The 57,671-nt window shown below is 28.9% G+C and carries 53 protein-coding genes (1 of these 53 running past the window's edge); 7 read left to right on the forward strand and 46 right to left on the reverse strand.

Annotated elements, in window-relative coordinates:
- Positions 1-90: 90 nt before the first annotated feature.
- The 4 genes from XJ44_RS00005 to XJ44_RS00020 all read right to left on the reverse strand — a co-directional run bounded on the left by XJ44_RS00005 (position 91) and on the right by XJ44_RS00020 (position 7,575).
- Positions 91-1,956, reverse strand: a complete 1,866-nt coding sequence (locus XJ44_RS00005) for an NAD(P)/FAD-dependent oxidoreductase (protein WP_077197663.1) — start codon at positions 1,954-1,956, stop codon at positions 91-93.
- Between the two features lie 127 nt (positions 1,957-2,083).
- Positions 2,084-2,962, reverse strand: coding sequence for a DMT family transporter (locus XJ44_RS00010; protein WP_075665045.1), 879 nt, complete (start codon positions 2,960-2,962; stop codon positions 2,084-2,086).
- A gap of 49 nt (positions 2,963-3,011) precedes the next feature.
- A complete protein-coding gene (locus XJ44_RS00015) occupies positions 3,012-3,623 on the reverse strand; it encodes a coiled-coil domain-containing protein (protein WP_077197664.1) in 612 nt (203 codons plus the stop codon).
- Positions 3,616-7,575, reverse strand: a complete 3,960-nt coding sequence (locus XJ44_RS00020; RefSeq protein WP_077197665.1) for a RecQ family ATP-dependent DNA helicase — start codon at positions 7,573-7,575, stop codon at positions 3,616-3,618. The genes XJ44_RS00015 and XJ44_RS00020 overlap by 8 nt, the downstream gene beginning before the upstream one ends.
- A 100-nt stretch (positions 7,576-7,675) precedes the next feature.
- Here XJ44_RS00020 and XJ44_RS00025 point away from each other — a divergent pair, with 100 nt between their 5' ends.
- From XJ44_RS00025 to XJ44_RS00035, 3 genes are all read left to right on the forward strand, one after another.
- On the forward strand, positions 7,676-8,725 hold the full coding sequence (locus tag XJ44_RS00025; RefSeq protein WP_077197666.1) for a DNA-processing protein DprA: 1,050 nt from the start codon (positions 7,676-7,678) through the stop codon (positions 8,723-8,725).
- Between the two features lie 147 nt (positions 8,726-8,872).
- The gene (locus tag XJ44_RS00030; RefSeq protein WP_075665049.1) at positions 8,873-9,694 is read left to right on the forward strand and encodes a patatin-like phospholipase family protein; all 822 of its coding nucleotides are present in this window, start codon (positions 8,873-8,875) and stop codon (positions 9,692-9,694) included.
- Positions 9,691-10,392 (forward strand): hypothetical protein, encoded by a 702-nt coding sequence (locus tag XJ44_RS00035; protein WP_077197667.1) that lies wholly within the window; start codon positions 9,691-9,693, stop codon positions 10,390-10,392. Before XJ44_RS00030 ends, XJ44_RS00035 begins: the two co-directional genes overlap by 4 nt.
- Positions 10,393-10,489: 97 nt before the next feature.
- On the opposite strand, the gene XJ44_RS00040 is transcribed toward XJ44_RS00035, so the two are convergent.
- Positions 10,490-11,560, reverse strand: coding sequence for a SpoIIE family protein phosphatase (locus tag XJ44_RS00040; RefSeq protein ID WP_077197668.1), 1,071 nt, complete (start codon positions 11,558-11,560; stop codon positions 10,490-10,492).
- 193 nt (positions 11,561-11,753) lie between these two features.
- Between XJ44_RS00040 and XJ44_RS00045 the strand changes: the two genes are divergently transcribed.
- On the forward strand, positions 11,754-12,371 hold the full coding sequence (locus tag XJ44_RS00045) for a hypothetical protein (protein WP_077197669.1): 618 nt from the start codon (positions 11,754-11,756) through the stop codon (positions 12,369-12,371).
- Positions 12,372-12,461: 90 nt separating this feature from the next.
- On the opposite strand, the gene rmuC is transcribed toward XJ44_RS00045, so the two are convergent.
- Positions 12,462-13,589 carry a DNA recombination protein RmuC gene (rmuC, locus tag XJ44_RS00050; protein WP_077197670.1) on the reverse strand — a complete coding sequence of 376 codons (1,128 nt, stop codon included), beginning with the start codon at positions 13,587-13,589 and terminating at the stop codon, positions 12,462-12,464.
- Positions 13,590-13,716: 127 nt separating this feature from the next.
- On the opposite strand from rmuC, the gene XJ44_RS00055 reads away from it, so the two are divergent.
- A complete protein-coding gene (locus XJ44_RS00055) occupies positions 13,717-14,550 on the forward strand; it encodes a DMT family transporter (protein WP_077197671.1) in 834 nt (277 codons plus the stop codon).
- Positions 14,551-14,571: 21 nt separating this feature from the next.
- Here the strand turns inward: XJ44_RS00055 and XJ44_RS00060 are convergent, their stop codons facing one another.
- The 16 genes from XJ44_RS00060 to XJ44_RS00135 form a co-directional block, all read right to left on the reverse strand.
- Positions 14,572-16,242: a penicillin-binding transpeptidase domain-containing protein gene (locus XJ44_RS00060; protein WP_233119481.1), complete on the reverse strand. Its 1,671-nt coding sequence runs from the start codon at positions 16,240-16,242 to the stop codon at positions 14,572-14,574.
- Positions 16,243-16,298: 56 nt separating this feature from the next.
- Positions 16,299-16,562, reverse strand: a complete 264-nt coding sequence (locus XJ44_RS00065; RefSeq protein ID WP_075665055.1) for a hypothetical protein — start codon at positions 16,560-16,562, stop codon at positions 16,299-16,301.
- A 12-nt stretch (positions 16,563-16,574) separates the two neighbouring features.
- On the reverse strand, positions 16,575-17,450 hold the full coding sequence (gene rsmH, locus XJ44_RS00070; RefSeq protein WP_077197672.1) for a 16S rRNA (cytosine(1402)-N(4))-methyltransferase RsmH: 876 nt from the start codon (positions 17,448-17,450) through the stop codon (positions 16,575-16,577).
- A 173-nt stretch (positions 17,451-17,623) separates the two neighbouring features.
- Complete coding sequence (locus XJ44_RS00075) at positions 17,624-18,982, reverse strand: 8-oxoguanine deaminase (protein WP_077197673.1); 1,359 nt, start codon at positions 18,980-18,982, stop codon at positions 17,624-17,626.
- 10 nt (positions 18,983-18,992) lie between these two features.
- Complete coding sequence (locus tag XJ44_RS00080) at positions 18,993-20,408, reverse strand: PLP-dependent cysteine synthase family protein (RefSeq protein WP_077197674.1); 1,416 nt, start codon at positions 20,406-20,408, stop codon at positions 18,993-18,995.
- 5 nt (positions 20,409-20,413) lie between these two features.
- Complete coding sequence (locus tag XJ44_RS00085; protein WP_077197675.1) at positions 20,414-22,672, reverse strand: xanthine dehydrogenase family protein molybdopterin-binding subunit; 2,259 nt, start codon at positions 22,670-22,672, stop codon at positions 20,414-20,416.
- Between the two features lie 3 nt (positions 22,673-22,675).
- Positions 22,676-24,400, reverse strand: coding sequence for an adenine deaminase (gene ade, locus XJ44_RS00090; RefSeq protein ID WP_077197676.1), 1,725 nt, complete (start codon positions 24,398-24,400; stop codon positions 22,676-22,678).
- A gap of 231 nt (positions 24,401-24,631) precedes the next feature.
- Entirely contained in the window at positions 24,632-25,771 is a 1,140-nt protein-coding gene (locus tag XJ44_RS00095) for an ABC transporter ATP-binding protein (RefSeq protein ID WP_075665061.1), read from the reverse strand.
- A complete protein-coding gene (locus XJ44_RS00100; protein ID WP_075665062.1) occupies positions 25,768-26,784 on the reverse strand; it encodes an ABC transporter ATP-binding protein in 1,017 nt (338 codons plus the stop codon). Before XJ44_RS00100 ends, XJ44_RS00095 begins: the two co-directional genes overlap by 4 nt.
- 13 nt (positions 26,785-26,797) lie before the next feature.
- The gene (locus XJ44_RS00105) at positions 26,798-27,712 is read right to left on the reverse strand and encodes an ABC transporter permease (protein WP_075665063.1); all 915 of its coding nucleotides are present in this window, start codon (positions 27,710-27,712) and stop codon (positions 26,798-26,800) included.
- 14 nt (positions 27,713-27,726) lie between these two features.
- Positions 27,727-28,764, reverse strand: a complete 1,038-nt coding sequence (locus tag XJ44_RS00110) for an ABC transporter permease (protein WP_075665064.1) — start codon at positions 28,762-28,764, stop codon at positions 27,727-27,729.
- Positions 28,765-28,885: 121 nt separating this feature from the next.
- The gene (gene uvrC, locus XJ44_RS00115; RefSeq protein ID WP_077197677.1) at positions 28,886-30,538 is read right to left on the reverse strand and encodes an excinuclease ABC subunit UvrC; all 1,653 of its coding nucleotides are present in this window, start codon (positions 30,536-30,538) and stop codon (positions 28,886-28,888) included.
- 62 nt (positions 30,539-30,600) lie between these two features.
- Positions 30,601-31,041, reverse strand: a complete 441-nt coding sequence (locus XJ44_RS00120) for a hypothetical protein (protein WP_077197678.1) — start codon at positions 31,039-31,041, stop codon at positions 30,601-30,603.
- Entirely contained in the window at positions 31,041-31,409 is a 369-nt protein-coding gene (gene gcvH / locus XJ44_RS00125; RefSeq protein WP_075665067.1) for a glycine cleavage system protein GcvH, read from the reverse strand. The genes XJ44_RS00120 and gcvH overlap by 1 nt, the downstream gene beginning before the upstream one ends.
- Before the next feature lie 113 nt (positions 31,410-31,522).
- Complete coding sequence (gene feoB / locus XJ44_RS00130) at positions 31,523-33,466, reverse strand: ferrous iron transport protein B (RefSeq protein ID WP_075665068.1); 1,944 nt, start codon at positions 33,464-33,466, stop codon at positions 31,523-31,525.
- Position 33,467: 1 nt separating this feature from the next.
- Complete coding sequence (locus tag XJ44_RS00135) at positions 33,468-33,896, reverse strand: FeoA family protein (protein ID WP_075665069.1); 429 nt, start codon at positions 33,894-33,896, stop codon at positions 33,468-33,470.
- Between the two features lie 682 nt (positions 33,897-34,578).
- Here XJ44_RS00135 and XJ44_RS09225 point away from each other — a divergent pair.
- Positions 34,579-34,947, forward strand: a complete 369-nt coding sequence (locus XJ44_RS09225; protein WP_075665071.1) for a hypothetical protein — start codon at positions 34,579-34,581, stop codon at positions 34,945-34,947.
- On the opposite strand, the gene XJ44_RS00145 is transcribed toward XJ44_RS09225, so the two are convergent.
- The 12 genes from XJ44_RS00145 to XJ44_RS00200 are packed head-to-tail and all read right to left on the reverse strand — an operon-like array spanning position 34,944 to position 45,799.
- A complete protein-coding gene (locus XJ44_RS00145) occupies positions 34,944-35,483 on the reverse strand; it encodes a ComEA family DNA-binding protein (protein WP_077286917.1) in 540 nt (179 codons plus the stop codon). The two genes, XJ44_RS09225 and XJ44_RS00145, sit on opposite strands and share 4 nt — an antisense overlap.
- A complete protein-coding gene (amrB, locus tag XJ44_RS00150) occupies positions 35,477-36,268 on the reverse strand; it encodes an AmmeMemoRadiSam system protein B (RefSeq protein ID WP_233119482.1) in 792 nt (263 codons plus the stop codon). The genes XJ44_RS00145 and amrB overlap by 7 nt, the downstream gene beginning before the upstream one ends.
- The gene (locus XJ44_RS00155) at positions 36,265-40,182 is read right to left on the reverse strand and encodes a type II secretion system protein GspD (RefSeq protein ID WP_077197680.1); all 3,918 of its coding nucleotides are present in this window, start codon (positions 40,180-40,182) and stop codon (positions 36,265-36,267) included. Before XJ44_RS00155 ends, amrB begins: the two co-directional genes overlap by 4 nt.
- Positions 40,182-40,625, reverse strand: coding sequence for a hypothetical protein (locus tag XJ44_RS00160; protein ID WP_084758728.1), 444 nt, complete (start codon positions 40,623-40,625; stop codon positions 40,182-40,184). The genes XJ44_RS00155 and XJ44_RS00160 overlap by 1 nt, the downstream gene beginning before the upstream one ends.
- Positions 40,618-41,040 carry a hypothetical protein gene (locus XJ44_RS00165; protein ID WP_077197681.1) on the reverse strand — a complete coding sequence of 141 codons (423 nt, stop codon included), beginning with the start codon at positions 41,038-41,040 and terminating at the stop codon, positions 40,618-40,620. The genes XJ44_RS00160 and XJ44_RS00165 overlap by 8 nt, the downstream gene beginning before the upstream one ends.
- The gene (locus XJ44_RS00170) at positions 41,037-41,594 is read right to left on the reverse strand and encodes a hypothetical protein (RefSeq protein WP_077197682.1); all 558 of its coding nucleotides are present in this window, start codon (positions 41,592-41,594) and stop codon (positions 41,037-41,039) included. Before XJ44_RS00170 ends, XJ44_RS00165 begins: the two co-directional genes overlap by 4 nt.
- A complete protein-coding gene (locus tag XJ44_RS00175; protein ID WP_143608939.1) occupies positions 41,572-42,516 on the reverse strand; it encodes a hypothetical protein in 945 nt (314 codons plus the stop codon). Before XJ44_RS00175 ends, XJ44_RS00170 begins: the two co-directional genes overlap by 23 nt.
- A 10-nt stretch (positions 42,517-42,526) precedes the next feature.
- Positions 42,527-42,883: a hypothetical protein gene (locus tag XJ44_RS00180; protein ID WP_077197684.1), complete on the reverse strand. Its 357-nt coding sequence runs from the start codon at positions 42,881-42,883 to the stop codon at positions 42,527-42,529.
- A 1-nt stretch (position 42,884) separates the two neighbouring features.
- Positions 42,885-44,078: a type II secretion system F family protein gene (locus XJ44_RS00185; RefSeq protein ID WP_143608941.1), complete on the reverse strand. Its 1,194-nt coding sequence runs from the start codon at positions 44,076-44,078 to the stop codon at positions 42,885-42,887.
- On the reverse strand, positions 44,075-44,743 hold the full coding sequence (locus tag XJ44_RS00190; protein WP_233119483.1) for an ATP-binding cassette domain-containing protein: 669 nt from the start codon (positions 44,741-44,743) through the stop codon (positions 44,075-44,077). Before XJ44_RS00190 ends, XJ44_RS00185 begins: the two co-directional genes overlap by 4 nt.
- Positions 44,733-45,341 carry a class I SAM-dependent methyltransferase gene (locus XJ44_RS00195; protein ID WP_075665079.1) on the reverse strand — a complete coding sequence of 203 codons (609 nt, stop codon included), beginning with the start codon at positions 45,339-45,341 and terminating at the stop codon, positions 44,733-44,735. The genes XJ44_RS00190 and XJ44_RS00195 overlap by 11 nt, the downstream gene beginning before the upstream one ends.
- Complete coding sequence (locus XJ44_RS00200; RefSeq protein WP_077197686.1) at positions 45,341-45,799, reverse strand: flavin reductase family protein; 459 nt, start codon at positions 45,797-45,799, stop codon at positions 45,341-45,343. Before XJ44_RS00200 ends, XJ44_RS00195 begins: the two co-directional genes overlap by 1 nt.
- A gap of 137 nt (positions 45,800-45,936) precedes the next feature.
- Here XJ44_RS00200 and XJ44_RS00205 point away from each other — a divergent pair, with 137 nt between their 5' ends.
- Positions 45,937-47,793, forward strand: coding sequence for a transketolase (locus XJ44_RS00205; RefSeq protein WP_075665081.1), 1,857 nt, complete (start codon positions 45,937-45,939; stop codon positions 47,791-47,793).
- A 33-nt stretch (positions 47,794-47,826) separates the two neighbouring features.
- On the opposite strand, the gene XJ44_RS00210 is transcribed toward XJ44_RS00205, so the two are convergent.
- The 12 genes in view from XJ44_RS00210 to XJ44_RS00265 are tightly spaced (at most 15 nt apart) and all read right to left on the reverse strand, a layout consistent with a single transcriptional unit that may run on beyond the window.
- Positions 47,827-48,225: a hypothetical protein gene (locus XJ44_RS00210; protein WP_077197687.1), complete on the reverse strand. Its 399-nt coding sequence runs from the start codon at positions 48,223-48,225 to the stop codon at positions 47,827-47,829.
- Positions 48,226-48,237: 12 nt separating this feature from the next.
- A complete protein-coding gene (gene rpsT, locus XJ44_RS00215) occupies positions 48,238-48,516 on the reverse strand; it encodes a 30S ribosomal protein S20 (RefSeq protein ID WP_075665083.1) in 279 nt (92 codons plus the stop codon).
- Between the two features lie 15 nt (positions 48,517-48,531).
- Positions 48,532-49,719 carry a methionine adenosyltransferase gene (metK, locus tag XJ44_RS00220; protein ID WP_075665084.1) on the reverse strand — a complete coding sequence of 396 codons (1,188 nt, stop codon included), beginning with the start codon at positions 49,717-49,719 and terminating at the stop codon, positions 48,532-48,534.
- Positions 49,716-50,030: a hypothetical protein gene (locus tag XJ44_RS00225; RefSeq protein ID WP_077197688.1), complete on the reverse strand. Its 315-nt coding sequence runs from the start codon at positions 50,028-50,030 to the stop codon at positions 49,716-49,718. The genes metK and XJ44_RS00225 overlap by 4 nt, the downstream gene beginning before the upstream one ends.
- A gap of 2 nt (positions 50,031-50,032) precedes the next feature.
- Entirely contained in the window at positions 50,033-50,998 is a 966-nt protein-coding gene (locus XJ44_RS00230) for a M23 family metallopeptidase (RefSeq protein WP_077197697.1), read from the reverse strand.
- Positions 50,999-51,006: 8 nt separating this feature from the next.
- On the reverse strand, positions 51,007-52,092 hold the full coding sequence (gene hflX / locus XJ44_RS00235; RefSeq protein WP_233119484.1) for a GTPase HflX: 1,086 nt from the start codon (positions 52,090-52,092) through the stop codon (positions 51,007-51,009).
- Positions 52,064-52,339: an RNA chaperone Hfq gene (hfq, locus tag XJ44_RS00240; protein WP_075665086.1), complete on the reverse strand. Its 276-nt coding sequence runs from the start codon at positions 52,337-52,339 to the stop codon at positions 52,064-52,066. Before hfq ends, hflX begins: the two co-directional genes overlap by 29 nt.
- Before the next feature lie 2 nt (positions 52,340-52,341).
- A complete protein-coding gene (locus tag XJ44_RS00245) occupies positions 52,342-52,776 on the reverse strand; it encodes a GerMN domain-containing protein (protein ID WP_075665087.1) in 435 nt (144 codons plus the stop codon).
- Positions 52,773-53,669 (reverse strand): DUF4941 domain-containing protein, encoded by an 897-nt coding sequence (locus XJ44_RS00250; protein ID WP_077197689.1) that lies wholly within the window; start codon positions 53,667-53,669, stop codon positions 52,773-52,775. The genes XJ44_RS00245 and XJ44_RS00250 overlap by 4 nt, the downstream gene beginning before the upstream one ends.
- Positions 53,666-55,342 (reverse strand): nucleoside kinase, encoded by a 1,677-nt coding sequence (locus XJ44_RS00255; RefSeq protein ID WP_077197690.1) that lies wholly within the window; start codon positions 55,340-55,342, stop codon positions 53,666-53,668. The genes XJ44_RS00250 and XJ44_RS00255 overlap by 4 nt, the downstream gene beginning before the upstream one ends.
- A 12-nt stretch (positions 55,343-55,354) precedes the next feature.
- Entirely contained in the window at positions 55,355-56,752 is a 1,398-nt protein-coding gene (locus XJ44_RS00260; RefSeq protein WP_084758729.1) for an Rne/Rng family ribonuclease, read from the reverse strand.
- A 4-nt stretch (positions 56,753-56,756) separates the two neighbouring features.
- Positions 56,757-57,671 carry the 3' portion of an adenosylhomocysteinase gene (locus tag XJ44_RS00265; protein ID WP_077197691.1) on the reverse strand. It continues 285 nt past the right edge of the window, so 915 of the gene's 1,200 nt are visible here — the last part of the coding sequence; its start codon lies off the right edge, out of view; it ends in the stop codon at positions 56,757-56,759.

Here is a 57,671-nt window from a genome sequence, read left to right on the forward strand (position 1 = left end):
GAATACAAAAATACCAAAAAAATTAAATAATATAACTCCAGCATAATACTAAAGTCATGCTATTTGAGAGATTGATTTTTGATCCAACTTCTATATTTTTTCTGCTAATTCCAACGCACCGTTAACTGCATCGAAAATTTGTCCAACTTTTAAAGCATCACCTACTAGATATACGTTTTTAATCTTTTTTGAAAGAGTGTTGTATAAAGAATTTTCGCTTTTTGTTCCTGCTGTCACAATTATTTCATCGAAATTTCCAATAGATTCAATTTTTCCATTGCGATTAATAAATACTTCATTATTTTCTTTTATTTCTTCTACAGATGAGTTGGTATAGACTTTTATCTTTGATAAGTATTTTAGAGAGAAAAGTTTTTTTGAAATAAGCTCCATTCCTCTGCCAATTTCATCAAATAATTCAACTATTGTTACATTTTTACCATTATTAACTAATGCTTCAGTAACTTCAACACCAATTAATCCTCCACCTATAACTAAAATTTTATTTCCATTAACTTTTTTACCCGAAAAGAAATCAAAACCAGTAATATATTTTTTAAGTCCTTTAATTGATGGAACAAAAGGATTTGCACCTGTGGCAATTACAATAGCGTCAAAGTCTTTATCATCAAAGAATTTATCGTCAACTGTCGTATTTTTTATGATTTTTAATTCTTTTTCTGCTTTTCTTATCAAGTCGTCTAAAATATCTTTCATCGATAATTTTCCAGGTGCGTTATAAGCCATTACCCATTGTCCCCCTAAATAATTATTTTTTTCAAACAATGTTATATCATATCCTTTTTTCTTTAAGTATAAACCAGCAAAAATACCTGCTGGACCACCACCAACAATTGCGATTTTCTTCTTATCATTTGTTTTAGGAATAAACGTTTTATGAACTTCAGGATTCGCTATACAATTAATAGGTTTTCCACTTTTTACACTTGATAAACATCCTTGCAAACAACTCCCACATCTGATGTAATCATTTGAATGGTTTAAGATTTTATTTGGAAAATCAGGATCTATTATTAACTGTCTTCCAAAAACTACTCCATCAATTACGTGTTTTTCTAATAAATATTTGTATCTTTCATTTTTTTGCATTCTACCTGCAGATATTATTGGTATATTTGTCATGTTTTTAATAAGTTTAAGAATCTCATCCATAGGTTCAATTGGTAATGACATATGATTATAATACCATGGAACTGAATCACAAGCATTTCCCCAACCTACATGTATTATTGAAACATCATATTTTTTAGCCAAATCTATAATTGAACTTATATCTTTAAGACTAATCCCATCATCAATAAACTCACTTCCAGAAATTCTCAGAAAAATTGGGATGGTAACTGAATTTTTGATACTAGAGAGTAGTTGTTCGGCAAAAAGAAATTTATTTTCACCGTATTCATCTGTCCTTTTGTTTAATCTATTGCTATAAAATTGTTGAACCAGATATCCATGACCAAATTGTATTTCAATAGCGTCTGCTCCAGCGCTCTGAGCTCTCAAAGCAGCATTTTTAAAATCATTGATTATATCTCTTATTTCAGATTTTGACAATTCTCTCGGAAGTTGGTTTGTTGTTGGACATTTAATTGGCGATGGAGCGACTACATCCTCGACTATTTTCGGATTAGCAGCTCTTCCTGCATGATTTAGATGGACAACTATTTTTGTGCCGTATTTGTGAAGTTTTGTTATCAATTCTTTTAATTTTATTTCGTGTTTTTCAGAATTTAACATTAGTTGTTTAGGGTGTTCTTTTCCAGATAAAGAAACAGAAATTGGTTCAAGAATAACAGTTCCTACTCCACCTAAGGCTTTTCTTTCATAATAGTTAATCAATTGCTCAGTTATTAATCCATTTTTCGGTGTTGCTAAAGCAGTTTTAATTGGTGCCATAAAAATATTATTTTTTGCTTCAAATTCTTTGAATAACATATAATAATCTCCCCTTTAAAGAAATTAAGATCAATATATGTATTTAGCATATACGTGAATATTATATAATTTCCCGAATATATTGTCAAGGAGTGCACGTTTTAGTAAGTATAGGATAAAAATGTTGTTAAGTATTTTTGTATTTCTTCTTGTAAATGGTAATATTTTCAACTATTGGAGCAAGACCAACAAGAATAAATCCAAAAATTTTTACATAGTTAAATTTTTCATGAAATATTAATATGGATAATAAACTTGCAAAAACGAGTTCAAGTGGCATTATAATTGCTAACGAATGTGATGATAATTTTTTTAGTGAAAAATAATTTAAAGTTAATGGTATAAAAGTTGAAAAAATTGCAAGTAGTAATCCGTAATTTAAATATTCAACCTTTAAAGAAATATATTGCCCACTAAATACCAGTATAATTGTATAAAATAAAATTGTACCCAAAAAAGTATAAAAAATATTTTCGATAATATCAGAATTAATTTTTTTAATTCTTTGACTAGAAACGGTAACAAATAAAGCATTTAATAATGCTGAGGTTAAAACAATAGTTGTACCTAAAAATAAGTTGTTATTTTCAATACCTTTTTCACCAAAATTTGCTAGGGTCACCCCTGTAAAAGATAGAAAAATTGAAATAACACTTATAAAATCAATTTTATGTTTATAAATTAATTTTTGAAAAATTAGAACAAATATGGGATTAGTGAAAAAAACTACAGTAGCATAAGCTGGATTTAGAAATCTTAGTCCATAAAAAAACAACAAGGCTGCTATACCATAATTTAGAATACCTAAACTTCCGAAAACTGAGAAATGTTTAAGATTAAAATTTTTTTTATATAAAGAAAATAAAATTAATGACAAAAGAAATGAAAACAAAAATCTAATAAACAATATTTGTAAAGGTGTAGCACCAATTTCAAATGATAATTTTCCAAAAATCGAGGTTATTGAAGAAGAAAATGCTGAGATTATGGCTGAAAGTAAATGCATTGAATATCACCTCCAATAAGAACTATATACAACTTATGTTGTTATAATGTTACTTAATGATAAGTATCAAAAAAAACATTATAACATTTAATGCAAAAATAAAGGTATAAGTTTTTTTGTTTCCTAAGAATATTTTTGAAAAGTTATTAATCGAATTTTCAAGCTGTTCGATTTTATTTTTTTGTTCGTTTGTTTCATAAACAAGTTTTTCAATAATTCTTTCTTGTCTTCCTACCTCTTTACTTAAATCAATTATTTTATTATTTTGATTTTCACTAATTATCTTCATCATACCTTCTAATTTTGAAAAATTTGAAATTATTAAATTTTCTAATTTTTCTTGAGAACTTAATATATCTTTTTTTGTGTTTTCTAGCAGTTCGTTATTTTTATCTATAAGATTGTTTATTTGCTTTATCAACTCTTTAGTTTTAGAATAGAAATGTTCATATTCATCTTTTAATTTTTCTGTATTTTCGTTTAGTTTATTAAATTCCTCCCTAACTTTTTTTGCATTCTCATTTAATGTTTCTTTCAACATTTCTAAAATTTTTTTTGAAGATCTTTCAATTAACTCTATTGAAGCATTTAAATTTTTTAAATTTTCAATTTCATTTGAAATTTCTTCTAATATTTCATCTAAATCCACTAATTCATCCATTTTTTCTTCCTCCTTTGATATACATATTTATCTTTTTCACCTTGCTTAAAATTCTTTTTAAAACAACTTTCTTAGATAGTGTTGGAGCTAGATAATTGAATTTTAATATAATGTCTTTTAAGTAGAAATTATCAAGTAAGGTTTTATAAAACAATTTTTTTAAGTTCTCGTTAATATCAAAGTTAACGATTTTATTAAATATTGTATATACAAAGTTATCCAATTCATCTTCTTCAATATTATCACTTAAATACTTTAAAAAATTTTCCCAATCCCTTATTACTTCATCGTTGGTATAATTTAACTTAATTTTTGATAAAGTTGAAATGATATACAATGGAGGATTATCAGGATAACTTTCTAAAAGTCTTTGAACATTACCATACAGATTTTCAATTTTTTCAATATCTTCATAATAAATCTCATCCATAAAGTTAATAAGTTCTTTAATATTAAGTTCTTTAATAAAATGTATTAAATCTTTAGTATAAACGGATTCATTAAAGTAATTCAAAATATATTTTTTAATTTCCTCATTTGTTTTTGCATTTCGTGCAACTTCAACCATTGTATATAGTGCTCTTCGCCTTTGTTTTTCTATTTCGTCATAAACAAATTCTATCAATGCTTCGATTATTTTTATCATAAAATCTTCAAATGACATTTTATTTTTAAAATATTTTTTTACAAAATTATCAATATATGTCTTTGTTTTATACCTTTTTAGATAATTAATAAGGTTTTGTTTTATTTCTTCGACATTCAATTTCCTTAATTTTAATTCATAAGACCTTGATGAATTTTCATATTGAATTGTGTAATCTTCTACAACACCTAATATCGTTAACCTATAAATAGCTTTTTCAAAATTTTTATCCAAGCTTTTAATAGTTAAGTATCCAACTTTACCATTATCTAGCTTTTTAATATATGGTTTTAATTTTTGAAAAAGTTTAATTAAATTTTTCCTTTCAATCTCTTCTCCTTCAAATGAACTAAAATGAAAAAATGCTTGTGTACTTATATCATCATATACTTTATACTTTGAATAGATTTTGTTTGCTTGTTCATTAGAAATAGATACATTTAGGATAGCATCGGTAAATTTATTATAATCTTCAGAATAGATCAAAAAGCAATATGCTGGTTTTCTATCTCTCCCAGCTCTACCCGCTTCTTGGTAAAAAGATTCAAGTGATGAAGGTAATGTATAATGAATTGTATATCTAATATTAGGCTTGTCAACTCCCATTCCAAAAGCTTTTGTCGCAACAAGTAATGGAAATTCATTATTTTTGAATTCTTTTTGGACATTAATTTTGTATTTATCATATTCTTCATCATTCATATTTGAATCTTTTGGTTTTTTACCGGAAAAGATTTTTGAATTTATCCCCAAATTTTTCAAAAATTTTGAAATTTCAAATACCCCTTTTAGACCATTGACTGTTGAAGTGAATATTATTCCAGATTTTGTTTTACGATCATTTAATTTGAATACATCATTTGTTTCTAATAACGAAGGCAATTTATTAAACAAGATATCTTTTAGAACTTCATTCTTATTATTAGATGGAGTTGAGATAATAAAAAATGTTAATTCATCTCTTTCAAAACTTTTTGGATAAATTTTTGCACTATTTTCAATTTGTAATTCTTTTTGAACGTCATTTAATACTGCATACGAAGCCGTACCCGTTAACGCAACAATAGGAGGTTCATAATCATCATGTTTTGCAATATTTTTAATAATTCTTGCTACATTTAAATATGCTGTTCTAAAATCATGCCCCCATTCTGAAACACAATGTGCTTCGTCGATAACAACGAAAGGCACAGGGAGAAATTCAGTTAATTTTTTCAAGTTTTTTCTAAAACTTTTTATTTGTAATCTTTCTGGAGCAATAAAAATAAATTTATACATTCCATTTTTTAAATTTTCAAGCACAAAATCTTTTTCTTCGATTGAAAGATCACTATTAATATATGCAGATGAATTTATTCCCAGCGCTTTTAAGTTATACACTTGATCAAACATTAGAGATTTTATAGGGTCAATAACTATTACAGGCCCAGGTTGCAACAATCCACTTAGTTGGTAGCACAAGGATTTACCTGCACCTGTTGGTAAAAGACCTATTGTTGATTTTAAAGAAAGAATCCTTTTTATAATGGGGATTTGTCCATCTCTAAAATCAACTTTTCTAAATATGTTTTGCAACAAAAATCTTAAAACATCTTCTTTTGCTTTATTTATTTTAAATTTATATGGTTTAAATGAGAAAAACTTTGGAAGAAATAGATGGGGATTATTAGTTTCAAAGAAATGCATATTTTCATTTTCTGTTAATAAATTATATGTGCTATTATGAAGAGCAACAGTCTTATAATTTACAACTGAGATTACATCGTTTTGGGTTTCGTAATATTCATCATATTTTTTATGACTGAAGGAATTTGTCTTTGAAGATTCTGGTAATAATTCTGGAGTTTTTAGGGCACTTCTAACAATAACGTATGGAGAATTAGTTTCAAGCTCTTCAACATTTAACTTATATCCAATATCTATTGTTAAATCATATTCATCTTTATACAAATCAAATGTATAGTAATTTACTTCAACGTTTTTTTCCAGGATTTCCAAGGTTGTGTCTTCATTTCTATAAATATCAAGTTTTATCTTTGGTAAGTTATAATCAAATAACTTCGAAATTTTATTCATATAATTGTATGCATCAACAATAGAAATTTCAGAAAATTTCACATCCCTTTCAATAATAGCTATATTCCAAACTTCTTTATCATCTAATATGCCATCTGTTATAGCATTTGTCAAAACTTTGTGTAACCATGAAGATAAAATGTATTTAGCAAAAAAATTATTTTTTGTTACATTATACATTTTCAATTCACTAAAATATTTCTTTATAACTTTTAAAAAATACTTTTCATCTTTTAATTCAATAATATAATCAATGGTTCCAGTGTCAGATAATTTTCTGTATGATAACAAATCACTCATTGAATCCATAATAGATTTATCGTAAAAAATAGAAGCAAATGTTGGGATTCCTCTTGAAATAATATTGTTGAATATTTTTGCTGTTAATATTAGTGGATTATCTTCATTGAATTTTCTTTCATAGTTTTTTAAAATCTTGAAATTAAAATTGTTCATTTTATCATAATATTCCTTTAGAGTATTTCTCAGGGCATGTGAAATATATGAAGCTTCACCATGGTAAAATTTTTTGTTTATTTCTAGATCTTCTTCATATTCAATAATATAATCTTCTAATCTAAATTTTTCATTAAAAGTTTTTCCAAGAAAAATTCCAATTACATTTTTTGCACCCAAATTTTTAAGTTCATTTGCTATATTTAAAAATGAATTTCCAGAGGTTATTATGTCGTCAAAGAGTATTATCTCCTTACCTTTAATCTTTTCCGAATCAAACTTTAAATATTCAAGTATATTACCTTTAAAATGTTCTCTATGTTTTGAAGGTCTGTCGATTAAATTCTTGATAAAATCGTATCCATTAATAACATCTAATTTTACCGAAAGATTTTTAACAAAATTATTATAGCGAATTTCTGTTTTTTCTTTATTTGATGCCGGAATAATAGATATTGCCGTATTATTTTTATCATTAATTATATTATTTTTTATGATAAGCCTCGATATTATGTCACAGAAAAGTTCCGATATTTTCTCGTTACCATCTTTGAATTCATAAATGTATCTTCTATATATTCTTTCTTGGTCATCTAAAATATCATCAGAAAAGCTATTTTTAGGATAATAAGTTGAAAGAGAGAAAATAGAATAGTCGTCAATTTTAAATTTATATTCAAAATCTGTAAAATATATATAATGATACTGATCTGTTTTGAAAAAATTTTCAATTTCGATATCTAGTATATTTTGTTTGTTTTTTCTATTTTTCAACTATATTCCCCCTATTAAAAAACTTCTTCTAAATAAATACGAATAAAATTATAACACATAATTTGGTATAATTTAATAAAGAAAAAAAGGAGATGATCTTGTGAAAATATATAGCAAGATTCAATATATAGCATTTAGCATTCTATATTCAAAAATAAACGGGAATTTTCCAAAATATAATTACAAAAACTTAGCAAAAATATTTTTACATTCCAAAGAAAATGATATTAACTTATTTGAGGCACCAGAAAAAGAGGTAAAATCATTTTTCGAAAAATTTAGTATTAATATATTTAATTCTAGGCAAAAAAATATTGTAGGTAAGATAAAGGAATTCATAGATATTTTCGCAAATAACGAAAAATTACTGATGCAAGCTGAAGAGGAATATATTCTTTGCAAAAAAAACAACATTAATATTTTAACATATGAGGATGATCTATTTCCTAAAAAACTAAAAATTCTAGATGACATTTTCCAACCAGTTTATACAGTGTATTTTAAAGGACCACTTCTTGATTTTGATAAGCTAAGATCTCTGGCTATCGTTGGTTCTAGAAAAGCAGAAGAGATTGGAAAAAAATTGGCAAAAAATATTGCAAAAAAACTTGATAAAACTTTCATAATAATTAGTGGACTTGCAATTGGTATAGACACATTTGCACATATTGGTGCACTCAAATCAAAAATCCCAACTGTTGCTGTGTTGGGACAAGGTCTAAACAAAATTGAACAAAATTTATATCCTAAGGAAAATATAAAATTAGGATTAGAAATATTGAAAAATTCCGGAATGATTTTGTCAGAAGTTCCTCCATCAAAAAGAGTTAATAAATACTATCTTTTGTACAGAAATAGAATTCAAGCCGCTTTATCGGATTACATTATAATAATTGAAACTGCCGAAAAAGGTGGAACGATTAAAACTATTTTCTATGGAGAGAAATTAAAGAAGAAGATATTGATCTTTAATCCCAAACAAGAACAACTGAAAATTATACAGAAAAACAATCCGGAAGTTATCAAAGGAAACATTAAATTATTGAAAAATCGAAAATTCCTGTCGTTTTCTAATGAAGATGAATTATTTCTTTTGATTAATTCAAAAACTTTATTAGAGAACACACTTTTTAATGAAAAAGAGATTTAAATTTAGAATAACCTAAAATAAGATGTAGAATTTTTAGTATGTTAAATACTTATTAAAAGAAATTGTACTCAAATGAATTTATGTTGGAAAAATTTTTTAAGGAAAATTCAAGAACACTGAAAAAAGATGAAGATGGAGGAAATTAATATGAAAAAATTTCTTGTATTAAGTGGTGGCGCTGCAAGGGGGGCTGCTCATGTTGGGGTTATACGTGCGCTTGAAGAAAAAGGATTTGTTCCAGATGCAATAATTGGAGTAAGTATCGGAGCAGTTGTTGGTGCAGGATATGCTGTCTTAAAAGATTCAAAAAAACTTTGGGATTATTCTGAAAAAATTTACAAGAAATCATTTAAATTTTTCCCTATTATCTTTTCATCAAATAGAAAATTTAATCGCCATTTTGCAAAGATAAGTTGTTATCATATGACAAATAAGGTTTCTGTTTTACCTTCAAAATTATATTTTAAAATTTTTGAAAAGGCTTTTGGGAAACTTTCTTTTGAAGATTTAAAGATAAAATTTTATGCTGTATCAAATGATTTGAAAAGTGGAAAAGTAATTATTCATTCTTCTGGAAAGATTATTGAGCCACTTAAAGCTTCCATGGCAATTCCAGGTATTTTTCCTCCAGTAGAATTTGAAGATAAAATTTTGGTAGATGGCGGGACAATTAACAATTTACCAACAGATATTGCAAGAAAACTTGGAGCTGATTATATAATTGCAGTTGATTTGTCTGAAAATAATAAGAAAATAAAAATACCTAAAACTTCAAATGATATACTTAATGTGATTAATCATATGTGTGGAAATAAGATTCTTTCATTTTTAATAAAAGAAGCCGATTTTATTGTTAGACCACCTGTTAATAATATTGGAACATTTGAGTTTAAACGTAGTTTGGAAGTAATGGAAAAAGCATATAAATATACTAAAAAGATTGATCTTCCAAAGGAGATGTTGATGTGAGAATTCATGTGGGAGGATATGGTTTACAAGGTTTAGCTGCAATTCCAGCTATTGAAAGATTTTTATCTCCCAAAGATAAAAATTTAGAGATAATAGCAAATGGTCTTGCTGGTTTTTATGCAATTTTGTTTGAAAATTTTGGAAGTGAAAAAGCAATAGAGAAAATAAATAGTTTTGTAAAAAAATTTGAAAGTACTTTTTGGATCATAGATAGAGTACAAAAAAAAGAAAAGATTGACAAAAGAAAATCAAGAAAAAATAAAATAAAATACTGTATTCTTTGGAGTACTTCTATAGCGATTCATAAATGGAAAGAAGTTGAGGAGTTTTTAGGTGGTTTAAATGAAGACACGTGTGTTAAAGCTGAGGTAATAAACCTTGAAAAGCAAACAGTAGAACTTTATGAGGGCTCTTCTTATAATGTCGCAAAAGCCTGTCTTGCTTTTCCAGGAGTTTTTCCGCCTTTTAAAAGAAAATATATTAATACAACATATCTTTCACAAATACCTGTTTCATTTATAGAAGATGGCGATATAGTAGTATTGAACTTTCGTGATTTATCTCAAATTAAATTTGAAAGTGCCAGCGAAATTCTTCTTCAGGCAATGGAATGTAGGATGATTGAATTTGCAAAAAGAGTGCTAGAATCAAAAAATGTGGAGAAAATTGATATTAACCAACAAATTACAAAATTATAACTATATTTCTTTTTTTCTTTACTTTTTCCCTCCTTTACTTTAGGCTATATCATTTATCTATCGTTTAAATAAAAAAACAATAGGGTATTACTCTAATTTATTTGTGGCCTTTTATTAATACCATACTTATATCATCTTTTTGGTAAATATCTATATTTTTTTTCATAGCTTCTTCGTATATTTTCTTCAAATCTTGGGTATTGCTAAATAATTTTTCTAATCCTTTTGATGTTAGCATATCTTTTTTAGAAATTTTCAATTCTGTTATTCCATCTGAGTAAAATAGAATCTTTTTATTTTTGAGATCTATAATTGTTGGGTCGATTTTGGAGTTAATAAGCCCCATCCCCACGGGAAATGTTCGAGAAACTTCTATAATCTTTGTTTTATTGTTATCAAATATAATTGGATCAGGATGTCCACAACTTATTATTTTTATTTTGGTTCCTTCAAGCTTCCCTATTATAGCTGAAAAATAATTTTGTTCACAAATTTGTTCAGCGTGTTTTTCTAGTATAATAGGAAGTTCACTGATTGATAATTTGTCATCTTCAAGTATTGAATCTATTAAAAGTTTTATGGAAGTAGAAAGTAGTGCTGCTGCAAGCCCATGACCACTTATATCTATTAACATAATCCACGGTTTTTTGTAATATATTAAATCCCCACCAAGAACATTAGAAGGATAATATACAAATTCTACTGTATCATCTTCTTTTGGTAATAGAGCTTGTTGAATTTCAAAGGCTTTTGAAAGTTCCCTATCAGCTATTGAAGCATCTTCAAACATCTCTATTGCTCCGATAACATTTCCATTATCATCTTTTAAAGGCATAGCATATACACTTACAGGTATTCTATTCCCTTGTTTGGTCAGGGAATATACAGCAAATGGTACTCTAAAATATTTTTTATTTTTTATTGACATAACAAGTGGGCATAAATCTGTACGACATACAACTATACCGTTTCTGTCTATATGTTTGAGTATATTGTTTGAGCAAGATCTTCCAACAACTTCTTCCATGCCATATCCAATAAGTTTTTCAGCTGCTTTATTCCAAAATTGTATATTTCTGTTTGTATCAACTACATATGCTGGAATGTCTAAGCTTTTAAGCCAATCCATTATCTTGTATTCTTCTAAGAGTTTTTTAAAATTTATCATACTATCCGCTCCTTTTTCATAAGAATAATTTTAAAAAAATATTTATCCTCAAATTAAGAATATCATATTTTTTCCTATTTAAAAACAACTTCTAAAAACTTCTAAAACATGGAATTTAATTTAAGATTTGGTAATATAAAGTGTTATAATAAAAACAAGTACTGTTAATATAAATACATAAAGGAGTGATATAATGATAAAAAAGTTTGTATGGTTATTGACAATTTATTCCATAATTGTATTTCCAATTGATGTTTACTATGAATTAATTGTACCAAATAAAACTGAAGACACTGTTCAAGAATTATATAACTTTATTTTGGAAAATGACCCTAAAATTTCGCTTACTGATTACGGAATCACTAGAAAAAGTTATGAGTATTTATATTCTCCATATCATGAAAAATTTCAAAAACATGTGTTAACTATTCTAGATTATTTTTTGTTCAAAGAAGTTAATTCTGAATATGTTTTACCACTAAATTTTATTGAAGAATTTAAGATTCAAGGTGATATTTACTTGTACTGTATATTGCTGTTCAACAAAGATTTAAAAGTTATTACAAAATCATTTAATACATATGCATTCGATGAAAATGGTACCATATCTTCTGATGCATTGAGTATTTACAATTCTTTGATTGAAATTGTTAAAAAAATGTTTGAAAATGATCCACCTATAAATTATAACATTGATAATATTTTACTAACTTTATATTTAGATATTTCTGAAAAAGGTAAGGCAATTTTGGAGGTTATTTTTATTTCAAAAACAAAGAAAAATATGGGGTTGCTTTATTTTATAATGTAGTTATACATTGAACTTTAATTTGTTTGTTAATCTCAAACAATTTTGAAGTTTGATTTGTTCATGATTATGATACATATTTTTGTAAATCACTTATTTTGCTTCACTTACGGTGTTTTTTCCTTTTGCCACACCTTTTCGAATATCCTCATTTGCATTCCTGATAGTAGTTAAAGCCCTCTCTATTGTATCAGTTTTTTTGCTTATCTGTTCAAGCAATTGAATTAAAGTTTCTATAATTTGTTTGTATTTACCTATATCTCCTTCTTCATTTAATTTTACATATCTATCTTGTAAAGTATGGGCTACAACAAATACATCTTTATAGCTACAAATATATACTTTATTCTCCTTTCCCATTTCAATAAGTTCTGGAGCGAGATCAAGGATTGATTCTGGAACTACTAAGATACAACTATCAATTGTATTTACAAGATTTTGATATTTTTGTATTCTTTGTATTTCTTTCTTTACTTTATTTATTATCTCTTTTTTTAGTTTTTCTCTTAAATTTATATCTTCTTCTTCATTATACTTTTCTAAAATCTCAAATATGTCGGGTAATTTTGAATCAATTGGAATATATTTACCATCTCCCAAATCCCAAGCAAATTCAACTTCTCCGTTTTCTGTTTTTAGATTTGCTTTTATTAATCCCACTTTTATTGATTCCTTAATTGCATCTTTTAATAATATTTCTCCTGTTATACCACGAGTCTTTGTTCCTGAAACTGCTTTTGTGAAAATAGAAATCATTCTTTTCATATCCTCTATCTGAGCATCTCTTCTTTTTTCAATTTCCTCTCTTGACTTTCCTTGTTCAATTAAAAATTGTTCAGTATTTTTTCTTTGTTCTTCAAAAAAATTTTTCATTTGTTCAACAAGTTCAGAAATTCTTTTATCTTTTTGCTCATCAATCATTATCGTTTTCTGGGTTAATTCTGAAAATAACTTATGAGTATTTTGAATAAATTCATTTAACCTTTTTTCTCTTTCTTCATCTAATTTTTCTTTTTGTTTTACAGCCTCAAATCTTGATTTTTCAATTTCTTCATATTTTGCTTTTAATTCAGCAATTTGAATTGAAAGATTATTTATAATGGAAAGCTGATTAGAAAAATCTTCAGATTTTTTATCTCTTTTTCCCAAAATATAACCAAATTTATATCCAATAAAAATACCGATTAGCAAACTTATCATAGCAACAAAAACGTAATTCATAAAACACTCTCCTTTTTTAATATGTTTTGACTTAATTTTACCATAAATGTTTGATATAATTTAGAAAGGAATAAATTGAAAACAAGGAGGGGCTTTCATTTTCAAAGTAACTATTTCTGGCTTATTTATGGCTTTTATATTCGGATTGTCGTTTCTTTTTACAAAAAATGCCCTTGATTATACTTCCCCGATGAACTTCATAGCAATTCGATTTACGATTGCTAGTTTGTTTTTGTTCTTTCTTTCTATTTTTAAAATAATTTCCTTGCAAAGAAAAAATTATTTTAAATTATTAATTGTATCTTTATTTCAACCGATTTTATATTTTATATTCGAAACCTCCGGGTTATTATACATTCCATCCTCTGAAGCGGGGATTTTAATCGCTTCAATACCTATTTTTATAACATTTTTAACTCCTATTGTTTTAAAAGAAAAAGTACATAATATGAACTTTTTATTTGTTTTCTTAAGTTTTTTTGGAGTTCTACTAATAATTGGTTTTAACAATTTTAAAGGAAACATTAAAGGGGATTTGTTGATACTTTGTGCTGTTTTTTCGGCAACTTTTTATAACTTCACTTCAAGAAAATTTTCAAAAGAATTTCAACCGGTTGAAATAACTTTTTTTATGATGATTATCGGTGCCATCTTTTTTAATGCATTGGCAATTATAAGAGGAGAACTTGATTATACAGTACTAACAAATATTCATGTATTGATCGCGGCTTTATATCTAGGTATTCTATCTTCTTCTGTAGCATTTTTCCTTGTCAATTATATGCTTTCTAAGGTATCACCTACGCAGTCATCAATTTTTGCTAATTTAACTACTGTTACATCTGTTTTGGCAGGTGCTTTATTTAGAAACGAACAAATAACTTTGAAACACATAATAGGAATGACGCTTATTATATTAGGTGTTTGGGGAGTAAATTATTATAAGTATAATAATTCTTAATAATTCTTAGGACCAATTAATTTATTTTAGATAAACTGTTATCTCGTTGGATAAGCTTCCAGCTTCAGGAATTTGTTTATAAACATAGATTCCTTTTCCAACAAATTTTATTTTGAAGAATTTTTCTAATACCAATATTTGCCTTAAATTCCATCCTTTTACATTTGGTACAATGCCAGGAGTTACAAAGATATAATTCTCATTTTTGGTGTAATAATCTTTTACAACTTTTATAAGTTCGGAAAAAAGTGGAGCAGCAACTTGACTTGATAGCCCATAACCTTTGGGATTTCTAACCCAAACCATTCCCGTATATAAATTATCTTTAATCGAAAATCCTCCTAAAAAAGTCATCATATATTCCTTATTTCCCGGCTTTATTTGACTGGTACCAGTTTTTCCTAGTATATCAATTCCAGGTACTTTTGCTAATTTTCCCGTACCATTTTCTATAACATCTCTTAGAAATTCTTTAACTAATTTTGCAGTTTTTGAAGTTATTACTCTATATCTTTTCTGATATGAATCAAGTACGATAGTTGGCGATATGTATATACCATCATTCAAAATACTGTTAAAAGCCGTAATTAATTGAATTGGAGTTACACCTATAGAATAACCAATAGGTAAATAAGCCCAATCTACTTTCGACCAGTTTTTAGGATTTTTTAGGATTCCTTTAATTTCTCCTGGAAGTTCTATATTAGTTAATTCTCCAAAATTAAATGTTTTAAAAATTTTATATAAAGTTTCTTTTCCAAATTTACTTACTAATTTATCAGAAGTTTTTACCGCAGCAATATTACACGATTCAGATATTGCTTTTTTCAAATTTATTAGTCCATGTGGGTGTATGTCTGTAATTTTTATACTTAAATTTTTTTCAGGATAAATATAACCATTGCATAGGAATGTTGAATCTTTTGATATAACTCCTAAATCTAAAGCTGCTGCATAAAATATTGGCTTAATTGCTGATCCTGGTTCAATATATCCCATTGTGTAATCTGGCCAGGAATTTGTAGTTACTAGTGATTTTATTCTACCAGTTTTTGTTTCCATTAAAATTATTCCTACGCTTTCAGCATTATATTTTTTTTTAGCTTTAGTTGCTAGCTTGTAAATATTTTTTTGTAAGAGAGAATCTATTGTCAATTTTAAATTATTTCCATTTTTAGGAGGTATATATTGGGTTATAGTTCCATTTTTATTAAACTGACCAGAAAATTTGAATATAATTTTTCCATTTTTCTTTCCTTTTAGATAAGAATTATATACTTTTTCAATTCCGCTAATTCCATTAGAAGAATTTACCTTTCCAATTATCATGTCCATACCATAGTTTAAAAGCGAAATTCTCTTAGAACTGATTGATATATTAACAAACTTTCTCAAGTTGCTTGGAATTTTTCTTTTAATATCATCGATGTCATATGCTTCACCAATTTTATTAAATTCTTTGTTAAAATCTATTTTTACACCAAATCGACTTTCTAAAAGTTTTAAATCAAAATCCAATGAAGGATTATAAAATCTTTTAAAAAAACGGGTGTCAAAGTATGCTACATAATATGGAATGCTCGTTGAAAGGAGGTTTTCATTGCAATCAAAAATCTTCCCTCTTAATGAAGGAATACTTAATTCTAAAACTTCTTCACTATTAGTATTGTTAATTTTAAATAAGCTGAGCATCTCTATGAAAATTATTACAGTTAGAACTATGTATATAAAAATTACTCTAGAGTTTTTCATTTCAAGGTTTCAGATCCAACCATTAATGCTTCTATGTTTTTGTTTATGTTGATTATTTTCCTATTTAATTCTAAAGTTTCCCTTTTAAACGCCTCTTTCTGAATTTGAATTTCCAAATTCAATCTTGAATAATGGAGAGAAATGGCAAAAGATAGAATTACCAAAATAACAGGAATTGTAACAAAAAAAACAAATTTAAAAAATTTAGATAATCTAATACTAACTTCTTTACTTCGCTTCGCTTGTACACTAACAGCCATAATGTTCCCCCCTTAAATACGCTCCGCTACTCTCAATTTTGCACTCCTTGCTCTAGGATTACTTTTTATTTCATCTTCACTAGGCTTGATTGGTCCTGCTATTTGCTTAAGAAATTTCGAGTTTTTAATAAAGTGCTTAACTATTCTATCCTCCAGTGAATGAAATGATATTATAGCCAATCTCCCTCCTATCTCTAAAAGCTCTTCAGCATTCTTTAACAATTGTTCTATATTTTTTAATTCTTTATTTACTTCTATTCTTATTGCTTGAAAAGTTTTTGTTGCAAAATGTCTCCTTCTTTTTCTAAGTTCAGCTGGTGGTAAAGCCTTTTGGATTACTTCAACTAATTCTCTAGTTGTGTTTATCGGTCTGTTATTTACAATTGATTTTGCAATACGCCTCGAGAATCTTTCTTCGCCATATCTAAAAATAATATCTGCAAGTTTTTTCTCTGAGTATGAATTAACAATATCGTGGGCACTTGTGGTTTGTTCCAAATCCATTCGCATATCTAAAGGTTCATCTCTATTAAAAGTGAATCCCCTATCTTCAGCCTTTAACTGATATGTTGAGATACCTAAATCTGCAAGAATACCTGAAACTCTTTCAATTTCCATAGTTTTCAATATCAATGGAAGGTCAACATAGGAGGCTTTTATGAGGGTGACATTACCAAACCCTTCAAGTCTTTGCCTTGCAAGTTCCAAAACTTCGAAATCAACATCAAAACCAATAATACGAGAGTTTGGACACTTATTGGCAATTAAAGCAGTATGTCCACCTTCTCCAACTGTACAATCCACGTATATTCCATTATCGTTCCATATAAGGTAACTTATAACTTCTTGTGGCAAAACCGGAATATGCTTATCATTGTATTTTCTCATACTATCTCTCCGCTCCGCTATACTTACACATTGTAAAGAATAACATATGTATTTTTAAATTCAAAATTAAAAGAAAAAAAGACTAAGTGCATTTAAGCACTTAGTCATGGTAATTTGGATAATTTTAAAATATAAAAACAATAGTATACATAATTATTACGATAATATTTCATTTAACCTTTTAATGATTTTTCAAGGATCTTTTTAGAAATAATGTTATGTTTTTCAATATATTTACTTATTTCAAAATTTACAAACTCGCTATTAAATATCTTAATCTCCCCATTAATAACGGATAAATCGACTTGTTTTGCATCGCAGAGTAATATTGCATTAATAGGATTGTGAAGTGCTCCCGCAAATTCAACTTTATCAAGTTTAAAACCAATAAAATCTGCTGCTTTGTCTTTTGCTAATGTACCAAGATAATCATCTACGTGTAAAACTTTTGCACCACCCAAAGTACCCATCTTCAAAATTTCTTCGATCGTTACAGCTTTAGCACCATACTTTACTCTTTGTAATAAAAGTGCATTTCTCAATTCTAGCAACATGTTATTTGTGTCATTGCTAGCACTTCCGTCAACTGCTATACCTATTTTTAATTTTTTCTTCATTTCTGTAACTGGGGATATTCCAGACCCCAACCGCATATTTGATGATGGACAATGGGCCATTCCCACATTATTACTGGACAATTTTTCTATATCTTTTTCGTTTAAATAAACTAAATGTGCAAACCACACTTTATCGTTTAACCATCCTAATTCTTCCATATAATCTACTGGTCGCTTACCAAATTTTTCAATACAATACATTTCTTCATCGTAAGTTTCGGCAAGATGTGTGTGGAGAAGCACGTTATATTTTTCTGATAACTTTAAAGTTTCAATCATAAGAGTTTTAGTAACTGAAAATGGTGAACATGGAGCCAAGGCTATTCTTAACATTGAGTACTTTGATGCGTCGTGGTATTGTTTGATAACTCTTTCAGATTCGATTAATATTTCGTCATCTTTTTGTACCACAGTATCAGGTGGTAACCCTCCATCTTTTTTGCTCAAAGACATACTACCTCTAGTTGGATAAAATCTAATTCCAATATTTTTGGCAGCTTCAATTTCAGCATCAAACAATTTATTGTTCCCGAATGGATACAAATAAAGATGATCGGTAGTCGTTGTAACACCCGTTTTAATCATTTCATAAGTTGCGATTATTGTACTTATATATATTGCTTCTTCGTCTATAAACTTCCAAATCTCATATAAATAAACAAGCCAATCAAACAGTTTACTATTTTCAGCAAGTCCCCTTGTTAAGGTTTGAAACATGTGATGATGTGTATTTATAAATCCTGGAATAACCATATATCCATTTAAATCATAGACTTCGTCAGCTTCAATTCCCTCGTGATTTTTACCAATATCTATGATCCTGTTATTTTCTACCAAAATGTATCCATTCTTTAAGTTTCCTATTTTTTCATCAAATGTGTATATATAGGAAATGTTCTTAAACAATTTTTTCATGTAATTCACCTCAATCTTCAAAATAAATCTTTTCTAACTCATTTTTGTGTTTTTCTCTATACTCAACAATTAATTCATCGATTTCTTCAACTTTTTCTTGTTCCTTTTTCCAATAGTTATAATCTCTTTGTGCGTTTAATTCTTCAACAGTTTTCCCCTGTTGTTCTACCCAAGTATAATATTTTAAATTATGCCATCTTTCTTTGTTATACATAGTGCCCTCAAAAATCCAAGAAGGTTCCTGATATGAAATTATTCTTTCGTATCTATTTTTTGCTTCATTTAAAGTTAACTTTCCAAATTTTTCTTCTAAATCTTTCATAACGGACCTATATCTTTCAATTGAATCGGTAGCAACTATAAAGATATTATCATCAGCACCGAATTTATAGTGTTTTGCAACTTTTATTGCTCCAATCAGATTTGCAACACCAGAAATTCCAAATTTATCCGAAATAAATTCAATTAAATCTTTATTTACAAAACTTTTCAAAAATTCTTTTCCAACTGGATCACTAAAAACATGTAGCATTTTTTTCGAGTCTATGTCATCAACTAGTACTACGGCATCATTATTTAAAACGTTATGTATCCAAGTTACGTGCTTATCGCCAATACCTTGAATGTCATGTCCTCCGTATCCATTAAGTGAGATCGTAGGACATTGTAAAGGTTCTACTGTTACAACTTTTGCATTTGGAAATTCTTGTTTTACTCTATCTCCAGAAGCAATTGTTCCTGCAGAACCGACGCCAAGAACAACAGCAGAAATTTTTCCATTACCTATATTTCTCTTTTTTACAAGATCAATCATTGAATTTCCTGTTACATAGTAGTGAAATCTATAGTTTCCAAATTCCTCAAATTGATTTAAAATCCTTATTTTTTCAGGATTTTTGTTATATAACTCCTTTGCTTTATCATAAATTTCTTTGACATTTGATTCACATCCAGGAGTTGCAATAACCTCAGCACCATATGCTCTGATAATTTCAAATCTTTCCTTACTCATAAGTTCTGGCAATAATACAATTGATTTATAATTCATTCGTGATGATACCCAAGCACCGCCTATACCGTAATTTCCAGTAGAAGGCCATACTAAAGTATGTTTAAATGGATCTACTTCTCCACTTACAGTTTTCTCTGCTAAAATTGAATATGTTGCACCAACTTTATGACTTCCAGATGGAAATTCCTTTGCATAAAGCACTATAATATTTGGTTTTACACCTGTTAATTCACTTGGAAGAATAAAATAGTAGTACTCGTTATTTTCGTTCTTCCATGTGATATTAAATAAATTAATAGGATGCAATGGATCTTTCTTTTTCGTTTCAAGTGCTCTTTTTCTAATCTTTGAATCAACTTTTTCTGGGTTAAGCATTTCAGAAAATGTAGGCCCAATCACAGGAACTTTTTTCATAACTATCACTCCTTTTTTATAATTTCTTCAATAGATACAGGAATTTTATTTAACTGCTTCCCTATAGCAGCTGATATAGCGTTTAAAATAGAAGGTGGGGCACTCATTAGTGATGGTTCACCCAATCCTTTGGCACCAAATGGACCTTCTGAAAAACTATCCTCTACAAAGTCAACATAAAATTCAATAGGAATATCTTTAATTGTGGGAATTAAATAGTTGTTGAAATTTTTAGTTGTGATTTTTCCATCTTTGTACTTTAAATCTTCAAAAAGAACATACCCCATTCCTTGAATAACTCCACCATGTACCTGTCCAATTGCTCCATCCAAATTTATAACTTTTCCTATATCATGGCATACCCAAACCTTTTTTAATTCTATTTTGCCAGTTAAAATATCGACTTCTACTAATGATAATTGCGTAGCATACGAATAAGTAACATATGCTTCACCAACACCATCTTCGTGATTAAAATCAAGTTTTGGAGTTTTGTACCATCCCGTTTCAGATAACTTTACGTTATTATTATTACAGAGCATAGCAATCTCATTAAAAGAAAATTTTTTATCATTCACGTAAACAAAGCCATCTTTGAATTTTATTTCATCTTTTTTTACGTTGAAGTATTCTCCCAAGAAGTTTAACATGTTGTTCTTAATTTTTTCGGTAGCAATTTTTACAGCATTACCACTGAAAAAAGTAGTTCTTGATGCAACTGTTGGCCCACTATCCTGGATAAATAATGTTTGAGGCTGTAATACCCTAATTTTTGATAAATCTTGACCTAAAATTTCTGAAACAATTATTGAAATTGTTGTTTTGGCACCTTGTCCCATTTCAGTATTGCCTATCATAATGGCAACTGTTCCATCAGATTGAACATTAACCATTGCTGTAGCTCCATCTAAAAATTGTCCACCAGCTCCTAAGCTCACCCCATAGAATATGTGAGCCCAGCCTAGACCTTGTTTTTTTAACAAATTGCTTTCGTTAAATTTTTTAACACTTTCCTTTAATTGTTCGTAGTTTGAAGCTTCATATACCTTTTTTAAAGTTTCCTTGGCCCCCACAGATTCAGTAAGTAAATGTCCTGTGGCAGTTTGTTTATTCTTTTCAAGTGCATTTTTCATTCTGATATCGAATGGATCAATATTAAGTTTTTTAGCAGCTATGTCCATCATTGATTCCATTGCCATCAAAACTTGTGGAGAACCAAATCCTCGGAAAGCACCGCATGGAACTTTATTTGTGTAAACTCCATAGACATCGACTTTTACGTTATCAACACTGTATGCCCCACATGCATGAACCATTGTTCTGTACATAACTATTGGAGATAATGTGGAATATGCCCCCATATCAAGATAAATTTTTGCTTTAACACCAAGAATTTTTCCTTCTTTATTAAATGACACCTCATAAAATGATTTGCTAGGATGCCTTTTACTAGTTTCTTTAATATCCATCTCACGTGTGTAAATTAACTTAACAGGCCTTTTAGTTAAAAAAGATAACAAAGCAGCCTTTGAGGCAATATAAGATGGCACATCTTCTTTTCCGCCAAATCCTCCACCCGTTTCAGTTTGGATAACATTAATATCTTTTAAATCTATTCCTAATATTTTTGATACATCTTTTTGTACATAAAATGGGCATTGTGCAGATACATAGAGTTCTAATTTATCAGAATAATTTGCAACAACACCTTGTGTTTCAAGATAAGCATGTTCTTGATATCCAGTTTCAAAGGTTTCTTTGATTATTAAATCTGCATTTTTAAACGCATTTTCAACATTCCCTCTTCTAATTTTTCTTGTAAATGCCACATTATTCTCATGCACCAAAACTTCATTTTTTATTGCATCGTCTATAGTAAAAACGCCTGGTAGCTCTTTTATTTTAAACTTTACCAATTCTTTTGCTTTTTTTGCAATTTCTGGAGTTTCTGCCGCAATTATAGCAAGAACATCTCCTTCAAATCTTACTTTTTCACCTTCAGGAACTAAAAAAAACATATCATCAATTACATGACCAAATTTATTTGTGCCAGGTACATCTTTATAAGTGGCAATCTTAACAACACCAGGTAATTTTTCTGCTTCACTTATATCTATATGTTCAAGTATTCCATGTGGAACATCTGCATAAACAACCTCTGTATAGAGCATGTTCGGAAAGTAATAATCAGAAGCATATTTAGAAATACCGTAAGCTTTTTCTTTTGCATCAATTCTTATTACTTTTTTTCCAATTATATTCATATATTACACCTCCACAAATAAATCCACAATTTTTTGCTTTTCAACATCAATTAATCCTTTGTCAGTTATCTTTAATTTTGGAATTACAGCTAATTGTAAGAAATGAATATTCATTAAAACATCTTTTCTTGGCCCCAGAGATTCGATTGCAGTTTTTATTTGTTTTAAATTGTTAATTACATATGTATAATCTCTATCCGACATAAGACCGGCGATAGGTAATGATAATTCGGAAATTACTTTACCGCCTTTTACAACAACTATTCCCCCATTAATTTCTTGAATTCGTCTTATTGCTTTATTCATATCATTATCATTTTCGCCAACAACTGCTAAATTATGTGAATCATGACCAATTGTAGTTGCAATAGCTCCTTTCTTTATTCCCGTACCTTTAACAAAACCTATTGTATATCCCGAGGCTTTGTGCCTATCAAAGACAACCATTTTTACAATATCATTTTCAACATCTGAAATTATCTCATTTTTAGATACCTTAGGCGAAATAATTATTTCCTCAGTAAAAAGAGAATAGTCTTTAATAGAAATTACCCTAATCTTTTTATTTTGATTTTTGATTTTTAAGTTATAGTCTTTTCTTATGTTTATAACTCCTAAAGTTTCTGGTACATCCTTAAAAATACTTTCAATTGTTAAATTTAGTTTATTGTTCTCCACCACAAATCTTGAATCTTTTATTACAAATTTAATGTTAAAACTTTCTAAATCATCAATCAAAACAATATCAGCTTTGTACCCAGGTGAAATAGCACCCATACTTCTTAGATTAAAATATTTTGCGGTATTAATTGTCGCCATTCTTATTGCTATAACTGGTGGAATACCGTTATCAATCGATTCTTTGACAATCTGATTAATATGTCCTCTTTTATTAATATCCTCTGGATCCCTATCATCTGTACAAAATGAAAAAAAGAAGTGGTTCATCAAATCAACGGCGGGTAAAAGAGATTTTAAATTTCTTGCTGCGGTACCTTCTCTAATAAAAATATGCATTCCTTTTGAGAGTTTTTCTAACGCTTCATTGACAGTTTCGCATTCGTGATCGGATCTAACAAATGCATCAATATAAGCGTTAAGATTTTTTCCAGATAATCCAGGAGCATGACCATCAATTCTTTTGTATTTATGACGCAAAATTTCAATTTTAGTAATTAATTCTCTATTACAATTAATTACCCCTGGATAGTTCATAACTTCACCTAATGCAATAATTCGAAATGGATACTTTTCAATTAAACTAACCATATCTTCTGGCCCAAGTATTGCTCCTGAAGTTTCCAAAGAAGTTGCAGGGACAGCTGAAGGAATTGCAAAATATACATTTAATGGAATTCCTTCAGTAGCCTTAATCATATAATTAATCCCCTCAACTCCTAAAACATTTGCAATTTCATGTGGATCAGCAATTACAGTTGTTGTCCCATTTAGTAAAACCATTTTTGCAAATTCAATTGGTGAAAGCATAGAACTTTCAATATGTACATGAGCATCAATCAAGCCTGGAATTGCATATAATCCATTTGCATCAAATATTTTTTTTGCATCTGTATATTCAAATCCAATACCTGCTATTCTCTTTTTGTATAATGCAATATTTGTATTTTCAATTTTTCCAGTATACACATTAACTAAATTTACGTTTTTTATTAATAAGTCAGGAACTTTTTTTCCAAGTGCTACTGGAACCATTTCACAAATTTTCATTTTATCCCCCCTTTTTTTGCATTATATACGAAAAGTTAAATAAAAAGAAAATTATGATATTTAAAGTTTTTTTTATCATAATCGTTTTAAACTTTATTTAATTGTTTTTTTTTCTTTTTTTTGGATGATATGAAATATTGTTGAACAAACATATCATATCTAACAAATGTATACTCACATAACAAAAAAAGCTGGCCAAAATGGCCAGCTTTCGTTATAGATAAATCTTTATTATAATGAACCCGGGAAATGACATGCCACAAAATGACCAGGACTAATCTCTCTTAATTCAGGTTCTTCTTTGGAACATATATCTTTTGCAACGGGACATCTTGGATGAAATCTGCACCCCTTTGGTGGGTTTACTGGACTTGGAACATCTCCTTTCAGTATAATTCTATTCTTTTTATATTCAGGATCAGGCACAGGTATTGCACTCATAAGGGCTTTTGTGTAAGGGTGCATTGGACTGTCAAATAATTCTTTTTTAGAAGCGTTCTCAACTATTTTACCAAGATACATAACAACTACTCTATCAGAAATATACTTCACAACAGAAAGGTCATGTGAAATAAAAATATATGTAAGGTTATGTTTTTTCTGCAAATCTATCATTAAATTAATTACCTGTGACCTAATTGAAACATCTAAAGCGGCTACTGCTTCGTCGGCTACTATTAACTTTGGATTCATTAATAAGGCCCTTGCTATTCCAATCCTTTGCCTTTGCCCACCCGAAAATTGGTGTGGAAACCTGTACATATGCTCACCATGAATTCCCACTTCTTCTAGTGCATTTCTAACTTTTTCTATGACTTCTGACTTTTTAATTACTCCATGTAATACAGGGCCTTCTGATACAATTGTCTTCACTCTAATTCTTGGATTTAAAGAACTATACGGATCTTGAAATACTATTTGCATAGTTCTTCTAAATTCTGACCTTTTCTCGGAAAGATTTGAAAGAAGTTTATTATAAAATCCATTCTCTCCTAATTCTTTATAAAGTTCATAATACTTTTTATCTATACCGTTCAATTCTCGTGAGTCAATATTTTTAAATTTATCCACATAAGTTGTTTTTAGATACTTTTTTGCGCGAAATCTTGGCATAAAATAATACGTTGTATCTTCACCATCAACAATTATTCTTCCAGAAGTTGGCTCGTATAATCGCAATAACGTCATACCTGCAGTAGTCTTTCCACATCCAGACTCACCAACTAATCCTACTGTCTCACCTTCATAGACATCAAAAGTTATATCATCGACTGCTTTAACCCATGCAACAACTCTTTTGAAAACTCCTGCTCTAATTGGAAAGTATTTTACAAGATTTTCTATTCTAAGTAATACCTTTTTTTCGCTCATGCACTTTCACCAGCCTTTTTTAGTTTCTGTGCTTCTTCAATTTTATGATAATAAAAACATCTTGAATAATGATCTTCCCCAACCTTTTGTAATGGAGGAATTTCTTTTCTACATCTTTCATCTGAAAATTCACATCTTGTATTAAACCTACATCCCGGTGGAAAATGTAACGGATCAGGTACAATACCTGGAATATTGTACAATCTATCCTGATCAATATCCAATCTTGGTATAGAATTTAACAATCCCCACGTGTACGGATGTCTCATTTTCTTAAAAACTTCCTTTACATCAGCTGTTTCCATAACCATACCACCATACATAACCACAACTCTATCCGCATTTTCTGCTATTACCCCTACATCATGTGTAATAAATATAATTGCCATACCATATTCTTTTTGTAGTTGTTTCATTAAATCTAGAATTTGAGCCTGTATAGTTACATCCAAAGCAGTAGTAGGCTCATCTGCGATTAACAATTTCGGTCTACACGACAGAGCCATTGCAATCATTGCACGTTGCCTCATACCACCCGAAAGTTCATGTGGATATTCATCAATCCTTTTTTCTGGTTCAGGAATTCCAACTTTCCTAAGCATGTCAATTGCCATTTCTCTTGCTTCTTTTTTATTAACATCTTGATGAAGTAAAATTGCTTCCATAATTTGTTCGCCAATTGTGAAAACCGGATTTAAAGCCACCATTGGTTCCTGAAAAATCATTGCAATATCATTTCCTCTTATTTTTCTCATTTCATCATCAGAAAGTTCCAAAAGATTTTTACCTTCAAAAATAATTTCACTACCTTCTAAAATCTCTCCGTTTGGATCAAGTAATCTTAATATTGAAAGAGATGTAACACTTTTTCCACTACCCGATTCACCAACAATTCCAAGCGTTTCACCAGGATACACTTCAAAATCCACACCATCAACAGCCTTTACAATCCCATCTTCTGTATGAAAATATGTTTTAAGATTTTTTACTTGCAATAATGGTTTCTTTTCCAACTTTACCACTCCTTTATTTCAATTTCGGATCAAATACATCTCTAAGGGCATCACCCACCAAATTCCACGCAAGCACAAACAATACCATTGCCATACCTGGATAAAAAATAGTATACCAATACGCAAAAGCCTGTCCACTAGAACCTAAAATATAATTTCTTGTATAATTTAACATCGAACCCCAATCAGCATAACCAATAGGTGCACCTAATCCTAGAAATGACAAGGCAGCAGCAGTAATAACAAGTGACCCAAGTCTCATTGTTGCCTGAACTAACACAGGAAAAATTGTATTCGGTAGTACATGTCTTAAAATAATAACATAATCTTTTATACCAAGTGCTTTAGCAGCAAGTACAAATTGTTCCTCTTTAACCTGTAAAATGTTAGCTCTAATAAGCCTTGCAACAGCCATCCAACCAAAAACAGTCATAGCTATCATCACCTTATCAAGTCCACTCCCCAAAATAGTGGTTAATACCATGGCAGCAAGTAGAAACGGAATTGAAAGAAAAACATCAGTAATTCTCATTAAAACTTCATCAATCCATCCACCAAAATACCCTGCAATTGAACCTATTATTAAACCTATTATTGTAGACAAAATAACCACGGTTAAACCAATTTTAAATGCTGTTCTAGTTCCCCAAACAACACCGTAATAAATATCTCTTCCCGCAATCATTCCAAATGGATGATCCTTACTTGGTTGTACTGGATCAGAGCTCCATGAAAGAATTGGCATAATATATGGGTCCTCTAATTTAGAAGGATTTCCATTTTCATCTGGAAACATTGGATTCACAGGTGGTGCAAGAAATGGTGCAAAGATTGCCACAAATGTAAAAAAAAGTAATAATGAGAAGCCTAATACTGCAGATGGATTTCTAAATAATTTTCTTAAAGTTCTTTTAAATTCTGTATTCACTCAAAAACACCTCCTTAACCGAGTCTAATCCTTGGATCAAGAATAGCATATAGTATATCAATTATAAGATTACCAATAACAAGCAACGTAGAATAAAAGAGTGTACTCCCCAATATTGCTGCATAATCAAGCTGTGTTGCAGCCTGTGCAGTAAATCTCCCCATACCAATTCTATTGAATATAACCTCAACAATAACTGTACCGGCTAACAAACCAATAACCATAGCACCTGCAACTGTTACCACAGGAATCATTGCATTTTTCTTGGCATGTTTATGAATAACATCCTTTTCTGGAACACCTTTGGCTCTTGCAGTCCTAACATACTCTTTCCCCAATACTTCCAACATGCTTGACCTTGTTATTCTTAAAAGATATGCCCACCACAACCATGAAATTGTCAAAATGGGACCTATTAAATGTCTAAGCGCATCCCAAAAAATGTCTAATCTACCATTTAAAAGAGCATCAATTGTCAATATTTTAGTAAATCTATGAAATTCTCCTGATTTAACCACTTGTTCTGCCCATCCACTTAAAGTACCAGGTGGAAACCATCCTAATACTGAATAAAATATCATTAACACAATTAATCCAAACACAAAATCTGGTAATGACCACCCTATTATTGCGAAAATCCTAATAAAATGATCTATAAATTTATCTCTGTTAACAGCAGCAGTAACTCCTAACCAAATACCTACAACTACTACTGGTATAAATGCGTAAATAGCAAGTTCAATAGTATAAGGTATTCTGTCTTTAATGGCTTTTGCAACTGGTTCCTTTGCTGTAACCGACCAACCAAGATCTCCTTTTAAAACACCACTGATCCATTTAAAATACCTCGTCCACATTGGATCATTCAATCCATACTGTTCAATCAATTTGTCCAGTTCTTCATTTGACAACTTATCGAACATATTAGGATTTACATATGCTGACAACATTTTCTCTGGACCTAAAATTTCGGTAAAACTAAAAATAACCAATGTTACACCAAAAATAATCAATGGTAACAACAAAAGCCTCCGAATAATATACGCCGTCAACTGTAACACCTCCTATATGCATTTAATGTTATTCTCACTTTAATTATATCAGTAGTAAAAAATGTTTCAAGTCTGAATAAATCTTAATATTAATGCAAAACTTTTAATTTTGTTTATATAATCACAATTCTTCCTTAATCCGCATTGCTAATTTTTTACCAACAATTTTTTCTAATTCATATAATGGTGCATTTTTAATATTTTCCAACGTTTTAAACTTCATGAGCAATTGCTTTTTTCTTTTTAAACCTATGCCAGATATATCATCTAATTTACTTACTTTATAACTTTTTAATTTTAAATGTCCACTAAATGTATTAGCAACTCTGTGGGTTTCATCCCTTATAAAAATTAATGTCCTTAACACATCATCTGTATGCTCAAGCTTTATAACTCCATCTCTTACCACAATTAGTTCTTCTTCCTTTGCAATACCCACAACATCCACATCTAACCTCATCTTTTCTAGTTCTTGAATTGCAGCATTAACCTGCCCTTTTCCTCCATCAATAAAAAGTAAATCTGGTAATTTATGCTTTGAATATCTTTTTCTAATAAACATTCTAATACTCTCATAATCATCTAATATATTTCCAAGTTTATATCTTCTATACTCTTCTTTTTTTGGATAGCCGTTTTCAAATACCACTAATGATGCCACAGTATATTTTCCATTTCTATGGGAAATATCAGTACCCTCAATTCTTAAAGGAATTTTCTTCAAATTTAGAATCTCTTTCATTTTTAAGAGCACTCTTTTATTAAATTTAATTGTTTTAACATGTTCATTTAAATTTTCTAAGGCAATTTCGTAAATATATATATCCTTTTCATCTTTTGGTAAAGTTATAGGAACTGTAAAATCTAGTTTTATCTTTTGGTTAAAAACTATTTTTTCAGGAAGGTCACTTTTTAATCCATAATAAAATTGAAAAAGAAATTCCTCAAAGGTTAATGCTGACTCATAGAATAGTTTTGATACCAAAATTCCACTTCTTACCTTTAAAATTGTAAACATATTATCCCTGAATGCTATATAATCTACATTTCTATTATCATTTAAAATTACTCCTTGTGATTTCATAAGACTGTCAAATGAAAATAATAAATCTCTATATTTTGCCGCATTTTCAAAATCAAGCATTTTAGAATGATATAACATCTTATTTTCAACAAAATTTCTAACATAATCATAATTACCATTTAACACATTCTCCAACTTTTCTATAATCTTAATATAAAGATTTTTGTTTTCTTTTTCTTTTAAACATGGAGCAATACAAGTTTTTAGATAATAATTTAAACATGGTTTTTTTATTTTTTCTAAGCTTTTCTTACAATTTCTAAAATTTAACACTTTTTGTAAAACTTCCAAAAAAAGTCTCACAAAGCCTATGTTGGTGTATGGTCCAAAATACTTTCCACCTTTTTTTCTATTCCTAGTAATTTCAACATACGGAAATTCATCATCAGAAATTCTTATATATACATATGATTCACTTTCTTTCAACATTACATTATATTTGGGCTTATATTTGTAAATCAAAGTAGCTTCTAATAATAATGATTCCTTTTCATTTTTTACAATTATAGTTTCTAATTTGTCGGATTCTTCAATAATCAATTTACTTTTTTCTTCTTTAAATAAAAAATGCGAACTTAACCTTTTTTTTAAATTTTTTGATTTTCCAATGTAGACATATTCATTGGATTTTTTGAAAATATAGACTCCAGGTTTTTCAGGAATATCTTCAATAACACTTTTTTCTAACATAAAACCACTCCCAATACAAAAATAGTGGGGATTCCCCCACTATTTATCTGAAAAATCATTTTCTATTCTAAATTTCTGTTCTTAATACCAAAAATTAAAGTTACAACATATGACCATCCAATTGAAAATGAAGAAATATAAACAGCATTCTTAACCCACAACGCATCAATAACCAAAAATGCTATTAGTATTATTGAAAATAAAATTCCTTTTCTCATAGCAGAACGAATATTCAAACTTGCCAAATCTTTCATTTCAAACATTGAATAAATAGCTATTACTAAATATGCAACAGGTGATATAGACAAACCCAACTTTGTAAAGAATTCCACAAACCCACCTGTTAGAAAAAACAACAATGAAATTACAAAAAATAACCACGCCATAACTGTAGAAATACCAAAAACTGATTTACCTTGCTGAATAATTCCAAGAGTTAATAATATTCCAAGCAAGATATTAACAATACACATTAAAACAGAGTAAGCAGTAACTCCCAACATTAACTTTCACCCTCATTTTCCAAAAATTCTTTATATTCTTCTTCACTCATCAATTCATCAAATTCTTCTTTGTTCGAAAATTCAATTTTAATAATCCATCCTTTTCCTTCAGCATCTTCATTTATTAACTCTGGTTGAGAATCCAACTCTTCATTAACTTCGACAATTTTCCCACTTACCGGTACATAAATATCTGATGCTGCTTTAACACTTTCAATTGAAAGTAAAATATCCCCTTTTTTTAGTTCGACTCCAACTTCTGGAAGATCAACGTAGACTATATCACCAAGCTTTTCTTGAGCATGCTCAGTGATTCCAACATATCCATTTTCATCAACCCATTCATGAGTTTTTGTATATCTTTTCATATAATCCCCTCCCTATTATATATTTAACCAATACTATTCTAACACATAAAATAAGTTATTCAAGATTCAAAAAAGTAATATTTGGACAAAAAAACGTAAAAAATAAAATCAAGCTAAAAAATAAAGGCTTTTCCAACAAATATAACAATATATGAAAATAAATATGCTAAGCTAAAACTATAAACTACTGAAAAAACAACCCATTTCCAACTACCAGTTTCTGATTTAATCGTAGCAAGTGTTGCAAAACATGGAATATACAACAAAACAAATACAAGAAATGCATATGCACTTAAAGGCGATAAAGATTGAGAAAGTAACATTTTTGCACTTGAGATATCTCCTTGGGCAAATCCATATAACATTGAAATTGTAGAAACAATAACTTCTTTTGCAACCCCACCAAAAAACAAAGCTGTACTTATTTTCCAATCAAATCCCAAGGGTTTCAATATTATTTCTAAACCTTTACCAATATAAGATGCAAAACTTGTATCTATATTTCCATGATTTGGAAAATACGTTAACCCCCATACTGCGATACTTGTAACTAGTATTATAGTCCCAGCTTTTTTCAAAAAATGGCTTCCTTTGTTCCAAGTATAAATGAAAATATTTCTAAAAGTAGGTACTCTATACCTTGGTAATTCCATAACTAATGGTACATTTTCTCCTTTGAAGAAGATTTTGTTGATAAAGTAAGCTGAAAAAGCGGTTAAAAGTATACTAATAAGATAAATGCTAAAAAGAACTTCAGATTTATACCCTTTGAAAAAAATTCCAATTATCATTATATACACTGGAAGCCTTGCACTACAACTTATAAAAGGGGATGATAATATGGTACCAATTCTTTCTTTTTCATCTGGTAAACCTCTTGCTGTCATTATTGAAGGAACATTACATCCAAATCCCAATATTAAGGACATAAATGCTCTACCAGATAATTTTAACTTGTACATTAGCCTATCTAAAACAAAAGCAGCTCTAGGTAAATATCCAGATTCTTCCAAAATCCCTAAAGCTAAAAATAAACCAAAAATATTTGGAACAAAAACTAAAATTCCACCAACCCCACCAATTACTCCATCTGCAATTAACGAAATAAATGCGTTGTTACCAAATGATTTTACATATTCGGATAAATTTGAAAAAGCTACATCTAATAAATCGGATAGAGGTTGCATAACTTCAAACGTAAATTTAAACACAAGATAGAAAACAAATATTAATATTGGTATTCCAAAAATCTTGTGAGTCAAAATATGGTCAATTCTGTCATTAATATTTTTCACATAACTTAAATTATTCCCTGAATATGCCTCTTTTATGATATACACCACATGTTCATATCTTGTTTTTGAAATTTCAGATGAAAAATCTTCATCACATTCAATATTTACATGGGATTTTAATTTTTCATAAAAAAATTCATCTTTTTCCAAAAATTTTAACGCTGCATATCGTTTATTCGTAAATACGTTGTCCGGAATCTGTTTTATTACTTTGTTTATATAATTTTCAATTCTACTTCCATAATCAAATAACACTTTTTTTGAGTGTTTGCCATTTGCCACCTCGATTATCTTATCTTTTAATTCATCAATTCCTTCGCCAGTTTTTGCAGAAGTAAAAACCACAGGCACCCCAAAGTGTTTTTCAAGTTCAAATTTATCTATTTTAACTCCTCTATTTCTTATCTCATCAATTGAATTCATTACCAAAATAACACTATTTGTTATTTCCAACAATTCGATTAAAAGATAAAAACTTTGTTCAGGATTTAGTGAATCTGCAATTAAAAGAGATACGTTAGGTGGGGTAAAAAATAAATAATCTCTTGTTACTTTTTCATCAATCGTCTTTGACGTCAAAGAATAGGTCCCAGGTAAATCAATAAAATGAAGGGTATTTCCTTTCCATTCTGTTGCACCTTCAATTTTAGTTACAGTAACCCCAGGCCAATTAGCCACATATTGCCTTGCTCCAACAAGCCTATTAAATATACTAGTTTTTCCAACATTTGGATTTCCAACCAATGCTGCGGAGATTACCATCTTAGCCCCTCCTCAAAATTATTTTTCTTTTCATTCCACTCCCAATAACAACTTTTTTTTCATGAATATATAACTCACCATTTGAAATTTTCAATTTTACTCCAACACTTACCCCTAATTTTTCTACTTTTACCCTAAACATTCTTCCACCACATAATTTTTCGACTATATATTCTCCATCAGAAGCAAATATTAATGGTATAGAATCATTCAATAATTCCACTTCAACTAAGTTTGCTTCGCTATTTCTTAAAGAAATTGTCTTATTAAAAACCCTATACATCCTTGGATCTCCCATCGGTGAAGTACGTACAACTTCAACTACACTCCCCGGTACAATCCCCAACCCTAAAATTCTGTTTCTGATATTTGAATCCATAATTGATAAAATTTTCACTTTAGTGCATTCTGGTACTTGATCCAAAGTCATAAACACACCTCCAATTATTGAAAATAATTCTCAATAAGATTGTATCAAATGTTATGTTTATTGTCAATTAAATTGAGAGACTATTCATCAAAAAAGTAAAAAGAGATAAAATAAAAAACGGAAAACAAAAGACAAAGCAAAGAAGAAAACAGGAATGAGACGAAGTTATAAATTCAACAAAGAATTTTACAAATTTATTTTGCAATATTCTAAAAAGAAAGATAAACCACGAAAATACACAGAACCCATGATTTGTTTTCTCTTTTTTTACAAGTTCTTTTGAAGGTATTATTACAAAATATAAAGAATAAAGTACCCTCTCACACGTCTCTTTGGTATAGCTTCAAAGTATTAAATACTCAAACACGTTTTATCTTTCATATAAAAAAAGACAACAATTAAGGAAAGCAAAAAATCACGTAAAAATAGAAATACTTGCTGGAATAATCAAAGATAAAACAATAGTATCAAACATAAATGCTTCTTTAGCATATACAGATGAAGGTAAACTCTTAAAACCAATGCTTGAATAATTTTGTGAAAAGTGTAAATATTTTGTAGCAGATAGATATTATCTGCTTTGTTTTATATCTTCATATTTTTTGAACAGGTTCACTAAATTAACATTTCAAACGAAAACGAAATTAAATTAAACATAATCTAAATAAATGGGAGGGATACTATGAAAAAAATTTTTATTATTTTAAGTATTCTTTGTTTGATACTTAGCATGTCAATCCTTACCTTGTACGGAAAGGGTATAGTAAAATATACTTGGATATTACGCATTCCTGAAAGAATACCAGGTGGGCAAATTATACCTTCATTTGAAAAGCTATATACAAGATTTTTTACAAGTTTTATATTGGATTTAATTTCTGTTATATTCTTAATTTCTCTAATCTTTAGAGATATAAACTTTCGATTTTTTATATCAATTTATATACTATCTCTAATCTTGATTGGAGCTTCTTTAATAACTACTTATAATTTCTTTCAACTTCTATCTCTACTTTTACTCATTCCTATTATCTTCTTTTCTAAATATTAAAATGAAATCATTGATTCAATTTTCTCCAGTGTTTTTGGTCCTATACCTTTAACATTTAATAGTTCATCTTTCGAGCTAAATAGTCCGTTTTTGTTTCTGTAATTTATTATTTCTCTTGCTTTTACCTTACCAATTCCAGGAAGTTTCATTAACTCATCTATTGAAGCAGTGTTAATATTTATCTTATCTTCAACTTTTTCTTTGGCTACATTTTTAACTTTGGACAATCTTAAAAAAGGTTTCATTTTTTTCAAAGTTGATGGACCTATTCCTGAAACATTTAGCAAATCATCAATGGCATAAAACATTCCGTTTTTTTCTCTATAATCGATTATATTCTTTGCTTTTGTTGGCCCTATTCCTGGTAAAGCCAAAAGCTGATCATATGTAGCAGTATTAATATCAATTATCTGTTCAGAGTAAATTCTTTTTTGTTTTTCATGAACTATTTCTTTCTTTTGAAAAACCGCAGTCGTTAACACCAAAAAAATTAAAAATAATATAACAAATTCCTTGAAATACTTTCCTTTTACCATAATACAAAACCTGCATACCCCACAGTAAAATTGTAATCTCCTGAAAATTCAGCACTTGTTGTATGATAAACTAACTTCACATTTTGAAAATATTCCACCACAACCGAAATAGGACCTATTCCACACGCAGATACTTCTTGACCTAATTTGAAAAATTCAGTTGTATTACGTTTTAATATCTCATTAATTAATAGTTCATCTTTTTTCAACGTTTTTTTGTGCGAATCATAATGATTAAAATCAGACGATGCAATAATCAATGTCTTTTCTAAATTAAGACTCCTTAAAAATTCAACCATTTCGAGTGTAGAATTATAATTTTGATAATTATACACAATAGGTACTATCTTAAAATCATTATAACAATACTTCAAGAAAGGCAAAATAACTTCAATTGAATGCTCATATAAATGTACAGAATAATCAGAACTAACTCTTTCATATTCTAATAATTTTTTTGTAAAAAGCTCATCAATTTGTAAATCACCAAACGGTGTTTCCCACTTTCCTCTTTCCCAAACGGAAAAAGTCTCCTTACCAAAACCTGTATGATTTGTTCCAAAAATTATAACCCTTTCTGGTTTTCCAAAACTTAAAGCTTCTTTCAATGTTAACAAAACAGTTTTACCACTATATACATATCCAGCATGTGGTAGAATCATTCCAAAATTTTTTTTAGATTCTTCTAAGAATACTTTATCAATATAAGTGTCAAAAAAACTCTTTAACTTATATACATCTTTGGGATAAAACTTATCAGCAAAAGCCATTTTCCTTTTCATCATTCCACAACCTTTGCCGATATTAAAATTACTATGTTTCTTTTTACTTTGTCATCTTTTTCTGTTTTAAAAAACTTTCCTATAATAGGTAAATCCCCCAAAATTGGAATCTTACTTTCCGTTTTTGAATTTTCTTCCCTTGTTAGTCCACCAATAATTAGTGTCTCATTCTCTTTCAAAGAAATTTTAGAATTAAACTCCCTGGTCCTTTCCAACGGTAACGCAAGTCCGTATTGATTTTTTATATCCCAATCAAAACTACTTACTTTTATATTTAATTCAAGATCAATTGTATTATCCGCATTTACAAACGGTATTATTTCCAAAGTAACACCTGATTCTATATACCTAATTTCTTGAGAATTCTCACCAGCGTTTAAAACAATCGGAATTTTGTCACCAATTAAAATACTTGCTTTTTCGCCGCTTTTGGCAACAATATTGGGACTAGCGAGTAGCTTTGCATCTTTATCAGTTAAATTCATTTTTCCATTCAATCTTACAGTAAGTTCATTTGCCGAACCAATTGAAAGTAGTTTATCTATAATTTTCTCTAAAGGCATTTCTCCCAAAGAAAGTGTTATATCAAATCCATTTTTTGATAAAGTTCCAATATTGGAAGTAATCTCTCCAAGATTTATGTCTAGAGAATTTGTTAATTCCTCATCTACTACTCTAACTTCAATCAATGCTAGCTTAGAATTTAAATATTTTTCAATATAACCTTTTATCTCTCCGGATATTTTAGCATCAATTCCCGTTGCAATTACCACACCTGCAGCAGAATCCACAAAAGAATTTCCTCCATAAAAACCTATAAGTTCCTGTATCTTTTCTACATTTCTTGGAACAGAAAATACAAAAGTATTTACAGTCTTTGTTGAATCTGTCGTTAACGAATCAAATACATAAATACCATCTTCTTGTTTCACCTCTATATTATAATGATTTAATATTTTTTCAAACTCTTTAAAATCTAGTTCATTGACGTAAAGATTAGCAGTAGAATTGATATCTTTAGAAATAACCGCAGAAAAACCATATCCTTTAACAACTTGCTTGATAATTTCTCTAAGTTGCACATTCTCAGCACTTATACTAAATCTTTTGTTTTTTCCGAAAGTTATAAAATCTTTCATCTCAGTTTCTTTCACTTGATCTTTAGGTTCAATATACACTATACTTCCTTCTTTTGTAATATCTACTTTTTTCGTTAAAATTTTTTCAAAATCTTCTAAAGTCGACTTGTTCAAAACTAAATTTAATTTTTCATCAACTGAATCTACGATTACAGCATAACCAAATTTAGGATAAACTTCCCTAACCATATCTGCAATCGAAACATCAGTTGCATTTATAGAAATCTTCCCATCTTTAACATTTAATATTTTAGAAGTTTTTTCAATATATACTATTTTCCCATTTTTGCGAATATCAATTCCATATTTTTTCAAATAGTCTTCAAAATTGTTCAAAGTTATACCTTCAACTTTCAACGTTACACTACCAACGATATCCGATTCAAATACAACATCTTTGCCATATGCTCTGAAAACTCTTTCAATCAAATCTTTCAAATTATAGTCTTTAACATCTATTTTTAATTTTCCATCTTCCACATTAACAATTTTTTCGTCAAAGTCCCTGAGCCTTTCTTGAAGTTTTTTCAAATCTTCTGGAGTACCTTTTGCCAAAATCTTCCCATTTAAATTCAGAATTTTTATCCTATCTTCAAAATTAAATTTAACAAATTCTTCAATATTTTGAACATTTGAATTAATTTCAATTATAGATTGTTTGGCATCAATACTATTTAATAAATCTTCAACTTCAAGAAGTTCTCTTTCTTCACCAACCAACAATATTTTTCCGTTCAAATCAAATACTTTTACTGATGATGTACTTTCAACAACAGATTTAATACCATCTGTATAAGGTAAATCAACAAATTTTATTACTTTACCTTTGTTATAGTTATCCAAGAATTTTTTTGCTTGTTTTATATTTTCGTCAGTTCCTCTAAGAATCAACAATTTACTTTCCGGATAATATTTAGTCTCAATATTGTACAAATCTTTTATTATGGATTGTACTTCTCCAAAATTTTCAATCTTTACATTAACTTTTTCTGTTTTATATGAAACACTATTTTTATCAAAAAACTCCTTAGCTTGTTTTGCTTTCTCACCCTTTATATATACCTTATTTTTCAATCTATAAACTGTTACACCAAATAACTCTTCCAATATCTTTTTAAAATTATCATCAATAACACCAATTTCGACAATTTCCTTTCCAAATTGTTTCCTTATTTTTTCTATCTCAGCAATTAATGAATCATCTATGTTATCGTATATTAAAGTCTTATCAGAATAATACACCGGCGTTGCATCTATAAGAGACAAAAATAACTCTTTTGGTGGATCAAAAGGTGTCAATTCAAGAACGTACCTTTTCTTATTTTGAGTCATCCTCATTAATTTTTCAATTATCTTCTCTTTACCTTCTATTAAGTAAGTACCATCATCAAATTCTTTCAGAACTTTTACTTTACTCAATAAACTTCTATCAACCTTCAACCTTGCAGTTTTTGTACCTGCAATTTCAATGAATTGATTAAATCTTTTATATAATTCTTCAGTAACAAATAACGTAACAAAAATTTTACCATTTACCTCTGTTACCTTTGCATTATTTTCACCAATACCTAAATATGAAATTGCAGATTTAACAGTATCCAATTTAATACTTTCAATCACCATCCTATAAGGATTTCCAATACTCCTATCATTGTTTATCTTTTCAACTAAACCTTTAAAAATTTTTGGAACTTTTATTACTTCACCAAACATTTTATATGGAATATTTATTGAATCAAGAACCGATGTAATTCTTTGAGGATACCTTACCTTAACATCAATATAATCATAAAAATCAACAATCCCATTATCTCTTAAAGTTGAAATTAAATAACCAATTGTGTTTGAAATTTCTGTATCTGCATAAATAGCTACTTGCTTTAATGGCTCCAAAACAACATATCTAAAATCATATATAGACGAAATATTTTTTAAAAATTCCTCAACTGTGTTTTTACTAACTGTGTACGAATAATAATACCAAGATTTACTTGGTCTTACTGAAATTGCATCCGAAATTATCCTATGTTCTCTAATACCACCATATACAAATACTTTACTTTTATCCTTTAAGAAGCTCATAAAAGTACCTGATCCAAGTAACGATTTTATCTTTTCCGCACTAACTTCTCCATCGTAGATCTGCCAATACATTGCAAAATTCTTGTTAATTTCTTCTTCCAACCCTAAATATAAAGTCCCATCTGGTCCATATGCATAACAAACTTTTGGGTTATTTAAAAATAACAATCTCAAAGCCTTTTCAATTGTAACATCTTTTACATCAAGGTTAACCTCTATATTTCTAACTCCTTCATACAACGAAATATTTATCCCCAAAGCTTTTGAAAACTCCCTTATAACTACATCTAAAGGTGCATTTAAAAATGAAAAACTAAATTTTCTATCTTTCACACTACTTGGAAAATCAACAATAATTTTATTTCCAACAACATACCAATCAGAATTTACTGGCACAATCGTAAAGAAAAAGATATCTGCAGAATTCTCAGATGGTGATAATTGTATTCCTTCTAAAGGACCTTTCGAAACAGGTAAAAAGGAACTTTGAACAAATTCCCCATTAATTGATAAATAATACACCGTTTTTGAATCATTCCAACCAAATCTAACTTTTGAAGGCAAAACTTCATTGTCAAGTTCTAAAACCACCTGAAGTTTATTTTCAACAAAATAGTAATCAATATTCAATATTTTTGAAAACAAGAAACTAAATAATATCGTTATGAATAACAAAGACAAAAATTTTTTCCTCATTAGTCATTCCCCCCTATCTTCTTTGGAACAATTAATTTAATACTACCATCGTCAATATCAAGCACTACAAGATTTTTATTACTTACATTTAAAATATAATATTTATTTAAAAATATTGATTTTGGCTTAATTTTTAAGACTTTATCCGAATTTTTAATGTATGCATAAAACTTATTATCTTCTAAATAATATCCCAAATAACTTATATTACCAACAATTGTATAACTTTTTAAATGCTCGCTATCCAAAGTAATTTCCAAATAAAACGGCTCAAAATAATTAATCTTTTCTATATTTTTAAAATTAACATAATCATTTTTTGCTCTAACTATATATTTTTTCGTATCAGATAAATTTGGTAATTTTTTGCTTGAAAAAATTAACATAAAGATAAAAAACACTATTAATAATCCCATTAAAATTACTATGTATTTTTTATTCAATTATATCACCTACTTTCATTTGAAAACTGACCATTATTTTTTTATCTTTATCAAAAATAATAGGAAAATTAGTTTTAACATCTACCTTTAAAATTTCAATTGGTACACTTTTTGAATTTACAATTTCATAAAAAATCTTTTCAAATTCTTTGACATCTAATTCCTTTGATATATAACCGTTTTCCAATAAGTTCAAAAATTCTCTATCATCATTTTTTACTATACTCTCTAGCTTCTTAAAATTAATATTAAATCTGTTGTAGAGCTTAATTTTTTCGTTTAAAATCTCTGTGTTATATTTAAAATTTTTTAAAAAATTCAATTTTATAACAAATACATTAAATAATAATAAAAATGTCAAAAAAATTATTAAAATTCCAAAAAATAAGTTAGCATATTTTTGTTTTATATTCATAGTTCCCCCTCCAAATAAAATTCAAACATTTTAAAATCACTATATAGAGTTTTTGTATCTTTTAAAGATATTCCCACATTTTTGTAAACATCATTAAGTTTATTTACAACCTCACTAAAATCATCTTTTTGATTTGAAAATTCATAAAATAAGATCTTAAATTTTCCATCAGAAAAATTTATACTTTTTATAAAAAATTTCTCGTTTTTTTTCTTGAAAAAATCCAACAATTCTTGTAAAAAATATTTGGAATAATAAACCTTATTTAAGTAACTTTTATAATAAGTTATCTTGTTCACAATAATATTTAATTTTGAATCATATTTTAAAATTTCGTTTTCAACAATTTTAGGAATTTCAAGTGGTTCTAAAAAAGTAATGTTATTAAAAACAAGAGGGTAACTTTCTACAGTTTTAGAAATACTTTGATATACCCAAAATTGTGAAAGAAAAAACATCGAAAAAAATGGAATTAGAACTATTATTACAAAAACCAAAAATTTCTTTATTGAAATTCTTCTTTCTTTCACCTTATATAAGTTTAATCTTTCCAACACTTATCCCCCCTCTTTTTAAGAGACCTAAAACCCCTAAAAATCTATAATGTTTAACTAATGGAATAAAATCTTGAAAAAAGAATCTATTTAATAAAAGAGTAGAATCATCATAATGTTCTTTTAAAAGCTCATTAATTATATTTGAATCAGTTACAATTTGAATAGTTTGTATATTTTCAAGTCCTATTTTTTCTTCCATCGAATTTATAGTAATAAAGACTTCACGTTCAATCAACGATAAAAAATCACTAAAGAAATTCATCAAAAAGGCTTTAACATCTTTGATTAATGTTTCATCGTCAATATATTCCAATTCGTATACAGAATAACCAAACTCATCCAATAAAACCTCGTCAAAATTTTTTAAACTTAAATCAGAGTATCTTACCTCAATTAAATCTGAATCATTAAAAACTAACATTCCTGAATACTTTTTGTTTATAAACAACTGCATACTATATCCAGTGAATCTACTCAAAAGAATAGATTCTTTGAAGAAATCTGGATATAGAATATCTGGTTCTGGGATTTTTTTAGCATAAAGGTTTTGAAAATAATTCTGAAGTTCTTCTTTTTTTACAACAAACACATTTGCAATATTATTAGATGTTATTAAATAATCGTAATATATTTGCTCTGGTTGTATACCCAAATTTTGTGTAATTTCTAATAGTAATAACTTGTCAATTTCCTTTTTGTTTTTTACTGTGGGAAGAGGAATCTTCAAATTTAAAATATAATCCCATGGAATGTTAACAACGATTATATCATCCACAGTGGGTTGAAAATCTAAATCCCATTCTTTGAAAGAAGATAACCTAGTTTTACCAAAAAAATATTCAAGACTTCCATAAAAAATTTCATTATCATTTCTAAAATCAAATGAAATAATCCTTTTACCTAAAATTTCCCTTAACAAACTTTCCCTCCTATTCCCCTGAAATATCAAAAACAATAGGTTCAATTTTAAAATTTCCAAATGTACCTCCACTAACTCTATACAGTGGAATAATTGTTAAATCAAGTTTATTAAAATAATCCCCTAAATCCACCTCTTTTGTTATAACTACATTTTCTTTCTCAAAAAACGTGTAATGAATATATACTTTATTTTTAGAATACCTTATATAATCAGCATTTGAAGACCAAAGCCCACAATATACAATTGTTTTAAACAATTCTTCATTTAAGACAACTTTATCCATTAAATTGAATACAGATATAACACTAATGGAAAATATAATGACAGTTATAATCAGAACAGTTATAACTTCAATATAAGTCATATTATCCTCCAAAAGTTGATTGCATTTGAAAAATAGTCGAATACATTGTATACGCTAAAAAAGCAATAAACAATCCCACAAAGGCTATCATCAAAGGTTCTAACATAGACAAAAGTTTCTTAGTATCCTGTTGTATTTGATCATCAAAAAAATCTGCAACTTTTTCCATAACAACCTCAAGTTTACCTGTTTCCTCACCTGTACCTATCATTTCATAAATTATTTGTGGGAACACTTTCTCAGATTTTAGAGCCTGCTTTAATGAACTACCACTTTTTACCTTTTCTTCTACACTTTTTATTTTAGAAATAAATTTTCTGTTATTAGACGCTTTTGCCGCCATTTCTAACGAATCAATTATTGAAACACCGCTTCCAACTAATACCCCAAAGGTTCTGGAAAATCTTTCATACGTAATCTTTTCCCTAAGTTTTCTAATCGGTGGAAACAAATTTCCTAAAAACTCCTTAAATATTTTTCCATATTCAGTCTTGAAAAACACGTAAATGCCAATAAATATCAACACTGAAAAGAAACCAACCAAAAATCCGTTTTCAGTTAATAATTTATTCAACTTAACAAGCGTTGAAATTAAACCAGAAGTTGGAATGTTACCAAAAACCGAAAACAATTTTGGTAAAATAAATAAACTAATTACCAAAACCACTACTATAGCAAAACTCAGTATAAAAATTGGATAAACCATTGCCGTTTTTACTTGTTGTTGAGTCCTGTTTAAATTTTCATAATAATTAGATAATTTCTCTAAAGTTTCTTCAAGTACTCCTCCTTCTTCTCCAGCCTTTAACATATTAATAAACACTTCATCAAAAACCCCTTGTTTTTTAAACGCCTCTGTTAATGATGTCCCAACGTCTAATTCATTTACTACGTTAACAAGAACATTTCTAAATCTTTTAGAAAAAATTTCTTGGTTTGATAGTATATAAATTGCTTCTCTCAATCTTAGTCCCGCTTTTATCATAGTTTCTAATTGCCTTGTAAAAAAGACTATATCTTTTAGTGGAATCCCAAATATATTCTTTAATCCTTTTCTCTTTTTCGACTCCTTGATATCTACTATCATCAACCCATTTGATTTTAGCCTTCCCAATGCTTCCTGCAAACTAGAAGCTTCAATCTCTCCTTTAACCTTCTTCATATCTTTGTTATACGCAAGATATACAAATTTCAATGCTTAACCCCTCTCTTTCTTAATATCCCCTCATTTAACTCATATACTATTCCCTTAAAATCAACAAATTTCTCAAAATCATGTGTAACAATAATCAAAGTCTTTCTAGCATCATCATTCCACTTTTTTAAATATTGAATTATTTTTTTTTCATTTTTCCTATCTAGTCCAACTGTCGGCTCATCTAAAATTAGAATATCTGGATTATGAGCGACAGCAGAGGCTATGGCTATTCTTCTTTGTTCTCCACCTGATAACTGAAATGGAGATCTATCCAAATACTCATTCAAATCAAAAAAATTTACAACTTCTTTAAATCGCATTTTTGGATTCTCCACCTCAAAATTTTTGATTGAAAAATATATCTCATCTCTAACTTTTTCAGAAAAAAATTGTCTTTCTGGAAATTGAAATGAAAAACCTATCTTCTTTCTATATTCATATGGATTTTCATAAGGATCTCTAAAATCATCTATCCAAATTTTACCACTAGTAGGTTTAATTAAAAAATCTAATAGATATAGAAGCGTGGTTTTACCACTTCCAGTATTCCCAAGAATAAAAACAGTTTCTCCATCATTAATTCTAAAATTTATATCTTTTAACACATGTTTCTCAAATGGTGTATTTTGATTGTAAATATATTCAACTTTTTCAAAAATCATTCTCATATTTTTCTGAATAATAAACTCTAATACCTCCCTCTTTACATAATTCTTTAACATTACCAAAAATATTCCTCATATATTCTCTTATTCTTTTTCCACCTTTATTATGGTACGCGACTAATTGTAAAGTACCATTTAAATTTAAATGTTCTTTGGACTTTTCAATTAGCTCCATCCAAACTTTCTTTCCCGCAACAATAGGCGGGTTCGATATTATATGATCAAATTTTTCGCCCTGCCACACCTCAAACAAATAACCTTGCTTCACAACCGCATTCACATTGTTATTTTTAGCGTTAATTTTTGCAAATTCAACGGCTCGTTCATTTATATCACTCATATACAAATCAATATTTGGATTTTCCTTTTTTAGAGTAATACCTATGACTCCATAACCACAACCTAAATCTAAAACCTTTCCACTATCTATATTAACATTCTCAATCAAGATTTTTGTAGCCTTATCAATTTTACCAAAAGAATAAACTCCACTAGGAGATTTAAATTTATAGATATGTCCATTCTTTAATGTTAAAACTATTTCTCTGACTTTCAATTTACTTGTTGGCTTTTCTGTATAATAATGTTCAAACACTAAAATCCCTCCAATATTTTATGTTCACCATACAATAACGGTTCCACATTATTATATAATTTCTCATCAATTATCTTTCCTACAAAAATAGAGTGATCCCCTGCATCATAAATACGAACTATTTCACATTCAATATAACCCACGATTCCCTTTAAGATTGGAATACCATTTTTACTTAATTCATAATCAATTCCTTCAAACTTGTCATAATCTCTCCCACTTACACTTCCAAAATGAATTGCTAAATCTTTTTGAAATTTACTCAATATATTTACACCAAAAAAACTGGAACTTTTTAGCAAAAGATAACTAAACCTTTCTTTACCAATAGAAATTACAATTAACTTTGGATTAATTGAAACTCTAGTTATCCACGCAACACTAATACCATTAATCTTGTCATTCAACCTCATTGTAACAACAACAGTTGAATTATAGATCTTTTTTACCACATCCATAATCTCACCTCTTTAAGTATTATATCATATGTAAATTTTTATAAAATTTTTTTACTCAAAATTTGTCTAATCAATAAACTTATGCTATATGATATAATTAATATGAAAAAGTTCAAAATTCGAGGAGGTGGCCTATTTTGATTAAAAAATTAAAAAACATCTCGAAACAATGTAGAGCAGATATTCTAACCATGACAACTGTTGCAGGTTCTGGACATCCAGGTGGTTCAATGTCATCAATTGACCTTTTAGTAACTTTATATTCTTTTGCAAATATCTTTCCAAATGATCCTTGGAATGAAAATCGTGACAGGATATTAGTCAGTCACGGACATATTTCACCAGCAGTTTATAGTACTTTGTCGGCATATGGTTTTATAAACAGAGATGATGTGCTATCAGGATTTAGACATCCTGGAAGTATATTTGAAGGTCACATTACACGCGGAATTCCTGGTATTGAATGGACTACTGGAAATCTCGGCCAAGGTTTATCCGCTGGAGTTGGAATGGCACTTGCAGCAAAATTAAAAAAGCAACAACATCACGTTTATGTATTAATGAGTGATGGTGAAAGTGCAAAAGGACAAGTTACTGAAGCAAGAAGAACCGCAAAAAAATACAATCTTGATAATTTAACAGTTATTATTGATTACAACGATATACAAATTAGTGGTAGAGCAAGAGATATTATGTACGTAAATATTAAAGAAGAATATGAAGCTGCTGGATGGAATGTTATAGAAATCGATGGTCATGATTTTGAGCAGATTTTATCTGCACTAAAAATAGCCAAAAATGATAAAAATCCAACTGTTATCATTGCACACACTATTATCGGTAAAGGTGTCAGCTTTATGGAAGATACTCCAAAATATCATGGAAAACCACTTTCACTCGATGAATATAAAAAAGCATTAAAAGAATTAGGAATATCTATTGATATCAACAAATACATTGAAATGAGAAAAAAAATAGATATTTCTGAACACAAAAAAATTTATTTAAAATACCCAATTTCAATAAATACTGGAAAACCAATAATATACAAAGAAAAAATCGATAACAGAACAGCCCTAGGTAATGCAATTGCCGATCTTGCCACTTTAAACGATAATGTAATTGCAATTGATTGTGATCTAAAATCATCCGTAAAACTTGATAAACTTGATCAAGTCAAACCGGAAAGTCTAATCGAAATTGGCGTTCAAGAACATAACGCTGCTGCAATTGCTGGGGCATTAAGTGCAGAAGGATTCGTAACATTCTTTGCCGATTTTGGAGTGTTTGGTATTGATGAAACCTTTAATCAACACAGATTAAACGCGATAAATAATACAAATTTAAAAGTTGTGGTAACTCACTGTGGCATTGATGTTGGAGAAGATGGAAAAACCCACCACGCACTAAATTACATTTCTGCTCCACTATCATGGTTTGGCTTTAAAGTGATCGTTCCTGCAGACCCAAATCAAACAGACAAGGTGATTAGGTATATTGCTACCCAATATGGTAACTATGTTGTAGCAATGGGAAGAAGTAAAATTGAACCTATTACAAAATCAGACGGCTCTATCTTCTATGATGAAAACTATGAATTTGAATACGGAAAAATCGATGTGATAAGAGATGGCGAAGAAATTGTTGTTATAACATATGGATCAGTATTACCACATGCTCTAAAAGCTGTAGATGAATTAGAAAAAGAAGGAATAAAAGTTGGACTTCTAAACGTTTCATGCCCATATGATCTTGATGAAGAAATACTTTCAAGATATGCAAGAAAAAAAGTTGTTGTTTTTGAAGATCATAATATATATAACGGTCTTGGTACTTTATTGGAGTCAAAATTATTTAATCTAAAGATTATCCCCGAAAAATTTGTAAAAGTTGGAATCGATAGATTCCCAGTTTCTGGTAATAGCAAATACCTGTTTGATATTTATGGACTTGACAGCCAAAAAATTAAAGAAACAATTAAGAACCTAATTTAAAAATTCCCCATCCATGTTGGATGGGGAATTTTTTTATTCTTCTTCATCATAATTCAAAAAATCTTCCAAATCTTCATCTATTGGTATTCCATCGTCTTCTTCTAAACTATCTATCGTTCTTTCTTCAAACTCCTCATCTGACATTCCAAATGGGTTCTTTGGATCTAGCTTACCGTTGAAAATCTCAACTTTACTTTTTCCATCAATTAAATAAGCTTTTGCATTAACTGTTCCGCTAACAGCACCTAATATTTTTTTTACTAATTCTTCATCAATATCATGATTTTCTGCACAAGTTAATATTAATTTACCATCTTTGTACCTTATTTCTGTCTGATTTTTCCGGGCAAGTTCTTCTATTTCTTTGTTTTTCATTATCGTATTTGCTTTTATATCACTTAAGAACATCTCTATAGTATAATGAAATGGCATAACACACCTCCATTATTCTTTACTAGCAAAATGCTTATTAATCTTTTTCATCAATCTTGATTTTCTTCTCGACGCTTCATTCTTATGTATTGCACCAATTTTTGCAGCTTTATCTATAAAACCTTGGGCAACTTTGTATAATTTTTCTACTTCATCTCTATCTTTACCTTCATTTAATGCTTCCAAAACTTTTTTAATAGAGTTTTTCATTCTTGTTTTATATGCTTTGTTTATCAATCTATTTCTTTCTGAAACTTTAACTCTTCTCTTTGCAGACTTTATGTTAGGCATTATCTCTACCTCCTATTATAATATTTTTTTTAATTCATCAACCATATCTAATTTTTCCCAAGTAAATTCTTCAAGCTCTCTTCCAAAATGACCGTATGCAGCAGTTTTCTTGTAAATCGGTCTTAAAAGATCTAGTTTTTTAATAATTGCACCTGGCCTAAAGTCAAATAATTCAAGAACTGCTTTTAAAATTTTATCTTCCTCAATTTTAGCTGTACCAAATGTGTTTATCATTACTGAAACGGGTTTTGCTTTTCCTATTGCATATGCAACTTGAACCATAAATTTGTCTGCCAAACCAGCTGCAACAACATTCTTTGCAACATACCTTGCGAAATAATGCGCAGATCTATCTACTTTTGTAGGATCCTTTCCACTAAATGCTCCTCCACCATGAGGAATAGAACCACCATATGTATCAACTATAATTTTTCTGCCAGTTAAACCGGTATCTGCAGATGGTCCTCCTAATACAAATCTTCCAGTTGGGTTTACAAGGATCTTCACTTTATCATCCATTAAATTTTCGGGAATAATTGGCTCAATAACATGCTTAATAAGGACATCTTTGATTTCTTCAATAGTAACATCTGGTTCATGTTGCGTTGAAATTAAAATTGTATCAACTCTAACAGGTCTATCATTCTCATCATATTCAACAGTTACCTGTGTCTTACCATCAGGCCTTAAAAACGGAACTATACCATTTTTTCTGACTTCTGAAAGTCTAATTGCAAGTTTGTGAGCTAACATTATTGGTAATGGCATTAATTCTTTCGTTTCATTAGTTGCATAACCAAACATCATACCTTGGTCACCAGCACCAACTAATTCAAGTTCATCAGCTGCATTTAGTTCTCCTTCTTTGACCTCAAGTGCTTTATCAACCCCAAGAGCTATATCCGGTGATTGACTATGAATAGACGAAAGTACAGCACAAGTCTCACCATCAAATCCGTACTTAGCCCTTGTATAACCAATATCCAAAATAGTCTTTCTTACTATATCTTGAATATCCACGTATGCTCTGGTAGTTACCTCACCCGAAACAATAGCAATACCTGTTGTAACTAACGTTTCCACTGCAACTCTTGACTTTGGATCTTGTTCTAACATCGCGTCCAAGATAGCATCACTGATTTGATCTGCTACCTTATCTGGATGACCTTCTGTAACGCTTTCACTCGTAAAAAGTTTTCTCATCGCTCAACCTCCTTTTCATAATCTTCTTTGGAGATAAACTTTCCTCCAAATATATCAAAACTTACTGGTTTATATGCACCAGTAAATTGTGCTTTCACTTCAATCTTATTAGGACATTTTGAACCAACATATACCTTTTCTATTTTATACGCTATATTTTTATTATCATACTCTATCAAAAAATCGTATCCTTTTCTCAAATAACTTCTAAACATCTCTCCACATTTATCACATTTTATATATATAACCAATGAATCTTTATCTTTGTAAAATGGGTTTTTTGATAAATTCTTCTTTCTTTTAAAAAACATGCCTATCTCTCCCGTTTCAGATTAAAACTAAATTCTTTCTTTCTATTCCAAAAATCAAAAACCTCAATTCTCACCTGAAAAAAGTCTAAATTTGTATTCAAAGTTGGAAAATTATTGATTTTTATAGGTGTCCCCAAAACTTCAGGATATAACCTATAATACGTCTTATATATATAGCCTGCTGCAATTGAATCTTTCGAGTACACTGAATATGGTTTATAAAATTCTTCCATAGGTATCTCATCAAGTAATATATCATACATTAATTTGTTTGCAAAGTAAAGCTTTATTTCTTTAAGACCAAGCATATTATTGTTAATTTTTAGAAAAGCATTCATTTCAATTTTTGGATAATCTCCTGTAAAAGTATAAACAGAACCTCTATTATATTCTACTTTCTTACCATCTATAATCAATTCTTTCAAGATAATATCACCTTCAGGTGGAGCAATTTCAAAAAATTCCAAAGGATCCACTAAAATAGATTCATCATGGTTCCTTATTTCAATATGACAATGTGGTTTGACTGCTTCCCCCGTTTTTCCTGAATAAGCAATAACATCTCCTTTAGAAAAACTAATTTCATTATCGGAAAATTCTATAACCACTTTTTCATTTTGAAACTCCTTAACCACGTCATCTACAATTGGCTGTAATACATAATTAAAGCTTCTCAAATGTGCATACAATGAGCGATAACCATTGGGATGTTGCAAAACAATAATGTTACCATAAATTGGATCGTTTAACTCTAACCGAACTACATACCCCTCATAAATTGCTCTAATGGGAATTCCTTCTTTAGAAAATGTACTAAAATCAATTCCTCCGTGAAAATGAGGAGAATTCCCAGTGCTTCTAAACTCTGCAAATGAAGAAGTTAAATAACTATCATCAACTGGTGGAATAAATCCCGAAAAAGACAGTACAGAAATAAAAACTATTAGTAAAAATAAATTTTTTTTCATATCTATTGTCAAACCTCCTTAAAATTTATTCTATCAATCTCATACAATAACAAATCCAAATTTATCTTTTTTCTAGCTGATATAAATATAGCTTTTTTATATTCACCCTTTAATTTTTTCAAATAATCCAAATTACAAAGATCAATTTTATTAAATACAAGAATCATTTTCTTATCTTTTATTCCGAGCTCTTCTAATGTTTCAAAAATCACCTTTATTTTATCTTTAAAGTTAATATCTGATGCATCAACAAGAATTAAAATTAAATCCGAATAAACAATCTCCTCTAAAGTTGAATGGAATGCTTCAACAATTAATGGATGCAATTTCTTTATAAACCCCACGGTATCTGAAAATAACACATAAGCCCCAGATGGTAGCCTTACCCTTCTTGTGATAGGAGACACCGTTGAAAACATCTCATTTTTAGAGTAAAGTAAATCCTTTGATAAAGCAGAAAGCAAAGTAGTTTTTCCAGCATTAGTATACCCAACAATTGAAATCTTAATTAAGTTTGACTTTATCCTTTTTTTTCTTTGAACATCCCTATTTTTTCTTATTTCATACAATTCTTTCTCTAAAAAAGAAACTCTCTTCTTTAAATACCTTTTTGTATACTCCAACTTTGTCTCACCAGGTCCTCGTGTTCCAATACCACCACCAAGTCTTGAAAGTTCCTTTCCTTTTCCAACTAAATACGACATAAGATATTTCAACCTGGCAATTTCAACTTGTAATTTTCCTTCCTTTGTTTTAGCATGTTTTGCAAATATTTCCAATATCAGTTCCGTTCTATCATAAACCTTGTTTTCAATTGTCCTTTCGATGTTTCTTCTTTGAATAATAGTTAAATCATCATTTATAATTAAATAATCTATATTCCCACTTTCAAATAACAAATTAAATTTCTCCAAAAAACCCCTACCAAAATAAAACCTTGCATCAGGTTTTTTTCTTTTTTGAAACACCCTATCTATTACGTTCCAACTTAAAGTTTTACACAACGATTCTAATTCATAAAACGATTCGTCAATAAATTCACTATAAATACCAGCTATAATAACATTATTCTTCTCCATTACTTTCCTTTTCATTATTTTCACTTTCATCTTGCGACTGTTTACTCGTTAATCTAACAAACGCCTCAGGCATAATAGTACTTACAGCATGTTTGTAAATTAAATTTTGCTGACTACCATTTTCCAAAAGCATGGTAAAATTATCAAATGATCGTATAATCCCCTTAGTTTGAAAACCGTTTACTAAATAAACTTTTACAGGAATTTTGCTAGTTCTTAAAATGTTCAAAAACCTATCCTGTAAATTAAATTTCTCTGCCATACCTATTCCCCCTTTTTAACGTATAGTTCCTTTGGAAAAGAAAAATAAACATTAACACTCTTAATAAAAATATCCGTTTGTTCTCCATCAACTAAAATATAAATTCTATCTATACCATTTATGTTCTCAAATAACGAATATAAAATCTGTAAAACTAACATTACTTCTCTATCAATTGAATAGTTTTGTATACTTTTAGAGGACAAATCTATAATCAATGCCGTATCTACAAAATAATATGCATTCAAAATACCTTTTGGTACAAATGTTTCGATACCATCACTAAGTTTGTATGTAGAAAGTTTCTCAAAAATTTCTTGTACAGAATTAATTTTCCCAACATCTAGGAAAATTATATCATCATTTTTCACAAAAGCAATCTCAGAAGAAAATAAAAACAATGAAAAAAACAAAAACAATAAAATCAATTTTTTCACATAATTTCCTCCTCAATGAACTTTTTTATATCATTCCACGTTTCTTTGGGTGCAAATATTATTATTCCAGGCAAATCCTTTGGTAATTGTACAAAAGGTAAATAGTATATCTTAAGTTTAAATCTTTTTGAAGTCACTTTTCCTATTTTTTCTGATATAGAAAATATCTTCCAATCTTTACCATCAAAATCTGGAGAATAGTTTGGAACAAAAATTATATTTAAATTAGAATCTTTAAACACCAACGCAAAACTCTTTGAATCATACGAATCTATCTTTTCTCCAAAAACTTTAACTATTAAATTGTCAATATTGTATTCTCTAAAAAACTGAATAATTACTCTTCCAGGGAGCTTGTTAATCTCCATCTCAAAGTTTAAATCTATCTTTTTTGAGAAAATTATAGCCCCTTTTTCAAATAATGAATCATCATAGTAAATTAACCCTTGTGAGTAAACTTTCAATAAATCTTCATTCTTCGAAATCTCTAACTTATATTCTCCATTATAATCAAACTGTATATAGCTTCTAAAATCAACAACTTTAGATATTATCATATCCGGTAAACGATAACTTTTTTCATCTTTTCTAAAAGGTATATCAAAAAACTTAAATATATCTTCAATTGAAACCTCTTCTACTGGTTTTTCATCCAAAACTAATACATTTCTTGAAAAAGAAACGAATTTTCCTTTCCATTCAATATATTTAAACGAAGAAATGGCCCCTGTAGATGGAGATTCCACCCTTAAAAAATTTGAATAATCGTTTAACAAGGCATAAGTAGAATCAAAATCAATTTCTTCTATTTTTATAGATCTTCCACCATAGCTTATATTAAACGCAAAGGAGATTATAGCAACAAAAACAAGCAATACAGAAAGTCTTCTCAATATTTAAAAACACTCCTTCCGATAAATTCTCTTATTAAAGATGTTCTAGGAATATCTTCAATATTTGTAATTGGGAGGAAATATTCCAAAATTTTCAATAACCTTGTTACTTCAGAATACTCTGGAACATTGTCTGGAACAACTATTAAAAGCTGCTCAGCAAAAATCTTTAATACTGAAATCTCGTATACAAGCGCACTGTTAAACATTATATCGGCATTTTCTTGGTAGGGAAAGATATTTCTATCTTCTCCTCTTCTCACACTTGGCCACATCTTCAACGTTGCTAAAGCATCATGATTTCTGAATTTACTATCTCTAACTATTCTTCTTAAAAGTCTTGTATCTGTTGTATGCAATCTATTTGTATTATCCAAATTCAACTGTGTCAATGCACTAGCATAAATTTTATACTTTAACTCCTCGGGTATTTGTTCTGTTAATCTTGTGTTCAACCCATGTATACCTTCTACTATAATAGGTTGATCTTTTTCAATTTTCAATATTTTACCTTTTTTTCTTTTTCCCAAAGTAAAATCAAATTTTGGTATTTCAACCTCTTTACCCTCAAACAAATCCAATAAATTTTTATTAAACAAATCAATATCAATTGCCTCAAGAGCTTCAAAATCTGGTTTTCCATTTTCATCAACTGGAGTTCTTTCCCTATCTACAAAATAATCATCCAAGGAAATAGCAACAGGTCTTAGCCCACTTGCCCTTAATTGCACCATCAATCTTTTTGAAAAAGTTGTTTTTCCGCTAGATGAAGGCCCAGCAATCAAAATAAGCCTTACATTCTTCTTTTTCTTTATTTCTTCTGCTATAAACGCAATTTTTTTTTCATGAAGTGCTTCTGACATTATTATCAAATCAGTAACGCTTCTCTCACCCTTTGCAATTAAATTATTTAAATCCCCCACGCTATCAATATTCATTATCTCTAACCATTTTTTGTATTCAATGAAAACTTGGCTCAATTTAGGAAGGGGCTTAAATTCCAGTACGGGTTTTCCATTCTTAAAAACAGGCAAGACTAACACAAAACCATTCTCATACTTTAACAAATCAAAATATTTTAAAACTCCTGTAGAATAGGGCATATACCCATAAAAATAATCAAAACTATCTCCAAGTTTATAAACTTTCACAGTTTTTTTCTTACGATACCTCAACAAATTTATTTTATCGTAATATCCAAAGTTCTCAAACAATTTTAACGCTTCACTTTTCATAAACTCAAATTTCAAAAATCTTTCATCTTTTTCAATTATTTCAAGCATTTTTTCTTTCACAACCAAAATTTCATCGTCAGCTAAAACTTTTACTCTGTTATTTGCATCCTTTAATTCGCAATAAATAGACTTACCTACACTGTGAGAAACTTTTAAAAAGTATTGCGGATACATTTTTTTTAAAACAGATTTTAATATAAAAAGCAAACCTCTTTGATATATTCTAAATCCGTCAACAGAATTAACATCTAAAAACAAAACCTTACCAGAATAATGTAAAGGCCTAAACAATTCAATAATTGTATTATCTATCTTCGCCGCTATTATAGGTGAATCATAATATTTTGAATAATTATCTACAAACTTTTTTAGAGTTTCACCTTTTTCAACTTCTACAACTCTACCATCATCCAAAAATTCCAACTCTATCTTTTCCATATTTCCCCTCCTTTAAATTTTCCACGTTATTTCGAATGATTTTGGATCATGGTAAGTAAAATGTATATGATACACTAAATCTTTTACCTTTTTTAACTTTGACTTCTCAATAAGATTCTTAAAATGAGGATGTAACTTAATAATTACTTCTTTTGCTTCCTTTGGCGCCTCTTCTATTTTTTGATATAAATTTTTAATTGTTATCTTTGGAGAAACAATAAAACCAGCCCCACCACATACAGGACATGGTGAAATATAATTCTCAAAAAAAGACCTTACAGTTCTTTTTCTTGACATTTCCAAAAGCCCTAGTTTTGTAAAACCAAATATTTCAATTTTACTTTTATCTTTTTTTATTTCTTCGCTTATCTGTTCTAATAACATGTTTTTCATATCATTTGAATCCATATCAATAAAATCAACCAAAACAATTCCACCAATATTCCTTAAACGTAATTGCCTGAAAATTTCCGAAACTGCCTCTTTGTTTGTTTGAAATGCAGTTTCTTGTTGACTTTTTCCTTTTACAAAATGCTTTGAATTGACATCTATTATAGTTAATGCTTCAGTTTTATCAATTATTATTTCTCCACCCGAAGGCAATGAAACCTTTCTACTAAACAATTCCCTAAAATATTTGTAAATATTCATGTAATCAAAAGTATCACCATCTATTATTTCAATTTTTGGCCTTTTAATGAAAATTTTTAAATATTTCTTTATTGTTTCTAAATGTTTTAAGTTGTTAGTAATAATCAACCTTACATCCTTTGTTAACTTTTCTCTTAAAACATAATCGAGCAGATTCTCTTCTTTATACAAAATTTGAGCTTTCCTTTTACGTTTAAATATCTCTAAAACTTCAAAAGCTCTATTTGCCAGCAAATCCATTTCAGATTGAATATATGATTCATCCAATCCTTCTGCAGCAGTTCTAATTATAACACCTAAATTAGAATTTTCAGAAATATATTTTGCAATATCATGCAATCTTGCCCTCTCATTTTCATCTTCAATTTTTTTTGACACCCCTATAACTTTAGAAAAAGGAAATAAAACCATATACCTTCCCGCAATACTAATATTTGCAGTTAACTGTGGCCCTTTATCTCCAACTGGATCCTTTTTTACTTGTACTAATAGTTTAGTTCCTTTATCTATCTTTTTCAATGAGAAATAATTGTAATATTCTTCTGGGATATCTTTCAATCTTAAAAAACCATTTTTTTTATTTCCGATATTTACGAATATTGCGTCTAATGCATTTACTACCTTTTCTACACGTCCAAGATAAATGTTACCAGTAAGCTTTTCTTCTTCATCAGACACAATTTCAACTAATCTATTATTTTCAATAACTGCATAATGTAAGTTATCTTCAACCGAATTTAAAACTAACACTTTTTCCATGCTTTCAAAATCCTTTCATATACTCCCTTTGGTTTTCATTTAAAACGTCAATCTCTATTCCCAAAGATTTTAACTTTAAATCAGCAACTTCTATATCCAATTCCTCAGGATAACCGTATACTTTGTTCTCTAACTTACCATGATTCTTTTTTAAATAAATTAACGACAAAGTTTGAAGGGCAAAAGATATGTCCATTATTTCTATTGGATGACCATCAGCTGCTGCCAAATTTACCAATCTTCCTTCGCCAATCAGAAAAATATTTTTCCCGTTAATTTTATATCCTTTAACATTTGGTCTTGCTTCAAATACAAATTCTGCGTTTTTTTCAAGCTCATCAACCGGAATTTCAACATTAAAATGCCCTGCATTTGCTAGTATAACACCATCTTTCATATTAACAATATCTTCGTATTTTACCACATCTTTCATTCCAGTTGAAGTAACAACTATATCTGCAATTTTTGAAGCTTCTGACATTTTCATAACTCTATAACCATCCATTAGTGCTTCTAAAGCTTTAACTGGATCAACTTCTGTTATAATAACATTTGCACCTAATGCTTTGGCTCTCATTGCTATTCCACGGCCACACCATCCATACCCAGCAACAACAACATTTTTACCTGCAATTAGTGTATTTGTGTTTCTCATAATTGAATCCCATGTCGACTGACCTGTCCCATATCTGTTATCAAATAAATACTTCATACGAGCATTGTTAACTGCAATTACCGGAACCGATAGTATACCACTCTTTTCCAAGTTTTTAATTCTTCGTACACCTGTAGTTGTTTCTTCGGAAATTCCCTTAAGATTTTTTAATAATTCTTTTCTTTCAGTATGTACAATAACACTCAAATCCGCCCCATCATCAAGAATTAGATCAGGATTGTAATCAAGTACTTTATTAAGATT

The organism is Thermosipho affectus, from assembly GCF_001990485.1.
In the GTDB taxonomy this organism is placed as follows: Bacteria; Thermotogota; Thermotogae; order Thermotogales; family Fervidobacteriaceae; genus Thermosipho; species Thermosipho affectus.

Coding starts and splice junctions, on each gene's coding strand:
- XJ44_RS00005 (WP_077197663.1), bottom strand. CDS start 1,956: ATGTTATTCAAAGAATTTGAAGCAAAAAATAATATTTTTATGGCACCA.
- XJ44_RS00010 (WP_075665045.1), bottom strand. CDS start 2,962: ATGCATTTACTTTCAGCCATAATCTCAGCATTTTCTTCTTCAATAACC.
- XJ44_RS00015 (WP_077197664.1), bottom strand. CDS start 3,623: ATGGATGAATTAGTGGATTTAGATGAAATATTAGAAGAAATTTCAAAT.
- XJ44_RS00030 (WP_075665049.1), top strand. CDS start 8,873: ATGAAAAAATTTCTTGTATTAAGTGGTGGCGCTGCAAGGGGGGCTGCT.
- XJ44_RS00040 (WP_077197668.1), bottom strand. CDS start 11,560: ATGATAAATTTTAAAAAACTCTTAGAAGAATACAAGATAATGGATTGG.
- XJ44_RS00045 (WP_077197669.1), top strand. CDS start 11,754: ATGATAAAAAAGTTTGTATGGTTATTGACAATTTATTCCATAATTGTA.
- rmuC (WP_077197670.1), bottom strand. CDS start 13,589: ATGAATTACGTTTTTGTTGCTATGATAAGTTTGCTAATCGGTATTTTT.
- XJ44_RS00055 (WP_077197671.1), top strand. CDS start 13,717: ATGGCTTTTATATTCGGATTGTCGTTTCTTTTTACAAAAAATGCCCTT.
- XJ44_RS00060 (WP_233119481.1), bottom strand. CDS start 16,242: ATGCTCAGCTTATTTAAAATTAACAATACTAATAGTGAAGAAGTTTTA.
- XJ44_RS00065 (WP_075665055.1), bottom strand. CDS start 16,562: ATGGCTGTTAGTGTACAAGCGAAGCGAAGTAAAGAAGTTAGTATTAGA.
- rsmH (WP_077197672.1), bottom strand. CDS start 17,450: ATGAGAAAATACAATGATAAGCATATTCCGGTTTTGCCACAAGAAGTT.
- XJ44_RS00075 (WP_077197673.1), bottom strand. CDS start 18,982: ATGAAAAAATTGTTTAAGAACATTTCCTATATATACACATTTGATGAA.
- XJ44_RS00080 (WP_077197674.1), bottom strand. CDS start 20,408: ATGAAAAAAGTTCCTGTGATTGGGCCTACATTTTCTGAAATGCTTAAC.
- XJ44_RS00085 (WP_077197675.1), bottom strand. CDS start 22,672: ATGAATATAATTGGAAAAAAAGTAATAAGAATTGATGCAAAAGAAAAA.
- ade (WP_077197676.1), bottom strand. CDS start 24,400: ATGAAAATTTGTGAAATGGTTCCAGTAGCACTTGGAAAAAAAGTTCCT.
- XJ44_RS00095 (WP_075665061.1), bottom strand. CDS start 25,771: ATGAGCGAAAAAAAGGTATTACTTAGAATAGAAAATCTTGTAAAATAC.
- uvrC (WP_077197677.1), bottom strand. CDS start 30,538: ATGTTAGAAAAAAGTGTTATTGAAGATATTCCTGAAAAACCTGGAGTC.
- XJ44_RS00120 (WP_077197678.1), bottom strand. CDS start 31,041: ATGTTGGGAGTTACTGCTTACTCTGTTTTAATGTGTATTGTTAATATC.
- gcvH (WP_075665067.1), bottom strand. CDS start 31,409: ATGAAAAGATATACAAAAACTCATGAATGGGTTGATGAAAATGGATAT.
- feoB (WP_075665068.1), bottom strand. CDS start 33,466: ATGGTAATCTCCGCAGCATTGGTTGGAAATCCAAATGTTGGAAAAACT.
- XJ44_RS00135 (WP_075665069.1), bottom strand. CDS start 33,896: ATGACTTTGGATCAAGTACCAGAATGCACTAAAGTGAAAATTTTATCA.
- XJ44_RS09225 (WP_075665071.1), top strand. CDS start 34,579: ATGAAAAAAATTTTTATTATTTTAAGTATTCTTTGTTTGATACTTAGC.
- XJ44_RS00145 (WP_077286917.1), bottom strand. CDS start 35,483: ATGGTAAAAGGAAAGTATTTCAAGGAATTTGTTATATTATTTTTAATT.
- amrB (WP_233119482.1), bottom strand. CDS start 36,268: ATGATGAAAAGGAAAATGGCTTTTGCTGATAAGTTTTATCCCAAAGAT.
- XJ44_RS00155 (WP_077197680.1), bottom strand. CDS start 40,182: ATGAGGAAAAAATTTTTGTCTTTGTTATTCATAACGATATTATTTAGT.
- XJ44_RS00165 (WP_077197681.1), bottom strand. CDS start 41,040: ATGAATATAAAACAAAAATATGCTAACTTATTTTTTGGAATTTTAATA.
- XJ44_RS00180 (WP_077197684.1), bottom strand. CDS start 42,883: ATGACTTATATTGAAGTTATAACTGTTCTGATTATAACTGTCATTATA.
- XJ44_RS00190 (WP_233119483.1), bottom strand. CDS start 44,743: ATGATTTTTGAAAAAGTTGAATATATTTACAATCAAAATACACCATTT.
- XJ44_RS00200 (WP_077197686.1), bottom strand. CDS start 45,799: ATGGATGTGGTAAAAAAGATCTATAATTCAACTGTTGTTGTTACAATG.
- XJ44_RS00210 (WP_077197687.1), bottom strand. CDS start 48,225: ATGCCATTTCATTATACTATAGAGATGTTCTTAAGTGATATAAAAGCA.
- rpsT (WP_075665083.1), bottom strand. CDS start 48,516: ATGCCTAACATAAAGTCTGCAAAGAGAAGAGTTAAAGTTTCAGAAAGA.
- metK (WP_075665084.1), bottom strand. CDS start 49,719: ATGAGAAAACTTTTTACGAGTGAAAGCGTTACAGAAGGTCATCCAGAT.
- XJ44_RS00225 (WP_077197688.1), bottom strand. CDS start 50,030: ATGTTTTTTAAAAGAAAGAAGAATTTATCAAAAAACCCATTTTACAAA.
- XJ44_RS00230 (WP_077197697.1), bottom strand. CDS start 50,998: ATGAAAAAAAATTTATTTTTACTAATAGTTTTTATTTCTGTACTGTCT.
- hflX (WP_233119484.1), bottom strand. CDS start 52,092: ATGAAAAGGAAAGTAATGGAGAAGAATAATGTTATTATAGCTGGTATT.
- hfq (WP_075665086.1), bottom strand. CDS start 52,339: ATGGCAGAGAAATTTAATTTACAGGATAGGTTTTTGAACATTTTAAGA.
- XJ44_RS00255 (WP_077197690.1), bottom strand. CDS start 55,342: ATGGAAAAGATAGAGTTGGAATTTTTGGATGATGGTAGAGTTGTAGAA.
- XJ44_RS00260 (WP_084758729.1), bottom strand. CDS start 56,752: ATGGAAAAAGTGTTAGTTTTAAATTCGGTTGAAGATAACTTACATTAT.